The organism is Mesorhizobium sp. M6A.T.Cr.TU.017.01.1.1 (genome assembly GCF_004023115.1).
In the GTDB taxonomy this organism is placed as follows: Bacteria; Pseudomonadota; Alphaproteobacteria; order Rhizobiales; family Rhizobiaceae; genus Mesorhizobium; species Mesorhizobium mediterraneum.
In genome coordinates this window covers 1-55367 of the sequence record NZ_RZTA01000033.1, presented here as the reverse complement: position 1 = coordinate 55367, position 55367 = coordinate 1, and the positions used below count along the sequence as shown (strand labels likewise).

At 62.4% G+C, this 55367-nt stretch carries 55 protein-coding genes, 1 tRNA gene and 1 pseudogene (1 of these 57 running past the window's edge); 25 read left to right on the top strand and 32 right to left on the bottom strand.

Going from position 1 to position 55367, the window contains the following annotated elements; all coding sequences use genetic code 11:
• Both EOB36_RS13350 and EOB36_RS13345 read left to right on the top strand, forming a co-directional pair.
• Positions 1–1043, top strand: partial view of an aldo/keto reductase gene (locus EOB36_RS13350; RefSeq protein WP_128285020.1) — the 3' portion only. 25 nt of this gene lie to the left of the window's left edge; the window shows 1043 of its 1068 coding nt (coding positions 26–1068); its start codon lies off the left edge, out of view; it ends in the stop codon at positions 1041–1043.
• Between the two features lie 59 nt (positions 1044–1102).
• Positions 1103–2368 carry a cysteine desulfurase-like protein gene (locus EOB36_RS13345; RefSeq protein WP_128285019.1) on the top strand — a complete coding sequence of 422 codons (1266 nt, stop codon included), beginning with the start codon at positions 1103–1105 and terminating at the stop codon, positions 2366–2368.
• A gap of 18 nt (positions 2369–2386) precedes the next feature.
• Here the strand turns inward: EOB36_RS13345 and EOB36_RS13340 are convergent, their stop codons facing one another.
• From EOB36_RS13340 to EOB36_RS13320, 5 genes are read right to left on the bottom strand one after another with little or no spacing between them, the layout of a single operon-like run.
• Entirely contained in the window at positions 2387–3418 is a 1032-nt protein-coding gene (locus EOB36_RS13340) for a histone deacetylase family protein (protein WP_128285018.1), read from the bottom strand.
• Positions 3415–3933, bottom strand: a complete 519-nt coding sequence (locus tag EOB36_RS13335) for a GNAT family N-acetyltransferase (RefSeq protein WP_164759176.1) — start codon at positions 3931–3933, stop codon at positions 3415–3417. The genes EOB36_RS13340 and EOB36_RS13335 overlap by 4 nt, the downstream gene beginning before the upstream one ends.
• Positions 3934–3978: 45 nt before the next feature.
• Positions 3979–4908 carry a 3-keto-5-aminohexanoate cleavage protein gene (locus EOB36_RS13330; protein WP_128285017.1) on the bottom strand — a complete coding sequence of 310 codons (930 nt, stop codon included), beginning with the start codon at positions 4906–4908 and terminating at the stop codon, positions 3979–3981.
• 2 nt (positions 4909–4910) lie between these two features.
• Positions 4911–6290, bottom strand: coding sequence for an aspartate aminotransferase family protein (locus tag EOB36_RS13325; RefSeq protein WP_128285016.1), 1380 nt, complete (start codon positions 6288–6290; stop codon positions 4911–4913).
• A 1-nt stretch (position 6291) separates the two neighbouring features.
• The gene (locus EOB36_RS13320; protein WP_128285015.1) at positions 6292–7932 is read right to left on the bottom strand and encodes a N,N-dimethylformamidase beta subunit family domain-containing protein; all 1641 of its coding nucleotides are present in this window, start codon (positions 7930–7932) and stop codon (positions 6292–6294) included.
• Between the two features lie 157 nt (positions 7933–8089).
• Between EOB36_RS13320 and EOB36_RS13315 the strand changes: the two genes are divergently transcribed.
• From EOB36_RS13315 to EOB36_RS13280, 8 genes are all read left to right on the top strand, one after another.
• Entirely contained in the window at positions 8090–8338 is a 249-nt protein-coding gene (locus EOB36_RS13315) for a ParB N-terminal domain-containing protein (RefSeq protein WP_095489540.1), read from the top strand.
• A 138-nt stretch (positions 8339–8476) separates the two neighbouring features.
• Positions 8477–8962 carry an SRPBCC family protein gene (locus tag EOB36_RS13310; protein WP_126106788.1) on the top strand — a complete coding sequence of 162 codons (486 nt, stop codon included), beginning with the start codon at positions 8477–8479 and terminating at the stop codon, positions 8960–8962.
• A 26-nt stretch (positions 8963–8988) separates the two neighbouring features.
• Entirely contained in the window at positions 8989–9945 is a 957-nt protein-coding gene (locus EOB36_RS13305) for an alpha/beta hydrolase (RefSeq protein WP_128285014.1), read from the top strand.
• Between the two features lie 191 nt (positions 9946–10136).
• Complete coding sequence (locus EOB36_RS13300) at positions 10137–10535, top strand: GFA family protein (RefSeq protein ID WP_128285013.1); 399 nt, start codon at positions 10137–10139, stop codon at positions 10533–10535.
• A 264-nt stretch (positions 10536–10799) separates the two neighbouring features.
• Entirely contained in the window at positions 10800–11015 is a 216-nt protein-coding gene (locus tag EOB36_RS13295) for a hypothetical protein (protein WP_127206675.1), read from the top strand.
• A 175-nt stretch (positions 11016–11190) separates the two neighbouring features.
• A complete protein-coding gene (locus EOB36_RS13290; RefSeq protein ID WP_128285012.1) occupies positions 11191–12207 on the top strand; it encodes a GH25 family lysozyme in 1017 nt (338 codons plus the stop codon).
• A 150-nt stretch (positions 12208–12357) separates the two neighbouring features.
• On the top strand, positions 12358–14556 hold the full coding sequence (locus EOB36_RS13285; RefSeq protein WP_128285011.1) for an esterase-like activity of phytase family protein: 2199 nt from the start codon (positions 12358–12360) through the stop codon (positions 14554–14556).
• Positions 14557–14810: 254 nt separating this feature from the next.
• Positions 14811–15182 carry an endonuclease domain-containing protein gene (locus tag EOB36_RS13280; RefSeq protein ID WP_128244396.1) on the top strand — a complete coding sequence of 124 codons (372 nt, stop codon included), beginning with the start codon at positions 14811–14813 and terminating at the stop codon, positions 15180–15182.
• 162 nt (positions 15183–15344) lie between these two features.
• On the opposite strand, the gene EOB36_RS13275 is transcribed toward EOB36_RS13280, so the two are convergent.
• The 6 genes and pseudogenes from EOB36_RS13275 to EOB36_RS13250 form a co-directional block, all read right to left on the bottom strand.
• Positions 15345–15551, bottom strand: a complete 207-nt coding sequence (locus EOB36_RS13275) for a type II toxin-antitoxin system HicB family antitoxin (RefSeq protein WP_128285010.1) — start codon at positions 15549–15551, stop codon at positions 15345–15347.
• A 4-nt stretch (positions 15552–15555) separates the two neighbouring features.
• Positions 15556–15754 (bottom strand): annotated as a pseudogene (locus EOB36_RS13270) (type II toxin-antitoxin system HicA family toxin).
• A gap of 6 nt (positions 15755–15760) precedes the next feature.
• A complete protein-coding gene (locus EOB36_RS13265) occupies positions 15761–19549 on the bottom strand; it encodes a vitamin B12-dependent ribonucleotide reductase (RefSeq protein WP_128285009.1) in 3789 nt (1262 codons plus the stop codon).
• A gap of 616 nt (positions 19550–20165) precedes the next feature.
• The gene (locus tag EOB36_RS13260) at positions 20166–20654 is read right to left on the bottom strand and encodes an NUDIX hydrolase (protein ID WP_095489533.1); all 489 of its coding nucleotides are present in this window, start codon (positions 20652–20654) and stop codon (positions 20166–20168) included.
• Between the two features lie 217 nt (positions 20655–20871).
• Positions 20872–21372: a xanthine phosphoribosyltransferase gene (gene gpt / locus EOB36_RS13255; RefSeq protein ID WP_029353723.1), complete on the bottom strand. Its 501-nt coding sequence runs from the start codon at positions 21370–21372 to the stop codon at positions 20872–20874.
• Between the two features lie 75 nt (positions 21373–21447).
• Positions 21448–22827, bottom strand: coding sequence for a pyridoxal-dependent decarboxylase (locus EOB36_RS13250; RefSeq protein WP_245467784.1), 1380 nt, complete (start codon positions 22825–22827; stop codon positions 21448–21450).
• Between the two features lie 266 nt (positions 22828–23093).
• On the opposite strand from EOB36_RS13250, the gene EOB36_RS13245 reads away from it, so the two are divergent.
• Positions 23094–23963, top strand: a complete 870-nt coding sequence (locus EOB36_RS13245; RefSeq protein WP_164897516.1) for a LysR substrate-binding domain-containing protein — start codon at positions 23094–23096, stop codon at positions 23961–23963.
• Between the two features lie 10 nt (positions 23964–23973).
• Here EOB36_RS13245 and EOB36_RS13240 read toward each other — a convergent pair whose 3' ends face one another.
• Positions 23974–24807, bottom strand: coding sequence for a universal stress protein (locus EOB36_RS13240; RefSeq protein WP_095489530.1), 834 nt, complete (start codon positions 24805–24807; stop codon positions 23974–23976).
• Positions 24808–24882: 75 nt separating this feature from the next.
• Positions 24883–25626, bottom strand: coding sequence for a competence/damage-inducible protein A (locus tag EOB36_RS13235; RefSeq protein ID WP_128285006.1), 744 nt, complete (start codon positions 25624–25626; stop codon positions 24883–24885).
• Positions 25627–25982: 356 nt separating this feature from the next.
• On the opposite strand from EOB36_RS13235, the gene EOB36_RS13230 reads away from it, so the two are divergent.
• Complete coding sequence (locus EOB36_RS13230; RefSeq protein ID WP_128285005.1) at positions 25983–26270, top strand: hypothetical protein; 288 nt, start codon at positions 25983–25985, stop codon at positions 26268–26270.
• Positions 26271–26344: 74 nt separating this feature from the next.
• On the opposite strand, the gene EOB36_RS13225 is transcribed toward EOB36_RS13230, so the two are convergent.
• The 7 genes from EOB36_RS13225 to EOB36_RS13195 form a co-directional block, all read right to left on the bottom strand.
• Positions 26345–27238 (bottom strand): carbohydrate ABC transporter permease, encoded by an 894-nt coding sequence (locus tag EOB36_RS13225; protein ID WP_126106773.1) that lies wholly within the window; start codon positions 27236–27238, stop codon positions 26345–26347.
• Between the two features lies 1 nt (position 27239).
• Entirely contained in the window at positions 27240–28190 is a 951-nt protein-coding gene (locus EOB36_RS13220; RefSeq protein WP_126106772.1) for a sugar ABC transporter permease, read from the bottom strand.
• Between the two features lie 107 nt (positions 28191–28297).
• Positions 28298–29623, bottom strand: a complete 1326-nt coding sequence (locus EOB36_RS13215; protein ID WP_126106771.1) for an ABC transporter substrate-binding protein — start codon at positions 29621–29623, stop codon at positions 28298–28300.
• 34 nt (positions 29624–29657) lie between these two features.
• The gene (gene ugpC, locus EOB36_RS13210; protein ID WP_126106770.1) at positions 29658–30746 is read right to left on the bottom strand and encodes a sn-glycerol-3-phosphate ABC transporter ATP-binding protein UgpC; all 1089 of its coding nucleotides are present in this window, start codon (positions 30744–30746) and stop codon (positions 29658–29660) included.
• Between the two features lie 291 nt (positions 30747–31037).
• The gene (locus EOB36_RS13205) at positions 31038–31277 is read right to left on the bottom strand and encodes a DUF2188 domain-containing protein (RefSeq protein WP_095489524.1); all 240 of its coding nucleotides are present in this window, start codon (positions 31275–31277) and stop codon (positions 31038–31040) included.
• Between the two features lie 31 nt (positions 31278–31308).
• On the bottom strand, positions 31309–31617 hold the full coding sequence (locus tag EOB36_RS13200; RefSeq protein WP_095489523.1) for a DUF982 domain-containing protein: 309 nt from the start codon (positions 31615–31617) through the stop codon (positions 31309–31311).
• Between the two features lie 113 nt (positions 31618–31730).
• Positions 31731–32834, bottom strand: coding sequence for an NADH:flavin oxidoreductase/NADH oxidase (locus EOB36_RS13195; RefSeq protein WP_128285004.1), 1104 nt, complete (start codon positions 32832–32834; stop codon positions 31731–31733).
• A gap of 258 nt (positions 32835–33092) precedes the next feature.
• On the opposite strand from EOB36_RS13195, the gene EOB36_RS13185 reads away from it, so the two are divergent.
• On the top strand, positions 33093–33671 hold the full coding sequence (locus tag EOB36_RS13185; RefSeq protein WP_127295297.1) for an NUDIX domain-containing protein: 579 nt from the start codon (positions 33093–33095) through the stop codon (positions 33669–33671).
• 41 nt (positions 33672–33712) lie between these two features.
• Positions 33713–34678, top strand: a complete 966-nt coding sequence (locus EOB36_RS13180; RefSeq protein ID WP_348631796.1) for an ATP-grasp fold amidoligase family protein — start codon at positions 33713–33715, stop codon at positions 34676–34678.
• 142 nt (positions 34679–34820) lie between these two features.
• Here the strand turns inward: EOB36_RS13180 and EOB36_RS13175 are convergent, their stop codons facing one another.
• The 4 genes from EOB36_RS13175 to EOB36_RS13160 form a co-directional block, all read right to left on the bottom strand.
• The gene (locus EOB36_RS13175) at positions 34821–35927 is read right to left on the bottom strand and encodes a transporter substrate-binding domain-containing protein (protein WP_127295299.1); all 1107 of its coding nucleotides are present in this window, start codon (positions 35925–35927) and stop codon (positions 34821–34823) included.
• Positions 35924–36736, bottom strand: coding sequence for a phosphate ABC transporter substrate-binding protein (locus EOB36_RS13170; protein ID WP_281035486.1), 813 nt, complete (start codon positions 36734–36736; stop codon positions 35924–35926). Before EOB36_RS13170 ends, EOB36_RS13175 begins: the two co-directional genes overlap by 4 nt.
• 425 nt (positions 36737–37161) lie before the next feature.
• Positions 37162–37248, bottom strand: a tRNA-Leu gene (locus tag EOB36_RS13165).
• 53 nt (positions 37249–37301) lie between these two features.
• Positions 37302–37940 (bottom strand): hypothetical protein, encoded by a 639-nt coding sequence (locus EOB36_RS13160; protein WP_128285001.1) that lies wholly within the window; start codon positions 37938–37940, stop codon positions 37302–37304.
• Between the two features lie 635 nt (positions 37941–38575).
• Here EOB36_RS13160 and EOB36_RS13155 point away from each other — a divergent pair.
• Complete coding sequence (locus EOB36_RS13155; protein WP_127295303.1) at positions 38576–38755, top strand: hypothetical protein; 180 nt, start codon at positions 38576–38578, stop codon at positions 38753–38755.
• 230 nt (positions 38756–38985) lie between these two features.
• A complete protein-coding gene (gene ade / locus EOB36_RS13150; protein WP_128285000.1) occupies positions 38986–40797 on the top strand; it encodes an adenine deaminase in 1812 nt (603 codons plus the stop codon).
• 28 nt (positions 40798–40825) lie between these two features.
• Here the strand turns inward: ade and EOB36_RS13145 are convergent, their stop codons facing one another.
• From EOB36_RS13145 to EOB36_RS13135, 3 genes are all read right to left on the bottom strand, one after another.
• Positions 40826–41992, bottom strand: coding sequence for an alpha/beta hydrolase (locus tag EOB36_RS13145; protein WP_128284999.1), 1167 nt, complete (start codon positions 41990–41992; stop codon positions 40826–40828).
• Positions 41993–42139: 147 nt separating this feature from the next.
• Complete coding sequence (locus tag EOB36_RS13140; protein ID WP_095489516.1) at positions 42140–43207, bottom strand: alpha/beta hydrolase; 1068 nt, start codon at positions 43205–43207, stop codon at positions 42140–42142.
• A 101-nt stretch (positions 43208–43308) separates the two neighbouring features.
• Complete coding sequence (locus EOB36_RS13135; RefSeq protein ID WP_128284998.1) at positions 43309–44712, bottom strand: aminopeptidase P family N-terminal domain-containing protein; 1404 nt, start codon at positions 44710–44712, stop codon at positions 43309–43311.
• Between the two features lie 208 nt (positions 44713–44920).
• On the opposite strand from EOB36_RS13135, the gene ilvA reads away from it, so the two are divergent.
• Positions 44921–46177 carry a threonine ammonia-lyase IlvA gene (ilvA, locus tag EOB36_RS13130; protein ID WP_126106765.1) on the top strand — a complete coding sequence of 419 codons (1257 nt, stop codon included), beginning with the start codon at positions 44921–44923 and terminating at the stop codon, positions 46175–46177.
• Positions 46178–46202: 25 nt separating this feature from the next.
• The gene (locus tag EOB36_RS13125; protein ID WP_128284997.1) at positions 46203–46757 is read left to right on the top strand and encodes a DUF1697 domain-containing protein; all 555 of its coding nucleotides are present in this window, start codon (positions 46203–46205) and stop codon (positions 46755–46757) included.
• 10 nt (positions 46758–46767) lie between these two features.
• Here the strand turns inward: EOB36_RS13125 and EOB36_RS13120 are convergent, their stop codons facing one another.
• On the bottom strand, positions 46768–47061 hold the full coding sequence (locus EOB36_RS13120; protein ID WP_128284996.1) for a DUF2218 domain-containing protein: 294 nt from the start codon (positions 47059–47061) through the stop codon (positions 46768–46770).
• A gap of 147 nt (positions 47062–47208) precedes the next feature.
• On the bottom strand, positions 47209–47649 hold the full coding sequence (gloA, locus tag EOB36_RS13115) for a lactoylglutathione lyase (protein ID WP_127295319.1): 441 nt from the start codon (positions 47647–47649) through the stop codon (positions 47209–47211).
• Between the two features lie 239 nt (positions 47650–47888).
• On the opposite strand from gloA, the gene EOB36_RS13110 reads away from it, so the two are divergent.
• The 3 genes from EOB36_RS13110 to EOB36_RS13100 all read left to right on the top strand — a co-directional run bounded on the left by EOB36_RS13110 (position 47889) and on the right by EOB36_RS13100 (position 49908).
• A complete protein-coding gene (locus tag EOB36_RS13110) occupies positions 47889–48464 on the top strand; it encodes a cold-shock protein (RefSeq protein WP_206637164.1) in 576 nt (191 codons plus the stop codon).
• 143 nt (positions 48465–48607) lie between these two features.
• The gene (locus tag EOB36_RS13105) at positions 48608–49120 is read left to right on the top strand and encodes a DUF192 domain-containing protein (protein WP_128284994.1); all 513 of its coding nucleotides are present in this window, start codon (positions 48608–48610) and stop codon (positions 49118–49120) included.
• A gap of 20 nt (positions 49121–49140) precedes the next feature.
• On the top strand, positions 49141–49908 hold the full coding sequence (locus EOB36_RS13100) for an alpha/beta hydrolase (RefSeq protein ID WP_164897514.1): 768 nt from the start codon (positions 49141–49143) through the stop codon (positions 49906–49908).
• A gap of 78 nt (positions 49909–49986) precedes the next feature.
• Here EOB36_RS13100 and EOB36_RS13095 read toward each other — a convergent pair whose 3' ends face one another.
• A complete protein-coding gene (locus EOB36_RS13095; RefSeq protein WP_095489509.1) occupies positions 49987–50586 on the bottom strand; it encodes a hypothetical protein in 600 nt (199 codons plus the stop codon).
• 145 nt (positions 50587–50731) lie between these two features.
• Here EOB36_RS13095 and cysE point away from each other — a divergent pair, with 145 nt between their 5' ends.
• On the top strand, positions 50732–51580 hold the full coding sequence (gene cysE / locus EOB36_RS13090) for a serine O-acetyltransferase (RefSeq protein WP_095489508.1): 849 nt from the start codon (positions 50732–50734) through the stop codon (positions 51578–51580).
• Positions 51581–51731: 151 nt separating this feature from the next.
• Positions 51732–51935, top strand: a complete 204-nt coding sequence (locus EOB36_RS13085) for a DUF3126 family protein (protein ID WP_013531334.1) — start codon at positions 51732–51734, stop codon at positions 51933–51935.
• A gap of 132 nt (positions 51936–52067) precedes the next feature.
• Here EOB36_RS13085 and EOB36_RS13080 read toward each other — a convergent pair whose 3' ends face one another.
• Entirely contained in the window at positions 52068–52799 is a 732-nt protein-coding gene (locus tag EOB36_RS13080; protein ID WP_095489507.1) for a hypothetical protein, read from the bottom strand.
• Positions 52800–52948: 149 nt separating this feature from the next.
• Between EOB36_RS13080 and EOB36_RS13075 the strand changes: the two genes are divergently transcribed.
• Both EOB36_RS13075 and EOB36_RS13070 read left to right on the top strand, forming a co-directional pair.
• On the top strand, positions 52949–53272 hold the full coding sequence (locus EOB36_RS13075; protein WP_164759244.1) for a hypothetical protein: 324 nt from the start codon (positions 52949–52951) through the stop codon (positions 53270–53272).
• Between the two features lie 121 nt (positions 53273–53393).
• Positions 53394–53921, top strand: coding sequence for a gamma carbonic anhydrase family protein (locus EOB36_RS13070; protein WP_095489506.1), 528 nt, complete (start codon positions 53394–53396; stop codon positions 53919–53921).
• A gap of 43 nt (positions 53922–53964) precedes the next feature.
• On the opposite strand, the gene EOB36_RS13065 is transcribed toward EOB36_RS13070, so the two are convergent.
• Positions 53965–54525, bottom strand: coding sequence for an ankyrin repeat domain-containing protein (locus EOB36_RS13065; protein ID WP_164897513.1), 561 nt, complete (start codon positions 54523–54525; stop codon positions 53965–53967).
• Positions 54526–55367: the final 842 nt, after the last annotated feature.

Below are 55367 nucleotides of genomic sequence, written 5' to 3'. Positions count from 1 at the left end.
CCGATCTTCTTGTCTCCCAGATCTGCCTGGGATCGATGACCTGGGGCCAGCAGAACACCGAAGCGGACGGCCACACCCAGATGGATCTGGCCTTTTCACGGGGCGTCAATTTCATCGACACTGCCGAGCTCTACCCGATCCCGCCCAAGGCGGAGACGCAAGGCTGGACCGAGAAGATCATCGGCAGCTGGATGAAAACGAGGGGCAACCGCGATCAGGTCATCCTCGCCTCGAAAGTGGTTGGCCGCACCGCCAACGCATGGTTCCGCGGCGGGCGCCCGTCGAAGCTGGTGCGCGCCGACATCTTCGATGCGGTCGAAAAATCGCTGACGAGGCTCAGCACCGATTATCTCGACCTTTATCAGATCCATTGGCCGGAACGGGACGTGCCGTGGGGCGCCAATCCGAACCGTATCGGCGCCGTGGCGCCACGGGCCGATTCCGTTGGCGCGCCGGCCGGCGAGACGCCGATCACCGAGACGCTCGCCGTCTTCGACGAACTGGTTAAGGCCGGAAAAATCCGCCATTTCGGCCTGTCGAACGAGAGTTCCTGGGGCGTCATGCGGTTCATCGCCGAAGCCGACAAGGGCGCCGGCCCGCGCCTGGTGTCGCTGCAGAACGCCTATAATTTCGTCAACCGCAGCTTCGAGGTGAATCTCGCCGAGGTCTGCGAGCGCGAACAGGTTTCCCTGCTCGCCTATTCGCCGCTGGGACAAGGCTACCTGACCGGAAAATACGACCATGGCGCGCGGCCGCTGGGTTCGCGCTCGCAACTCTTTCAACGCGGCCAGCGCTATGAGACGCCCAACGCCGCGGAAGCGCAGCTTGAGTACAACGAGCTGGCGCGCTCTTTCGGCATGGAGCCGGCATTGTTTGCCAACGCCTATGTCACGAGCCGGCCTTTCGTCACCTCGAGCATCATCGGCGCGACGACCATTTCGCAGCTCGAAATGGCGCTGTCTTCCGCCGATGTCGTCTGGACCGAGGACATGCAGAAGGCGGTCGATGCAATCCACCAGCGTGTCGGTAACCCGTGTCCGTGAGCAGACTTCCGGCTCTGTAAAGTGTGATTACCCAATAATTACAATAGGGGGAGAAAAAAGTGAATTTTCCAATCGAGGTCGTGCGCGAGAAATTTCCAGCACTTTCGCTGACTGACAAGGGCCGTCGTCGCATCTATCTCGACAACCCTGCCGGCACGCAGGTGCCGCAAGCGGTTGCCGACGCGGTGTCGCACTGCCTGCTGACCACCAACGCCAATCTCGGCGGCTTCTTCGAAACCACGATCGCGGCGCAACAGGTTGTCGACGACGCCCATGTGGCGATGGCCGATTTCCTCGGTGCTGCGAGCCCGCAGGAAATCATCATCGGCGCCAATATGACGACGCTGACCTATCACATGTCGCGCACGCTCGGCCGCACGATGAAACCGGGCGACGAGATCATCCTCACCCGCATGGATCACGAGGGCAACGTATCGCCGTGGCTGCAGCTGGCTGAAGACGTTGGTCTTGTCGTGCGCTGGCTGGCTTTTGACGAGCAGAGTTGGCAGATCGAGGAGGCGGCGCTTGCCGCATTGCTCACCGACAGGACGCGACTGGTCGCCTTGAACTATGCCAGCAATCTGACCGGCTCGATCAACCGGGTGAAGGCGCTGACCGGCATTGCCAAGCAGACCGGTGCGCTGGTCTATGTCGACGCCGTGCAGTTCGCGCCGCACGGCCTGATCGACGTCAGGGATCTCGGCTGCGATTTCCTGATCTGCTCGGCCTATAAATTCTTCGGCCCGCATGTGGGAATATTGTGGGGCAGGCTGGATGTCATCGATGCCCTGAAACCGTACAAATGCCGCTGTTCGTCCGACGCCCTGCCGGAACGGTTCGAGCTCGGCACGCCGCAGATCGAGCTGATGGCCGGACTGACGGCCGCGGTCGATTACTTTGCAGAGCTGGGAATTGCAGCAGGCGACGGCAGCTCACGCCGCGCCAGGATCGCCAAGGCGTTCGAAGCATCAATAGCTTACGAAAACCCGTTGACTCAAAGGTTGATTGACGGGCTGTCGGCTATTTCAGGCCTGGTCATCCACGGCATCACCGATCCGGCGCGTGTCGGAGAGCGCGTGCCGACGGTCTCTTTCACCGTCGACGGTATCGTGCCGGAAACGATCGTGCGGCAGATGAATGCGGAAAACATCTTCCTGTGGTCCGGCCACAACTATGCTTGGGAGATCGTCCACCAGCTCGGCATCCCGGCCGAGCAGGGCGTCGTGCGCATCGGCATCGCTCACTACAATACGGCGGCCGAGATCGAAGAGACGCTGGAGAGCGTGCACCGTGTCATCGCCATGCTGCGACAGGAGCGATGCTGACGCGACATTCGGCTGATATCACCGCTTCCTGCCGCCGCCGAAGCCGGTGAGGAACGCAGTAAGGTTGTCGCCGAGCTCGTCGCAGAGATAGCCGCCTTCCTGCACGATAACCGTCGGCAGGCCGAGCCCGGCGATGGCCTCGCCGATGCGCGAGAAGCCCGGCGTCGTCACCGACAGCCCGCCGAACGGATCGCCCTCGAAGGCGTCGAGGCCGAGCGCCACCACAAGTGCTTCGGGCGCAAAGGCGCGAATGCGCTGGAAAGTCACGTCCAGCGCTTCGAGAAACGCCGCATCGCCGGATTTGCGTGGCAGCGGCAGGTTGAGATTGTAGCCGAGGCCTAGCCCTTCGCCGCGCTCGTCGGCATGGCCCCAGAAGAATGGATAGAAACGCGCCGGATCGGCATGCAGCGAGACGGTGAGCACGTCCGGCCGCACATAGAAAACGCCTTGCGTGCCGTTGCCGTGATGCAGGTCGACGTCGAGGATCGCCACCCGCGCTGCATTCTTCCGGAGCGCCTGTGCCGCGACCGCTGAATTGTTGATGAAGCAGAAGCCGCCGGCGACATCGGCAAAGGCGTGATGGCCCGGCGGTCGGCACAGCGCATAGGCGGCCGGCGCGCCCGCCATGACAACCTCAGCGGCTTCGACCGCGCTCCAGGCGCTCCACAGCGCGCTCTGCCAGGTCTCACCGGAGATCGGGCAAGCCGTGTCGGCCATGTGGTAGCCGGCCTGGCCGACCGCCGAGGCCGGATAGGAGCCGTTTCGCGCGATCGGGTGGATGTTGGGGATCACTTCCGCCGAAGCGCCCTCGATGCGCTGCCAGCGCGCGAAGATGTGCTCGAGAAAATCGAGATATTCGGGCGTATGCACCGCAGCAACCGGGCCAAGCCCGTGATTTTTCGGCCGTTCGATCGTGCAGCCGACGGCCTTTGCGCCGGCGAGCAGCCGTTCGACGCGCTCCGGTTTTTCCGGATTGGGCTTTTGGGCGCCGCTGGAGAGGAACGCCTTGGGATCGTGGTGCTTCTGTTCTTCGGCATAGAAGGCTTTCATCTTGGCTCCTCATCCTCGGGCGTATCGGCGAAGGCGTAGAACGCGTCGCCGACGATCTTCTGCACCTGCTCGTAGCTCGACCAGGCAATGCCTAGCCTTTCGTAGAAGGCCTTGGCGGTTTCATTGTCGGTGTCGACGGACAGTCTGAGGTAGGCGCCGCCGTCCTTCCGGCATTGCGCCGCGGCACGCCGCAGAAGACGTTCACCGATCTTGCGGCCGCGAAACCGGTCTTCGACATAGAGGTCCTGCACATAGACGCCGGGCCGCCCCATCCAGGTCGAGAAGATCGGGAAATGCAGGCACAGGCCGGCGAACTCGCCGCCGACCTCCGCAATCAGCGTCGAGAAGGCAGGTTTTTCGCCAAACCCATAGGTGCGGAGGTCTTCGGCCGTAGAAGTGATTTCCTCGGGCGCGCCGATATGGGCGCCAAGCCGCAGGATCGCGGCATGGATGGTTTCAACGTCCTCGACGGTGCCGGGCCGGATGATGATGTTTTTGGAGGCTGGATTGGCAATTGTCACGACAAGCGAGGCGGCAAGAGGGGAGTGAAAGCAACCATCTCAGAACGCTACCCTATCGCCACCCTTGAGCGCCAGCATCTCGCGCGCCTCAGTGGGCGTGGCGACGTCCGGCGACAGACCATCGAGCACGCTGCGGATACGCCGCACCTGGTCGGCATTGGATTTTGCCAGCTGGCGGCCGTCGTAGAGGCTGTCCTCCAGCCCGACGCGAACATTGCCGCCCATCGCCGCCGCAATCGAGATCATCGGCATCTGGTGGCGTCCGGCAGCCAGCACCGAAAACTGGTAGCTGTCGTCGAACAGTTTGTCGGCGATGCGCTTCATATGCACCAGATTGTCGGGGTCGGCGCCGATGCCGCCCAGTATGCCGAACACGAACTGGATGAACATGGGTCCCGACACCAGCCCCCGGTCGCGAAAATGCGCCAGCGAATAGAGATGGCCGACATCGTAGCATTCGAATTCGAAACGTGTGCCGCAGCCCTTTCCAAGTCTTTCGAGCACGGTCTCCATGTCGGCAAAGGTGTTCTTGAAGATCGTGTCGCGGGTTGCCTCCAGCAGCTTGGGCTCCCACTCGTGCTGCCACTCTCTTGGCCGGTCGAGCATCGGGAACAGCGCGAAATTCATCGAGCCCATGTTGAGCGAGCACATTTCGGGCTCTGCCCTGAGCGGTGCGGCCAGACGCTGGTCGAGCGTCATCAGCGAGGAGCCGCCGGTGGTGATGTTGATCACCGCATCGGTCGCCTGCTTGATACGCGGCAGGAACTGCATGAACACATCGGGATCGGCCGTTGGCCGCCCGTCCTTCGGGTCGCGGGCGTGAAGATGCAGGATCGAGGCACCGGCTTCCGCCGCTGCGATTGCGTCTGCGGCGATCTGGTCCGGCGTCACCGGCAGATGCGGCGACATTGACGGCGTGTGCACCGACCCGGTGACTGCGCAGGTGATGATGACTTTTCGCGGCGCCATTTTCAGCCTTCGACCGGCAGGTCGAGCTCGCCGGCCAATACTTGCAGCGAGTCGCCGATGATGGCGACGATCTCGCCGATCTGCTCTCGGGTGACGATCATCGGCGGCGCCACCATGAAATTGTCGCCGTCGACGCCACCCTTGACCTTTCGCCCATAGATGATCAGGCCGCGCTCATAGGCGAGGTCGAGCAGGCGCTGGGTGGCCTTCTTCGCCGGTGCGATCGGCCTCAGCGTATCGGGGTCGGCGACCATCTCGGCGCCGGTCAGCAGGCCCTTGCCGCGCACGTCGGCGATGAACGGAAACCGCTTGGCCAGCCCCTTCAACTCGCCCATTAAAAGGTCGCCCATGTCAGCCGCATTGGCGATCAGGTCGAGACGGTCCATCTCGCCGAGCACAGCGAGCCCGGCGGCGCAGGCGAGCGGATTGCCGGCATAGGTGTGGCCATGCTGGAAGCCGCCGGAAGCGAGCAGCGGCTGTACCAGCCGCATCGGCGCCGCCAGTGCGCCGAGCGGCGCGTAGCCCGAGCCCAGTCCCTTCGACAGCGCGACGATGTCGGGCTTGCAGTTCCAGTGGTCGCCGCCGAGGAATTTGCCTGTGCGGCCGGCGCCGCTCATCACTTCGTCGTGGATGAGCAGGATGCCGTAGCGGTCGCAGATTTCGCGGATGCGCGGGTAATAGCTGTCCGGCGCCACTAGCGCCGCGGTGGCAGCGCCGCCGACCGGCTCCATGATGAAGGCGAGCACGCTTTCCGGTCCCTCGGTGAGGATCTTCTCCTCCAGCATGTCGGCGTAGCGGATGCCGCGCTGCTCCATCGAGAGATTGTCGCGGTCGCGCCATGCGGCAGGCGCCGGTACGGTCGGCATGACCTGCATCATTGGTGTGAAGGTTTCGGCCAGCGCATCGTCGCCGGTGACAGACAACGAACCAAGCGTGCCGCCATGATAGGAGGGAAAGCGGGTGATTACTTTCCAGCGCTTGGGCTGGCCTGTCGCCACTGCCCACTGCCGGGCGAGCTTAATGCAGGATTCCGTCGCTTCCGAGCCGCCCGAGACGAAAAAGATGCGGTCCATGCCTTCGGGAAGTTTTCCGGCCAACTCCCGCGCCAGCTCCTCGGCCGGCTCGTTTTCGAAATGCAGCCGGTAGGCGAAGGTGGCGCGATCCATCTGCCGCTTCATCGCATCGAGCACGTTGCGGTTGGAATGGCCGATATTGGCGACCATCGGTCCGCTCGATCCGTCGATGAAGCGGCGGCCGTCCTGCGTCCAGATGTAAATGCCTTCGGCGCGATCAACCAGCGGCCGGCGCAGGCTGGACAAATAGAACAGATGCGACGGCGGGCGCGTTTCGGTATCTGGGGCAGGGCTCTGGGATTTCAGCATGTCAGGACTTTCCAAGATAGCGGTCGAGAACATTTTTGGTGACGCGCTCGACCATCGCGTCCTGCCTTAGCAGGCCGGCGACCCATTCGCAGCTTCCGGCGTGGAACACCTCGCCCTTGCCGCGCGGGAAATTGACGATCATGCCGTTGCTGTGTTTGACCTTGTCGAGATTGGCATCACTCGCGTCGCCGAACAGCGTCTCGGCGGAAAAGCGGCCGTCGGCATCGCCGAGAAACTGGTCCTCGAACGCAATGTCGGCGCTCTCCTCGACCTGGCTGGCCATGCCGACGGCGAGAATTTGCAGCCCATCGGGTGCGCCGCTGTCGGGCGTGGGGTAGGGCAGGCCGCCGCGGATTTCGTGATCGAGCCCGTCGACCTCATAGCCATAGACATGGCTGTCGGCGCCGAGCAGGTCGCCATAGTAGGTGCCTGTGCCGGCGAACGCCCAGTGCTCCGGCCGGTAGATCGGAAAGCCGCGCACGCCGCGCGGCGCGCAACCGCCCCAGCCGGCATAGAGGCCCCTCGTCGCATTGAGCCCGAAGGTCGCGGCACCCGGCCGGCCAATCTCAGGTGCTTCCCAGGAATTGGTGGCGCGGGTCACGTCGCCGCCCCGATAGGCCGGATCCTCGGCGCGGGCGCGGTATTTGTAGCAGACCTGCCGGCGGCCCTCGTCCTCCAGCCGCGTCTGCCACATGAAATTGCCGGCGAAGCGCGCCGCATGGCCGCCGCGCTCGACGTAGGCGTCGACCGCGTCGCGCATCTCCCAGGTCCAGTATTCGTCATGTCCGACGAAGACGACGCAGTCATAGCCGTCGAGGATTTCGGGCGAGAAATGCAGTTCGTGCTGGCTGGCAAGGTCGACGGCATAGCCGGCACGCTCGGCAAAGCGAAAGAAGTGGCTGTCATAGCTTGCCCAGCCGGACGAAGCGTATTTCTTCGAATGGCCGGTGGCGAAGGCCCATTCCATATGCGGATAGCGCGGCACGGTTTTCGGCGGCACGGCAACCTCGAGCGGCACGCGCGGCGCCTCCTTGGGCAGAACAACGAAGCCGCGGCACCACGGCCGCTGCGTCGACACCATTGAGGCATACTGGTCGCGGTTCGGACCGGTGATGCCTTCGTAATGATTGGAGCCGCCCCACGTGTTGTAGGCAAGCCAGGTGCCGGTGGCTGCAACCTGCAGCACACGACCGCGTTTCTTGCCGGGCTGCGGGCCGACGATGAAAAGATGGTGGCAGCGGATCGGCTTGCCGTCGCGCCCGTCCGCCGTCAGCGTGACGCGGTAGGCTCCGGACGGCCAGTCGTCGCCGACGCGGAATTCAAACGACGCATCCCAGCCGCAGCCCACGACCGAACATTGGTCGGGTGTATCCTGCCAGCGCGCCGCGATCCCAGCCTTGTCGAACATTTTCGTTTCGGTGCCGCCGTCGCGGACGATCGACATGCTGCAGCTGGAGGCCGTCGAGCTGACATGCAGCACTACCGTCTCGCCCCGGCGGTATGAAAAACGATCGCTGTAGCACCAGATCTCGCCGTGTTCGCCATCCATCCCCGGCCACTCGTAATAGTGGCCGCGCACGGCTTGCCGGCGCTGGTGGGGCGTCAGTCCGAAATCGGGGAATTCGGTAGGAAGCTTGGTCATGAACGCCTGTGAAGGGTCGAACGCGTCATTTCGACCATCTGGCGGCCAACCGTCAATTGGAAACGATCGGGCCAGCGATAGCTCACAGCCGGCCTTGGCCTTGCCTGCCAAACAGATTATCTCACAAAGGGCGGCCTTTTCCGCCACAGGAGCCGACATGCTGAGAGTGCAAAAGGTCAGGGTGGACGACATCTACGTGCCGACCGCGCGCAAGAAGACACTGCATCCCGAAACCGTCCGGCATCTGGCCGAGGACATTCTGGAAAACGGCATGAAGACGCCGATCCAGGTGCGCCATGACGGCAAGCGCCATATCCTGGTCGAAGGCCTGCACCGGCTGGAAGCGGCGAAGTGGCTCGGCGAGACCGACATCGACGCCTATCTGGTGCAAGCCAAGCGCCACTAAGCTCTCATTCGGCGTTCGCCGGAGTCGGCCTGGCGAAGTTTTTCGCGAGACCCGTGTCGGGCTGCGCGTTGCCCGCTCGTCCTTGAGACGGAAACCGGCATTCAAGCCAACTCTTTTGCAAGCAGTGAGGAGACCATCATGACCACCAAGCTCGACATCGCCCCCAGCTCCGACCGCGAACTGGTTCTCGCCCGCATCATCGATGCGCCGCGCGAGAACGTCTATCGCTGCTGGACCGAGCCGAAGCTCGTGACGCAATGGTTCGCGCCAAAGCCGTGGACGACGCCGCGCGCCGAAATGGATGTGCGCACCGGCGGCTCCAGCCTGGTTGTCATGGCGGGTCCCGACGGCAATGAATTCCCGAATCCCGGCATCTTCCTCGAAGTCGTGCCGGGCAAGAAGATCGTTCTCACCGACGCCTATACGAAGGCGTGGGAGCCGTCCGAAAAACCGTTCATGACGGTCGTGCTGACCTTCGAGGATGAGGGCGAGGGCAAGACCCGCTACATCGCCCGGGTTGCGCATTGGTCCGTCACTGACCGCGAAGAGCACGAGAAGATGGGCTTTCACGAGGGCTGGGGCCAGTGCGCCGACCAGCTCGAAGAACTGGCCAAGCGGCTTTGATGTCAGCAGGACGGGAGGATACCGACATGTCCAGATCGATGTTTTTCGCCATTTTCGCCTCGGCCGCAGCACTGTTCGCCGCGCCGGGCGCCACCAAAGCCGAGGAGGCAAAGCCCGCCATGACGACCGAAACGAAAGCAATGCCGAAGCCGGCGAAATCAGGCCTGCTGCCGATCAACGGCCTGAATTACTATTACGCCGTCTACGGTAGGGGTGAGCCGCTGCTCCTGCTGCATGGTGGTCTCGGCACGATCGACATGTTCGCGCCGATCCTGCCGAAGCTTGCCGAAAACCGCACCGTCATCGGCGTCGATCTGCACGGTCACGGCCGCACTGCGCTCGGCGACCGGCCATTGAGCCTGGAGGCGATGGGCGACGACATGGCGGCAATCGTCAAGGCGCTCGGCTATGAGCAGGTCGATGTCATGGGTTATTCGCTGGGCGGCGGCGTCGCTTTCCGCATGGCCGTCCAGCATCCCGAGGCAGTGCGCCGGCTGGTCCTGGTCTCGACCGGCTATGCCGCCGACGGTTTCTATCCCGAGATGCGCGGCCAGCAGGCGCAGGTTGGCGCGGCGATGGCCGACATGATGAAGGAGACGCCGATGTACAAATCCTACGTGGCGGTCGCGCCGCATCCGCAGGATTTCCCGAAGCTGCTCGATCAGCTCGGCGCCTATATGCGCAAGGACTACGATTATTCCACCGACGTCCCGAAGCTGAAGATGCCCGTCATGCTGGCTTTCGGCGACAGCGACATGTACCGGCCAGAGCACGAGATCAAGTTCTATCAGATGCTCGGCGGCGGACTGAAAGACGCCGGCTGGATGCGCGAGAACCTGTCGCAGAACCGCCTGGCCATCCTGCCGAACCGCACCCATTACGACGTGTTCTTCGCGCCGGAACTGGTGGCCGCCGCGCTGCCCTTCCTCAATGGCGAGACCAAGGTGAAGACCTGGGACGAGATCGTCAGCGAAACGAACTGACCGCCTGACACATGCCTGCCGGCCGTCTCCCTCGAGATGGCCGGCGACGTTTGTTGCGCGTCGCGCCTGACCACACCGCAAGTTCCGCCTGCCGCATCACGCCAAGAGATGGCGCCATCAAAGCTTTTCAATTGACGCTGCTATGCCGGCAGCTACCTTGCCGTCAATCCTAGGAAAGAGGGGCTCAGGCAATGGCGAAATATCAAGGCGGCTGCCTGTGCGGGGCGGTGCGCTACCGCACTGATGCGGCGCCGATCAACGAGCGCGTCTGCCATTGCCGGCTTTGCCAGAAGGCGCTGGGCGCGGCCTTCAACGCCCGCGTGCTGTTCCGCATCGACGACGTGACGACAGAAGGACCGGTGGCATTGGTGAATTCCTCGCCCGATCTCAAGCGCGGCTTTTGCCCGGGCTGCGGCACGACGCTGTTTTCCCGCCGCGATTCCGTCGGCATCATCGGCGTCACGTCAGGCTCGCTCGACGATCCCTCGATATTCAAGCCGCAGATGCATATGTGGACCGCCTCGAAGCAGCCCTGGGTGCAGCTCGACGACGGCCTGCCGCAATATGAAGGCGCGCCGCCGCCCGCTTAACCTTCTCCCCTTGTGGGAGAAGGTGGATTGGCGCGCAGCGCCAAGACGGTTGAGGGGTGCTGGCCGGAGCGCTGTCGGTGCCAAGCTGGAACACCCCTCATCCGACCTCGCTTCGCGAGGCCACCTTCTCCCACAAGGGGAGAAGGCAAGGGTGCGTGCCCAATTTTTTTCATCCGGGACACGAGATAGCCGGCAAAGCGTCATTGGCGAGCCATCATTGCCACCTATCTATTGGTTGCGGGTCGGCGGTCGAGGAGGCGACGGATGAACGACAGAATCAACACCCTGGATGAGCTTTTGAGCGATCCGATGATCAAGCTCGTGATGGAACGCGATCGCGTGCAGCCGGCGGCGCTTCGCACGCTGCTTGAAGAAAAGGTTCGTCGGGCGGAGGATGATGCGCCGGTCAACCCCGATCGCTTTGTGCCGCCGGCTCACATGGTGGCCGAGACCTGCCACAAGCTATGGCTGTGCAGCTAGGCAACAATGCCGACAGGGTCAGCGGTCTTTCGCGCTGTCCCGCGGACGCTTCGATGAAGAAGCCCCTAACAATTTGATTCAAACTTTGTTGGTAATTTCTCGTTAGTAATCTGGACTGGTTTGTCCGGCGGCGCTGTCTTGCCATCGGTCTGTTGTGTTTTGCGTACAGGTCCAGATGCGGTTATCAGGCGTCGTTATCTTCTCGATCGCAGCGCTGTGCCTTGCCGGCTGCACGTCGACGTCCAGCGTCGACGCGCTGCAAGTGCCGTCCAGCGAGACGACCAGCTCGGTTGTGAGGCCGCCCGCGCCGGTCGCGTCGGTCGGTGCCGCCGATGCCGCACCCGCCTTCGCTCAGGAAGAGGCGATGGACCAAGCCGTGGCGATGGCTCCTCCAGAGCCTGTGGAAAGCATTGAACCACCCGCCGAGCCAATTGCCCTGGTGGCGCCGAAGCGGCTGGCGCGGGCAGCACCGATCCTCGCCGAGCCGGTCCAGCGCTATCGTTTTCGTGACGCCAAGCCGATCAATTTCGGCAGGGCCTCGCCCAGGCACCTCGCCGTTCACGGCGTCGACGTTTCACGCTGGCAGGGCAACGTGAACTGGGACAAGCTGCGCGCGCAGGGCGCGAACTTCGCCTACATCAAGGCGACCGACGGCGGCGATCATCTCGACCCGATGTTCAGGAAGAACTGGCGCAATGCCGACGCTGCCGGCCTCAAGCGCGGCGCCTATCACTTCTTCTATTGGTGCCGCACGGCAGGCGAGCAGGCCGACTGGTTCATCCGCAACGTGCCGAGGGTCGAGGGCGCCTTGCCGCCGGTGATCGATGTCGAGTGGAACGGCGAATCCAGCTGCAAGCGGCGGCCGTCGCGGCAAAAGGTGCTGGAGAAGATGCAGGTGTTCATGGACAAGCTGGAACGCCACTACGGCCAGCGGCCCATCATCTACACCGCACCCGATTTCTACCGCGACAATCTGCGTGGCGCTTTCCCCGACTATCCGTTCTGGCTGCGCGCGGTCGCACAGCACCCGTCAAAGGTCTATCCCGGCCGCAAATGGGTGTTCTGGCAGTATTCCGGCTCCGGCCTGTCGCACGGCGTGAGGGGCCGCATCGACCTCAACGTCTTCCACGGTGACGAGAGAGCCTGGCGGAACTGGGTTGGCGGGCGGCAGATGGTGGCCGAGGCGGAGTAGGCAGTCGCAGAGACCGCATTTGCAGGCCAGCACGACGTGAGTATCGACGGCCCCTGACCGCCTGTCGCGGAATTGTCATGGATCCGTCATCGCATTGAAATGTCGCTCCTCCAAAGCAGGTGGCTTCCATCCGAACAGGAGACGCCACCCGTGCCCCGCCATTCCGCGCTTTTCGTCCTGACGGCAGCGCTTGCTGCCTCCGTTTCGCTGCCGGCCCATGCCGACATGATGTTCAACCGGGTCGCGAGCTTCGCAGTCGCCGGAAACCTCCCGGCGGACGTCGAGAAGGCCACGCCGACTTCGTCCGAGATCATCGCGGCCTCCGAAGACGGCATGACGCTGGTCTATTCCGACAGCCCGCTCGGTGCGGTCGGCTTCATCGACATCACTGACCCCAAGGCGCCCAAGGCCGGCGGCATCGTCAAGATCGACGGCGAGCCGACCTCGGTCGTTGTCCTCGGCGGCAAGGTGCTGGCCGGCATCAACACGTCGGAGAGCAAAGCCAAGCCTTCGGGCAATCTCACCGTCATCGACCTCGCCTCCAAGGCGATCGAAAGCACCTGCGACCTCGGCGGCCAGCCGGACTCGCTGGCGCTGAACAAGGACGGCAAGTTCCTGGCCATCGCCATCGAGAACGAGCGCGACGAAGAGCTGAACGACGGAGAAATTCCGCAGATGCCGGCCGGCGACCTCAAGATTTTCACGCTTGCCGAAGGCCAGCCTGATTGCGCGACGATGAAGACCGTGAACCTGGCGGGCATTGCCGAAGTCGCGGCGGAAGATCCGGAGCCGGAATTCGTCGCTTTCAACGAGGCCGGCGAGATAGCGGTCACGCTCCAGGAAAACAACCACATCGCCATCGTCAACGCCGAAACCGGCGCGATCGTCACGCACTTCTCCGCAGGCTCCGTCACGCTGGACAAGGTCGACACCAAGAAGAACGGCGCCTTGTCCTTCGATGGCAAAATGGAAAGCGTCGCGCGCGAACCCGACGCCGTGAAATGGCTCGACAATGACCGTTTCGTCCTCGCCAACGAAGGCGACTACAAGGGCGGCTCGCGCGGTTTCACAATCTTCAGCAAGATGGGCGAGGTTCTCTACGAATCCGGTCCATCCTTCGAGTACCAGGTCGCCAATGCCGGTCATTACCCCGACGACCGCAACAAGAAGGGCATCGAGCCGGAAGGTCTCGAGACCGGCGCCTTCGGCGAAGACAGGCTGATCTTCGTCGCTTCGGAGCGCGGCTCCGTTGTCGGTGTCTACAAGGACACCGGTGCGGAGCCTCAGTTTGTCCAGATCCTGCCCTCCGGCATCGCTCCGGAAGGCCTTGTCGCGATCCCGTCGCGCAATCTCCTGGTCACCGCCAACGAGGCCGACCTGGTCGAGGACGGGCTCGCCCGCTCGCATGTCATGGTCTACGAGCGCTCCGAGGGTCCCGCCACTTACCCGATGATCACGGCAAAGCTCACAGCAGACGGCACGCCGCTCGGCTGGGGTGCGCTTTCGGCGCTCGCGGCCGGCGAGACTGCCGGCAAGCTCTTCGCTGCGTCGGACTCGTTCTACGCCAACGCGCCCTCGATCTTCGAGATCGACGCCACGCAGACGCCGGCGCTGATCGCCGGCAAGACCATCGTCACGCGTGGCGGCCATCCTGCACAGAAGCTCGACATCGAAGGTCTTGTCGCCGACGGTGACGGCGGCTTCTGGCTGGCCAATGAAGGCGATCCGGCAAAGCTCGTCCCTCACGCCATCCTGCGCGTCGACGACAAGGGCGAGATCAAGCAGGAGATCGGCTTCTCGATGGAACTGCTCGCCCACCAGACCCGCTTCGGTCTCGAAGGCATCACCACCATCGGCGAAGGCGATGACCTGACGCTGGTGATGGCAGTGCAGCGCGAATGGGCCGACGATCCGAAGGGCCAGGTCAAGCTTCTGGCCTACAAGCCGAAGGCCAAGGAATGGTCGGCGGTGCGCTATCCGCTCGAAGCGACCGAAGCTGGCTGGATGGGCCTGTCGGAGATCGCCGCGCATGACGGCAAGCTCTACATCCTCGAACGCGACAACCAGATCGGCGACCTGGCCAAGGTGAAGCGCGTCTATTCGGTGGCGCTCGACGCTTTCAAGCCGGCCAAGCTCGGTGGCGAACTGCCGTTGATAGAAAAGACGCTGGTGCGCGACATCATCGGCGACCTGAAATCAGCCACCAACGGCTATGTCGTCGACAAGGTCGAAGGTTTCACCATCGACAAGAACGGCGACATCTTCGTCGCCACCGACAATGACGGCGTCGATGATTCCTCCGGCGAAACGCTGTTTTTACGCTTGGGCAATATCAGCGCCGTGAACTGAGGGGCAGCTCTTTCCTTCTCCCCCTGTGGGAGAAGGTGTCGCCGAAGGCGACGGATGAGGGGTGTTCCAGCTTGGCACCGACGGCACTCCGTCCAACACCCCTCATCCGTCTCGGCGCTACGCGCCGATCCACCTTCTCCCACAAGGGGAGAAGGGAGAGCGTTGGCATTCCGCGCTTCGGCCAATCTTAAATGTCAGCGATTTGCGTGACGATGGTGCTGGACGGAGCGCCAAGGCTGGGTAATCTTCGCCCCATGCCGCATCAGTCCGTCGCTCCGATCAAACGTCGTTTCGCCCGCTCGATGCGCCGCGAGCCAACGGAGGCGGAGGACCGCCTGTGGCACGAACTGCGCGGGCGCAGGCTCGATCGCATCAAATTCCGGCGTCAGGTTCCTGTCGGCAAATTCGTCGCCGATTTCATTTGCGCCGAGGCCAGGCTGATCATCGAGATCGACGGCAGCCAGCATGCGGACTCGAACCACGATCGGGAACGAGACGCCGAATTGAAGGTGAGGGGCTTTCGCGTGCTGCGCTTCTGGAACGACGACGTGCTGCGGGATTTGAACGCCGTCTGCGACACCATCATAGCTTATGTCCGCGATGAGAGTTTGCAACCGTGGCGGTGAGGCCTTCCCTTCTCCCCCTGTGGGAGAAGGTGGATTGGCGCGCAGCGCCAAGACGGAAGAGGGGTGTTGGCCGGAGTGCTATCAGCGTCAAGTTGGAGCACCCCTCATCCGTCGCCTTCGGCGACACCTTCTCCCACAAGGGGAGAAGGGAGAGCGCGGCTTTTACGCCTCTACATATTCCGCCAGGCTGACGCCTTTGGGCACATCCAGCCCATCGGCACGCAAGCGTTCGATATGAAAACGTATCGCGTCACGAATTTCGGTTTCCACTTCAGGCACCGTCGTACCGGTCGCGATGCAGCCGGGTAGGTCCGGCACGTAAGCGGAAAAATTGTTTCCAGCTTTTTCGATCACCACCGCGTAACGCATGTCATCACTCCTTTAAACCGGACTGCTTGAGGATGCTATTCAGTGTCCCCGGTGCAACCTCTTCAGAGGGCTTGCCGGCCACGGTGACGCGGCCGGCTTTGATTTCATGCTTATATTGGCGATGACTGCCTCTGGTTGCAAAGGTACCAGCCGTCGGTCTCCAGCAGGCGAATGACTTCGCGAACTGTAAGCCGAGGTGGCATCTTTCCTCAGCTACACCCGCTCGTCGCCCCACAGGTGTCGCACTTCTCACATGTCCCATTTCGCACCATGGTGAAATTCTGGCACTCGGAGCAGGAATTGCCGGTGTAGCCCTGGAGCAGCGATTTGGCGCGGCGGTCGGCGGCTAGCTTCTTCGCCTCGGCCGCCTCGAGGGCTGCGGCGTCGGTGAACAGCGCCGCCGTGGCGTCCGAAGCCTCGGAAGCAGCACCCGCCGCCTCCTCGAAGGCGATGTCCTCGATCAGCTCCTTTGCCCGCTCCTCGAAGTCGCGCTTGTAGGCGGTGGCTTCATCGCTGGCCGGCTTCAGCGCCAGCACGTTGGAGCCGGAGAACGCCGTCGGCGCGGAGCGGGCACTGGACGAGCCCGAACCGGCAAAGCCCTTCGGATCGTTGCCGCTCACCCTCGACACCAGCTTCACCGGTGAGGCACCGCGGGTCAGGCCCTTGGAAACGGCGTCGGTCTTGCCTTCGCTGATGCCGCGGCCAAGTGCGGTGTTGGAAAAGTCCGACTGGTCGACATGGGCGAGGTCGTTGCGGCCGAGATAAGAGATGGCGAGCTCGCGGAACACATAGTCGAGGATCGACGTCGCGCTCTTGATGGCGTCGTTGCCCTGCACCATGCCGGCCGGCTCGAATTTGGTGAAGGTGAAGGCGTGCACATATTCGTCGAGCGGCACGCCATATTGCAGGCCGAGCGAGATGGCGATGGCGAAATTGTTGAGAAGGCCGCGCAAGGTCGCGCCCTCCTTGTTCATGTCGATGAAGATCTCGCCGAGACGGCCATCGTCATATTCGCCGGTGCGCAGGAAGATGGTGTTGCCGCCGATCTTGGCCTTCTGCGTGTAGCCCTTGCGGCGAGACGGCAGCTTCTCCTGCTCGCGCGAGACGCGCTCGATGATGCGCTCGACGATCCGCTCGGTGATCTGTGCCGCGCGTGCCGCCGCCGGCGCCGCGATCAGCTGCTCGACGGCATCGTCCTCGTCGTCATCGACGTCGGCAAGCAGCGAGGCGTTGAGCGGCTGGGAGAGCTTCGAGCCGTCGCGATAGAGCGCATTGGCCTTCAGCGCCAGCTTCCACGACAGCATGTAGGCGCCCTTGGCGTCTTCCACCGTCGCGTCGTTCGGCATGTTGATGGTCTTGGAAATGGCGCCGGAGATGAAGGGCTGGGCCGCCGCCATCATCTGGATGTGGCTGTTGATCGACAGCGAGCGCTTGCCGATCTTGCCGCACGGGCTGGCGCAGTCGAACACGGGCAAATGCTCGGCCTTCAGGAAGGGCGCGCCTTCCAGCGTCATCGCACCGCAGACATGGATGTTGGCGGCCTCGATGTCCTTCTTCGAGAAGCCAAGCGCCGGCAGCATCTCGAACGAGAAATCGTTGAGCTGCTCGTCGGTGAAGCCAAACGTCTCCTTCACCCAGTCCGCACCCAGCGTCCACTGGTTGAAGACGAACTTGATGTCGAAGGCCGATTTCAATGCCGCGTTAAGTGCCGCGATCTTGTCGTCGGTAAAACCCTTTGCCTTGAGTGAGCCGGGATTGACGGCGGGCGCCTGGTTGAGATTGCCGTGGCCGACCGCATAAGCTTCGATCTCGGCGATCTGGCTTTCCGAATAGCCAAGCGTGCGCAACGCTTCAGGGACGGCGCGGTTGATGATCTTGAAATAGCCGCCGCCGGCCAGCTTCTTGAACTTCACCAGCGCGAAGTCGGGCTCGATGCCGGTGGTGTCGCAATCCATGACCAGGCCGATCGTGCCGGTTGGCGCGATCACCGTCGCCTGCGCATTGCGGTAGCCATGCTCCTCGCCGAGCTCGATGGCGCGGTCCCAGGCAGCTTTGGCATGGGCGGCAAGCTCCGGCTGCTTCAGGTCGGAGGCGACCAGCGGCACCGGGTTGACGGCGAGCTTCTCGTAGCCGTCTTTGTCGCCATAGGCGGCGCGGCGGTGATTGCGCATGACGCGCAGCATGTTCTGCGCATTGCGGTCGTAGTCGGGGAAGGCGCCGAGCTCTGCGGCCATTTCGGCCGAGGTGGCATAGGCCGTGCCGGTCATGATTGCCGTGAGTGCTGCGCAGATGGCGCGGCCCTCGTCGGAATCATAGGGAATGCCCGAGGTCATCAGCAGGCCGCCGATATTGGCGTAGCCGAGGCCGAGCGTGCGGTATTCGTAGGAGAGCTTGGCGATCTCCTTCGACGGGAACTGCGCCATCATGACGGAAATTTCCAGCACCATGGTCCACAGCCGAACCGTATGCTCGTAGGCTGATATGTCGATGGTGCCGTCGGCGTTGCGGTAGGGCAGTAGGTTGATCGAGGCCAGGTTGCAGGCGGTGTCGTCGAGGAACATGTATTCCGAGCACGGGTTGGACGCCCGGATCGCACCGGCCGAGGCGCAGGTGTGCCAGTCATTCATCGTCGTGTTGAAGTGGAGGCCCGGATCGGCCGACGCCCAGGCGGCATAGCCGATCTTTTCCCAGAGATCCCTGGCCTTCAGCGTCTTCAGCACCTTGCCGTCCTTGCGTGCGGTGAGGTGCCAGTCGGCGTCCTCTTCGACGGCGCGCAGGAAATCGTCCTTCAGCGAGACCGAATTGTTGGAGTTCTGGCCCGAAACGGTGAGGTAGGCATCCGAATCCCAGTCGGTGTCGTAGGTCTTGAATGACATCGAGGTGTAGCCCTGCTTGGCGAATTGGATGACGCGATAGATGTAGTTCTCCGGCACCCCGTCCTTCTTGGCCAGCTTGATCTCGCGCTTCAGCGCGGTGTTGATCGCCGGGTCGAAGCAATCGTCGTCCTGGCCTTCACAATTGATGCAGGCCTTCATGATCGCTTCGAGGTGCTTCTTCACGATCTTGGAGCCGGTGACCAGCGAGGCGACCTTCTGCTCCTCATTGACCTTCCAGTCGATGAATTCCTCGATATCGGGATGGTCGGCGTCGACGATGACCATCTTTGCGGCGCGGCGCGTCGTGCCGCCCGACTTGATGGCGCCCGCGGCGCGATCGCCGATCTTGAGGAAGCTCATCAGGCCGGACGAGCGGCCGCCGCCGGACAGCTTTTCGCCTTCGCCGCGCAGGAACGAGAAGTTGGAGCCGGTGCCGGAGCCGTATTTGAACAGGCGCGCTTCACGCACCCACAGGTCCATGATGCCGCCTTCGTTGACGAGATCGTCCTGCACGCCCTGGATGAAGCAGGCATGCGGCTGCGGATGCTCGTAGGAAGACTTCGACTTGGTCAGCTTGCCGGTGAACGGGTCGACATAGAAGTGGCCCTGGCTCGGACCGTCGATGCCGTAGGCCCAGTGCAGGCCGGTGTTGAACCATTGCGGCGAGTTCGGCGCGACGCGCTGGGTGGCCAGCATATAGGCGAGCTCGTCGCGGAAGGCGCGCGCGTCCTCCTCCGATTTGAAGTAGCCGCCCTTCCAGCCCCAATAGGTCCAGGTGCCGGCGAGGCGGTCGAAGACCTGGCGGGCGTCGATCTCGGAGCCGTAGCGCTCGGCTTCGGGCAGCTTTGCCAGTTCGGCCTCGTCGGCGACGGAGCGCCACAGGAAGGAGGGGACGTCATTCTCCTCGACCTTCTTCAGCCGCGCGGGCACGCCGGCCTTGCGGAAATATTTCTGCGCCAGGATGTCGGCGGCAACCTGGCTGAACTGCGCCGGCACATCGATATTGTCCAAGCGGAACACCACCGAGCCATCCGGATTCTTGATCTCCGAAAGCGCCTTGCGGAATTCGATCTCCGCATAAGCCGACTGCCCCTGCTTGGTGAAACGACGCTCGATGCGCATTGGTCCTATCCTTTGTGTCTACATATAGCGCTTTTCCCAGGGGATTTCTGCCCCTTTCTGAAACGCGCATGTCCGCCGTCTGCCGGCGTTCGAAAAACGGCCGGCTCCTTTTCACAGCCTCCGCCCGCCCTGCTGGTCGAACTCCTTGCGAAGTAGCCGTCCAACGCGCCGACGAACCCTGCGGATCCCTCAAGACTGAAACTTTTTTGCGACTCCCTCAATCGAGGGAACTTCACACTATCTAGCGTCGAACCTACCTGCAAACACTAAATATAGTGTTAACAGACAATTTATTCCAGTCCGACATTTTTCCCTTTCGCCCCCAAAGACCCCACAATCGCAACGCTTCCGCCAGCCTCGTAACCAGGCGGAAATGCGGCCAAAACGCACATAATCCGGGAAAAAGACCGGGCTCAGAACTTTCCGGTCGCGCTCTCAACAGGAGCGCATGGCCTATAAAAGGCGACTCGTTTTGCGCCGTCAAGGATTCGTTTGCGTAGCTTTTATGACCCCAACATCTTGTGTGTCACACATGTGGATAACGGGGATAGAAAGTGACGCGGAGGGTTTCGATTTTTTACCCGCGCGATGCGCGGCCGGCGCGCCTACGTCTTGCTCAGGAGAATTGGTGCGGGTCGGCACAGAAATAGGCGATGATCTGGCAAAGGTCCGGCTCGTTGACCATGCGCACTGCTTCGGCGGGGCTGACCCATTTGCGGGTGCGCGAGCGCTTTTCCTTCCACCGGTCGGCGACCTTGTCGACCTGCAGCGGAAATACCAGGACTTCGCAAGGCACTTCCTCGCCTGAAGCCAATGCCTTGGCATAGAAGTAGCGGCCGGCTTCGTGGTGGGAGATCGTGCCGCGCAGTCCGGCTTCCTCGCCGGCCTCGCGTGCCGCCGCTTCGCAAAGCAGTTCCTTCGCCTCAGGCCAGCCCTTGGGAAGCACCCAGCGGCCGGTATCGCGGCTGGTGATCAGCATGATCTCGATGCCATGCTTGGTATCGCGCCAGGGCAGTGCTGCAACCTGCAGGCGGCACGGCGCTGTGCCGAAGAGCCGCTGGACCCTTTCGGCCAAATGGTTGTGCGTTGCTGGCGTCGTCAACATCGGAGAAGCTTGCCCCAGCCTCCAGAATCATCTGCCGTCTCGTGAATCTTACGGCTAATCATGGGCAATAAAAGTAAAAAACCTCATACGCACTGGTTAACCACGCCAAGAGGCGTCGATTCAGGAAATATCGTGCGCCGCGGCATGCTTTCAAGAAGTGGTCGCCGGCAAGAAGTGCTCGCCTGGCTGTTCCAGGAGAAAAGGCAGTTGCCGCGAATCAGCCGACGTGGTCGTCGGCGATCGGCTTCTGGTAGGTGAAGCCCATGTCCCACGGAAAATAGATCCAGGTGTCCTGGCTGACCTCGGTGACGAAGGTGTCGACCAGCGGCCTGCCTTTCGGCTTGGCATAGACGGTGGCGAAATGCGCCTTGGGCATCATGGCGCGCACGATGCCTGCGGTCTTGCCGGTGTCTGTGAGGTCGTCGATGATCAGCACGCCGGCGCCGTCATCGGCGAGCAGCGCCGGCGTGACCTCCTTCAGCACCTGCAGCTGCCCCTGGCTGGCGTAGTCGTGATAGGAGGCGACGCAAACCGTCTCGATGACCCGGATGCCGAGTTCACGCGAGATGATGGCGGCCGGAACCAGGCCGCCGCGTGTGATGCAGACGATCGCCTTCCATTGGCCTTTGTTGGCGCCGGCAAGCCGCCAGGCGAGCGCACGCGCATCGCGGTGGAACTGATCCCACGAGACTGGAAAGGCCTTTTCGGGAAGGGACATTTTTTGCGCACTCCGCAGCGCGCGAAAAACGCGCGCAGACACTTGAGGGAATGCGCGCGGAATTAACTGGAAAGCCTAGGTGTTGGCAAGTGGCGCAACCTCCAGTCCGATCGGCGCAGCCACTTCCGGCGTCAGCACAGAAGTCGCGGCCGCGATCGCCCGCTTCACATCTTGCTCGCTGGTGCGCCAGTTAACCACGCTGACGCGCATGGCGCGGTGATTGCGCCAGGTCGTGCCGGAGAAGAAGGCTTCGCCAGTGGCATTGATTTTTTGAATCGTTTCGTCGGTAAAAGCATCATTTTCCGCAGGTGAAGCGCCAGGCCGAGCGAACCTGAGCAGGCCTTGATTGAGCGTTGGCCTCGCAAGGATCTCGGCGCCCGGTAGTTCGCCGATCCCCTCGACGATGTTGGCGCAATACGCGCAGCAGCGATCAACCAAAGCTTCCATGCCGCTGCGGCCGAGTTGCTTGAGGGCAGCATAGACGGGAACGCCACGCGCGCGGCGAGAGTATTCCGGGTTCCAGTCTGCCTGGTCCCGCGCAATTGTGGTTGGCGCGACATAGGATGCGCTCGATGTCATGGCAGTGCGATGTGCTTCCCGGTCCGCGACGATGGCGATACCGCAATCGAAAGGAACGTTCAGCCATTTGTGGCCGTCGGTCGCCCAGCTATCCGCCAGTTCCACGCCGTCCAGCAGGTGGCGGTACGTTCGGCTGGCGCGTGCGAACAGGCCGAAGGCACCGTCGATGTGAACCCAGGCGCCGGCTGAATGCGCCATCGATATCAACTCCCTGAACGCGTCACAGGCGCCGATGTTCAAGTCGGCAGCATTCAGCACCAGCATGGTCGGTGTGGAACTGTCGGAAAGCGCGCCGTCGAGAACCGCAGGAGAGACGCGTCCATCCCCGTCCGTTTTCAACTGATCAATAGCCTTGCGGCCGATCCCCAGAAAGCGCACCGCGCGGTCTACGGTGACGTGTCGCTGGTCGCTCGTCAGCACCCTGATCCCGGGCGCGCCAACCAGCCCGTCCTCTTCCACGTTCCAGCCGACGCGCCTCAGCAGCGCCGCGCGTGCAGCCGCTAGGCTGGTCATATGCGCCATTTGGCAACCGCTGGTGAACGCAAAAGAGGCGTCTCGCGGCAGGTCGAGCAACTCCTTGATCCATTCGCCGGCTGTTTCCTCGATCACGGCGGAGGCCGGACTGGAGGCATAGACGGTCGCGTTCTGATCCCAGGTGGTTACCAGCCAGTCGGCCGCCAGTGCGGATTCCAGGCCGCCGCCAATCACCCAGGCAAAGAAGCGTCCGCCTGCGCTGCCATGCATCCCGGGGCCGGCATCCCTGGCAAGTGCTTGAACCACTTCCTCTGCACTGCTGCCTTCGTATGGCAGTGGGCCGGCAAAAGACCGTTTGAGATCCATAAGACTGGCCGTTGCAGCCACCGAACGTTCATCCAATCCGTCGATCCAGGCTCGTGCTGCACGGTAGGCAAGATCTAGCGCCGTGTTCATTGAGTGGGTTCCTCAAGCGGTGTATTTGCCCATGCCCAGACGCAGCTAGCCGGTCACCATGCCGGCTGTGCAATTGGTTTTACTCAGTTTGGCCAAGGCTGATTGCTCCGACAAACGAAAAGGACTTACACTCGACATCAACGAAATTGGCGAATTGGGGCTTGCCACTCATGCCGAACCACGCACGCTTTGGGCCGGATTCGGGAGTTCTGTTGGGGCTGGACAACTTTCTCCTGCGTACTCTGATGGCGGTTGTCGACACAGGCAGCTTCGTCGGTGCTGCCCGAACAGTGCACCGGACGCCATCTGCCATCAGCATGCAAATGAAACGGCTTGAAACGCAGATCAGACAGCCGATCTTTGTGCATCAAGGGCGCTCGATAATGTTGACGCCAGCAGGTGAAGCGCTTCTGACCTACGCGCGGCGCGCGCTTGGAATCGCCGAAGAGGCGATAGTGCGATTCAATCGCCTGTCGCACGGACGCGCCGTACGGCTGGGAATGACGGATGAATATGCCGTTGCGTTCCTTCCCTCGGTTCTCGCCAGCTATACAGCGGCCTATCCGTTGGTGGAGATCAGCGTGACGTGTCGCACAAGCAGCACGATGTTGCGGATGCTGGATGAGGGCGAACTGGATGTCGCACTGGTGACAGCTGGCGCGACGGGTCGAACTGGATCGCCCGACACGGCCATCCATAGAGATCGGCTTGTGTGGGCAGGCCTTGCGCATGGAACCGCCCATCTCCGTCGTCCGCTGGCTGTCGCCGCAGGTCCAGCGAGTTGCATTTGGCGGAAGTCAGCCATCGACGCGCTCGACGCAGCCGGCATCTCTTATCAGATCGCTTGTACAAGTGAGAATCTCGCGGGCCAGCTTGCGTTGGTGGTGGCGGGGCTGGCAGTCGCGCCGTTACCGATTGCAACCTTATCGGGAGAACTGGTGCCGTTTGGGCCTGAGCAAGGCCTTCCGTCGATTGGTTACTATGACGTGGCCTTGCGGCGCAGCCCTCATGCGCCCGATGACCTGACTTCCACCGTCGTTGACCATGTCGGGGCGTATTTCGCCGCGCGCCAGAGTTCTTGATCTACGCTTCTTACCGCGACAGGAAAGCTGCCACCGGTACCGTGCGCAGCACCGTGCGCGTGACCCCGCCGAACAGAAGCTGGCGCAGCCAGGAATGGCTGTAGGCGCCAAGCACGAGCAGGTCGGCGCCGGTTTCGGCAATCCTGGTCTGGATCACGTCGTCGACCGAATGGCCGCCCGATTGCAGCACCGAGACGCTGACCGTGGCGCCATGTCTGGACAGGGCGGCGGCGATTTCGGCGCCGGCCGCCTCGGGAGCCGCGTCAAGCGTATCCGGCGGGTCGATGACGACAATATCCGTCTTCTCGGCCTCGATGATGAAGGGCAGGGCGTCGAAGGCGGCGCGCGCGGCTTCCTTGCTGCCGTTCCAGGCGAGCAGCACATGCTTGAAGCTGGTGACGAGCGGGCCCGAATGGGGCACGACCAGCACCGGCCGGCCGGCGTCGTAGACCAGCGTGTCGACGTCGGCGCTCGGATCGCCGCCGGACTCGCGTTGCGCGGCGATGATCAGATCCGCGGTGCGAACGGTTGGGATGCCGGTCAGCGCGCTATCTCCGGAAAAGCTCTCGAGGCTGCGCCACTCGAAAGACAGGCCGGAATCCTCGATATGCCTGAGGAAAACCGCCCGCAATTTTTCAGCACGCTCCTTGTTCATGTCGGCTGAAACCTGCAGGAACTCGGTGTCGGGAAAGCCGGTGGCCGAGGTGTAGGGGACGGGAAGCGCTTCGGCATGAATGCCGATGAGATGGCTCTGGAACTTATCGGCAAGCGGAATGGCGCATTCGAGCACGCGCTCCGCATCCTGTTCGTTCTGCAGTATGGCGACGATGGTCTTGAATCGCATGGTAATCCCTCATTTTACGGCGATCGAAACTCGCCCGCGAGAAACGTTACAGCACCATGCTTGGTTCCGGCATGATCAGGTGGCCGCGCTGGCGAGGCCTGCAACCATCGCCTCGACGTCGGCGCGGGCGGCGTCCAGGGCTTCCTGGCTGCGGGCGCGGACGACCAGCTCCGTCCAAAACTTGCCGTCGCCATATTTCGGGTAGGATCCGATGATCGTGTCCGGATGCGCCTTCTGGATATCGCCAAGCGGTCCGCCAACCAGGCCTTCGCCGAACGGACAGTGCACCGTGGCCGATAGCATTTTGGTGCCGACCTTCAGCGTCGGCACCACATTGTCGAGCATCGCCTGGAAAATCGACGGCACGCCGGCCATGACATGGACGTTGCCGATACGAAAGCCCGGCGCGATGGACACAGGATTGTCGATATGGTCGGCGCCGCGCGGCATCCGCGCCATGCGCTTGCGCGCCTCGGTGTATTCGATGCCGCGCGCGGCGTAGCTCGCTTCCAGCATGGCATAGGCCTTGGCGTCGTATTCGCAGGGCACGCCGAAGGCCTTGGCGATGGCGTCCGCGGTGATGTCGTCATGTGTCGGACCGATGCCGCCGGTCGTGAAGACATAGGTGTAACGGGCACGCACGGCATTCACCGCGGCGATGATCTCGTCTTCCTCGTCGGGAACGATGCGCACCTCCTTCAGGTCGATGCCGATCGCCGTCATGATATCGGCGAGGTGGCCGATATTCTTGTCCTTGGTGCGGCCGGACAAAATCTCGTCGCCGATGACGAGCATGGCGGCGGTGACGATTTCGGGCATGGGAGGCTCCGGCAAAAGGTCACCTGAGGCAGACAAGATCGCCTCAGGTAGAGAGGGTCGCCTGAGATAGCGCGGCGGATGGCCGGCGGCAATGCCGTCCGAACGACGGATCCACCTGTGCCATCTCCCTTGAGCGCGCGTTCGCAGGCTGATCTCGACAGGCGGGCACTTCGCCGATCTCGCGTTGCTCAAAACTGCCGAAGCATCCCAAACCTCTTCACGCACTGGTCACAAAAAGGTGTCGAAGCTTGCGCGGCTTAACGACCTTTTCATCGGAACTTCGAGCCGGCTGATGGATTCTTTAGCGGTCGCACGAAGTCGACATCTGCAACCACATGGAATGGAGTAGTCTCTTTATGCTTACCAAAATTCTCGCAGCCTCGGTCTTCACGATTGGCCTCGCCACGTCCGCAATGGCGCAATCGTCGGATGTTTTATCCAATAGCCCAGCCCCCACGAACCCGGCTCCCACCAACGAAGAGCGGATGACCGCTGATCCCAGCGCCACCGGCAGCATCAATGGCGACGCCTCGGGTCTGAACATCCAGGGCAACCCCGGCCCGGTTGGACCTTGCGCCTCGAACTCGCCAGGACCCGACGCCAACGCCCGAATGAACGTCAACGATCAGTACTGCGGCAAATAATCAGCCCGCGACCGGACCGGCCAGCAGGATGCCCTTCAACGGGCATCCGCGGCCGCCGGGACCGAGGCAGCGCGCTATTCCTTCACCGCGCCAGTCATCGACGAAACGTAGTGCTCGACAAAGAACGAATAGAGCACGACCACCGGCAGGGAGCCGATCAGCGCTCCGGCCATCAGCGCTCCCCACTCATAGACGTCGGAGCGGACAAGCTCCGTGAGCACCCCGACCGGCACAGTCTTGTTTTCGGACGACTGGATGAACGTCAGGGCGTAGATGAATTCGTTCCATGACAGGGTGAATGCGAATATCCCGGCCGAAATCAATCCGGGCACCGACAGCGGCAGCACGATCTTGATGAGGATCTGCCACCGGCTCGCCCCGTCAATGAGCGCGCATTCTTCCAGTTCGAACGGGATGGAGCGGAAGTAGCCCATCAGCAGCCACGTGCAGAAGGGCACCAAGAAGGTCGGGTAGGTGAGGATGAGCGCGAAGGGCGTGTCGTAAAGCCCAAGGTTGAACACCATCACCGACAGCGGGATGAACAGGATCGAGGGCGGCACGAGATAGGCGAGGAAGACCGCGAGGCCGACCTGCCGCGCTCCTGAAAACCTCAGCCGCTCGATCGCATAGGCCGCGAACACCGCAGCCAGCAGCGACAGGAAGGTGGCGGCGGTGGAGATGATGATCGTGTTGAGCAGCCAGCCCGGATAGGACGTGTCGAACAAGAGATAGCGGATGTGCTCCAAGGTCGGATGCACAACCCAGAACGGGTTGAAATTGGCGTAGTCGGTCATCTCGAGATTGGGCTTAACCGCAGTGATCGTCATCCAGTAGAACGGGAACAGCAGCACGATCACGAACACCAGCAACGGCAGATAGACCGTCACCACGCGCCGCGGCAGGCTCTGAAGGTAGCCCATGCCGCCTTCGTCGAGTTCCGGACGTTTCGTCTTCTTGGTCGTGGCCATGTCAGTCTCCGCCGCCCTGCTGCCATTTGCGGCGTTGCAAGCCGAAATAGCTGAACAGGATCGCCGCCAGCAGGAACGGGATCATGGCGACCGCAATCGCGGCGCCCTCGCCAAGCTGGCCCCCCGAAATGCCGCGTTGAAAGGACAGTGTCGCCATCAGATGGGTGGCATTCACCGGTCCGCCACGGGTCAGCACATAGATCAGCTGGAAATCGGTGAAGGTGAACAGCACCGAAAACGTCATGGTGATGGCGATGATCGGCGTCAGCAGCGGCAGCGTCACAAAGCGGAACAATTGCCAGCGGCTGGCGCCATCGAGCGTGGCGGCCTCGTAAAGCGACTGGGGAATCGTCTGCAGGCCGGCAAGCAGCGTGATGGCGACGAACGGAATGCCGCGCCAGACATTGGCCGCGATAACCGAAGCGCGCGCGTTCTCCGGGTCGCCGAGGAAATTGATGCGATGGTCGATCAGGCCCATTTCCATAAGCGCCCAGGACAGGATGGAGAACTGCGAATCGTAGATCCACCAGAAGGCGATGGCCGACAGCACCGTCGGCACCACCCACGGCAACAGCACGATGGCGCGGAAGAACGATTTGAAGGGAAGATTTTGATTGAGGATAAGCGCCAGCCAGAGGCCGAGCACGAACTTCAGGATCGAGGCGCTTATCGTGTAGAGCAAGGTGTTGAAGACGGAGAGCCAGAAGACGGCGTCATCCCACAGATATTGATAGTTTTCGGTGCCTATGAAGATACCGGGGCGGCCGATGCGGGCATCGGTGAAGCCGAGCCAGACGCCGAGCCCGAGCGGATAGGTCAGGAAGACCAGCAGCAGCGCTGCCGCCGGCAGCATGAAGCCGAAGCCAAGCGCGTTCCGGCTGTCGGCCAAGAGCGACAGGCTCCGCGACAGGATCGACGGACGCGGCTGAACGGCAGCGGACGACACGGCCATGGGACGGCTCCTCATAAGGTCTGGTGGCATGGTGGCCTGAGTGGCCGCCACGCGATTTCAGGAACCAGACCGGGCAGCGCGGTTGCGGCTGCCCGGCTCGGCTGTGATCAAACGCGATAGTACCGGTTTGCGCGCTTCTCCGCCTCTTCCATCGCCTCCTGGGCCGTCGCCTGGCCCGTCACGGCCTTGGCGAACATGTCCACCAGGACATAGTCGGCCATGGTCGCCGCCGAGGCATAGCCGAGCGGCCCGGCATAGCCATTGGGACGCAGCGTCGCCGAGGCCTTGGCGTAAGCGGCATTGTTCGGGTCGGCCGTCCACACCGGATTGTTGTCGAAGGCTTTGAGCGTCTGGCAGCAATAGCCGGCCGAGGAGGTGATCCACTCCGCCATCTGCTGCTCCTCGAACATGAACTGCAGATAGGCTTTGGCCGCGTTGGGGTAGGGTGTGTAGTCGAAGATCACGGCCGTGGTCACCTGGAACAACTCGACCGATTTTCCGACCGGACCGATCGGCAGGCTGGTCGTGCGCATGTCCTTGGCGATTTCAGCCAGTTTCGGATCATTGTCCTTGTTGGTCTTGGCCGTGTTATACACGGAAATGCCATTGGCGATGACGCCCAGTTCGCCGGCCAGGAAGGCGCGGTTGTTGTTCACGTCGAGCCAGCTTTCGGTGCCGGGGATGAATGTCTTGTAGAGTTCCTGCGCGTATTCGATCGCCTTGAGGGTCTCGGGGCTGTTGATCGCCACCTTTCCGCTCTCGTCGACCATCTGGCCGCCGTGGCTCCACAGCAGCCAGTGAGCGTAGTTGTTGCCGTCGCCAACGCCATGGCCGTGCGTGAAGCCGGCCGGATGTCCCTTCGCCTGCAAGGCCTTGCAAAGCTCGAGGAAGCCTGCGGTGTCCTTCGGAAACTCCGAGAAGCCAGCCTCCTTCACCCAGCTTTCCCGGTAGACGATGGCATTGCCGATGGTTGCCAGAGGCAGGCCGAGGAATTTTCCCTCCCGCGTCGCATATTGCTTTGGCCCGTCGTGCCAGCCGCCGTATTTCGAGCCCAGATACTCACCCAGTTCCGTGACGTCGTGCAGCTTGTCGGGGTACTGGTGCGGGTCGTCGAACCAGACCAACATGAGATCTGGACCGGAGCCGACATTGGCGGCGACCGCCGCCTTGGGGCGAATGTCCTCCCAGCTTTCCTTGTCGACGCGAACCTCGACGCCTGTCGCCTCGGTGAACCGCTTGGTGTTGGCCAGCCATTGATCCTCATCGCCCTGCACGAAGGGCGACCAACGCAGCATCCGCAGCTTCGCGCCGTCTTCGGGCTTGTACGTCAACCCCTCCTGGGCAAAGGCGGAAGAGCCGACGAACCGGCTTCCCAAGGCTCCCGCCGCCACGCCGGCGGTCGTGCGGATCACGTCACGTCTGGTGAATTTCATGCTCGTTTCCTCCTGTTATTCGTTGCCGTGGTTCTTACTGTTCGCTGCGCGTCTTGAATCGCTTTCCGGTCTCGCCGTGGAAGAGATGGATTAGGCCGGGCTCGGCCGTGAGGCGTATGGTCTCGCCCGGCGCGAAGGAGTGGCGCTCCCGGAAATTCGCGACGATCTCTTCGCCGCCAGCCGTCCGGCCGATGAGCTGCAATTCGGACCCTGTCGGCTCGACCACCGCGACCGTCACCGGAATGCCCCTGTCGTCGGACAGCCGCAAATGCTCGGGCCGTATTCCCAGCACCACCGGCTCGCCACTGCCGATGGACAGTGCTGTGGCCAATGGGACTGAAATCCCGCCGGAGCCGCGAAACGACGGTGAGCCGCCATCGGTTGTGATTTCGCCCCGCAGCATGTTCATGGCGGGCGAGCCGATAAAACTGGCGACAAAGATATTATCCGGCCGGTCGTAGAGTTCCAACGGCGGCCCGATCTGCTCGACGATGCCGTCATGCATGACCACGATCTTGTCGGCCATGGTCATGGCCTCGATCTGGTCATGGGTGACATAGACGGTCGTGGTCTTCAGGCGCTGGTGCAATTCCTTGATCTCGGCGCGCATCTGCACCCTGAGCTTGGCGTCGAGATTGGACAGCGGCTCGTCGAACAGGAAGACCGCCGGATCGCGCACGATCGCCCGGCCCATGGCGACGCGCTGGCGCTGGCCGCCGGAAAGCTGCCGGGGATAGCGTGCCAGCAACGGCACCAGTCCCAGGATTTCGGCGGCGCGCTGGACGCTAGCACTACTCTCGGCTTTCGCGACGCCCTTGAGCATGAGCGAGAACGCCATGTTCTCTGCGACGGTCATGTGCGGGTAGAGCGCGTAGTTCTGGAAGACCATGGCGACGTCGCGTTCTTTTGGCGCAACGTTGTTGACGACACGCTCGCCAATCGCGATCTGGCCGCGCGAAATCTTTTCCAGGCCGGCAATCATCCTGAGAAGCGTTGATTTTCCGCAGCCCGACGGTCCGACCAGCGTGACGAACTCGCCATCGTCTATATCCACGCTGACGCCGTGGAGAATCTCGACGGTTCCAAATGATTTGTAGACATCGCCAATCGCGACAGACGCCATCGATTTCCTCCCGAATGCTTCCTGCGACGTCTTCGAAGGAAACCGCTTTCCTAACTGGCCCGCGGCAGCTCCCAAGCTCCTCCCTGGTCACGCGCGATGATGAAACGGTAGCGCTACCAGACCGCCCTGTAAAGCGGCTGCGTGGCAAGCGCTCTTCTTCGTCGCACCTGATCGTGAGCGTTCCCAACGGGACTGAGATTCGTCATGTCCGGGATCGGGGCAAGAGAATAACTTGCCAAGCCCCAGCTCCCAAAACCGGAGGTGCGAGAAGCCATCAGCAACGACGCCAGCCTAATCGGAAACTTCGGTTTGCGGCCGGTCCCGGCCATCGGCGAGCTCGTCGTGCCATTTGCCGTCGGCGTCCTCGTACTGGATGCCGTCCGTGGTGCCGGCGACCTGCTGTTCGGCCGAAGCGATCTCGGCGGCGCGCAGCGCATCCTCGTGAGTAGGAAACGTTTCCGAGAATGTTGCGCCGACCTTGTAGGCCCAGCCCCCGTCATGTTCGACGATCTTGTAGGTCAGCTTCGCCATGAAATCCTCCGGTGGAAAAAGCTCCGTCTGCTCAATGCAGTTTGTCTTCGGGCAGTTTGCGTTCGGGCAGCTTGCCGTCGGACAATCTCTCGTCGGGAACCAGCACGTCCGATTCCTTCGCGGCCTCGACCAATGCCCGGCGCGCATCCGCTGTCGAACGATAACCCTCCAGCACTTTTAGGCAAGTGTCGAGAGCATCGCGATGCCGAGGACCACGATTGAGTGGCCAGACCGTCATCAGGCACTCCGCTGCTTCCTGGGTGCTACGGATCTCACGGTATTTGCCGACATGGCCAAGCTCGACCACGACCGGCTTTTCAAAAGGCTTGTTGTCCATCATCGCCGGCAACGCGGAGCGACCGATTTGGTTGCAACGCCTCGGCGCAAAGGTCTCAAGTGCCGCGATTAATGGGGCCGCGGTCATTGGGGCCGCAGCCAGTGGAAACGGGACGGTCAGCCCGCCGCCTTCATCCAGTGCCGGATCGTCGTCACCGAGCGGGCAAGCTGCGGCGCCGGGTGGATCTTCTCGCCGAATGTGGCCGCGGCGCGCCACGCCCAGCGCGGGTCGGCCAGGAAGGCGCGGGCCAGAGCCACCATGTCGGCACGGCCTTCGGCGACGATCGCCTCGGCCTGCTTCGGATCGTCGATCAGGCCGACGGCCCGCGTCGGGATGCCAGCGCCCTTGCGCACGGCTTCCGCCAGGTGCACCTGGTAGCCCGGGCCGGTCGGCAGCTTCTGCAACGGCGAATTGCCGCCGCTCGAGCAGCAGAGATAAGCGACGCCCTCCGCCTTCAGCGCCTTGACCACTTCGATCGCGTCCTCGACATCGAAGCCGCCATCGACCCACTCCTTGACCGACAGACGCGCCCCGAGCATCAGCTTGGGGACGGCCTTTCTCACCGCCTTTGCGATCTCGACGACAAAACGCATGCGGTTTTCCAGCGAGCCGCCCCAGCGGTCGGTGCGCTGGTTGGAAAGCGGCGACAGGAACTGGAAGATCAGATAGCCATGGGCTGCGTGCAATTCGATGAAGTCGAAACCGGCACGTTCGGCCCGCCTTGCCGCATCAGTGAAGCGTTCGATGATGTGCAGGATCTCCTCATCCTCCAGCGCCCGCGGCACCTGCCAGCCCGTGTCGTAAGCTATTGCCGAGGCAGACACGATCGGCCACGGGTCCTGATCGGCCTTCAGCGGTCCGCCGCCTTCCCACGGTTTCTGGTTGGAAGCCTTGCGGCCTGCATGGGCAAGCTGCGTGCCGAACCTGGTGCCGGGGGCGGCGACGCGCTTGGCGGCATCCAGCGCGCGCCGGGCGGCTGCCTCGTTGTCGTCGGAATAAAGGCCGAGGCAGCCATGCGAGATGCGGCCGCGCCGCTCGACGTCGGTCATCTCGACGGTGACCATGCCGGCGCCGGACATCGCCAGGTTCATCCAGTGGTACAGGTGCCAGTCGCTGGCGGACCCGTCATCGGCGGAATACTGGCACATCGGCGCCACTGCGATGCGGTTGGGAAAGGTGAGGCCGTCAAGCGTGATCGGCTGGAAAAGGGATGTGGTCATCAAAAAACTCCGGGGAGGGGCTGCCGCTATTTAGGCAGTGGATTGCGCCTGCGCCATACACGAGGCGGTGAAGCGCACCTCTGGACCAATGGCTGCCGGGATTGCGCAAAGGCCGGTTCGCGGTTAGCGCATGACGCCGAAAATCAATTCCGATTTTCGGAAAGGATCATGCGCAGATCAAAAGTGCTACAGCGTCCTTTGCGCGTCCAAGAGGACGCGCGGCGCTGTAGTCCTCGCGCCGGCAGCACGGAGCTCACAATGGAAGACCGCATTCGCATCCGTTCGGAAGAAGTCCTTTCCGACGACTGGGCCGTCCTGAAAAAGACCGTCCTCGACTATCGCCGGCGCGACGGGCAATGGGAGACGCAGATCCGCCAGACCTACGATCGCGGCGACGGGGCGGTGATCCTGCCTTACGATCCCGAGCGCTCGACGGTTCTGCTCGTGCGGCAGTTCCGCTATCCGGCCTACGTCACCGGCCACCGCGAGCCGCTGATCGAGGCCTGCGCCGGCCTGCTCGATGAACACGATCCAGAAACCTGCATCCGCAAGGAGGCGGAAGAGGAACTGGGCTACCGGCTGAAGGACGTTGAACGGCTGTTTGCGCCCTATATGAGCCCTGGCAGCGTGACCGAGCGGCTTTGGTTCTTCATCGCGCGCTACTCGCCCGCCGACCGCATCTCGGACGGCGGCGGGGCGCCGGAAGAAGGCGAGGACATCGAGGTTCTGGAAATGCCGCTCGATGAGGCTTTGGCCGGCATTTACGACGGCCGCATCATCGATGCCAAGACGATCATCCTGATCCAGCATCTGAAGCTGAACCCGATCCGGGCCTGACCCGTGCCGGAACCTGGACGCCGCGAAGGGGCGCGGCAAACATGAGCGCCGGAAAGCTGGGTTCGCTGAAGCGGGTTGGCGCGATGGCGCTGCTGCTGGTCCTGAATGTCGCGCTGCTGGTCAGCTACCGGCGCCTGACCCAGCGTTTCTCCGAAAGGATGCGGCATCTGCCCAGTTTTGCTGCCCCGGCGACCTTCACGGAAAAGATCCATTGGCGCAAGATTTTCGACGACGATCCGCGGTTTGCGATTGTGCTCGACAAGCTGAAAGCCAAGGAATTCGTCCGGGATCGGCTTCCCTGGCTGCTTGTCCCGGCGGTGCTGTGGCGCGGCGACGACCCGCGCGAAATCCCCTTCGACGAATTGACGATTCCATACATCGTCAAATGCAATCACGGCTGCAACATGAATGCCGTCGTTCCGGACCCCGCAACCGCCGATCGGGACGCGATCATTGCCGAGATGTCCAGGCACCTCGCCGAGACCTATGGCAGCCGCAAGCTGGAGCGCGGCTATGCCCACATCAAGCCGCAGGTTTTCGTCGAGACGCTGATCGGCAAGGATCATGACTATCAGCCCATCGACTACAAGTTCAACGTGATTGCCGGCCGTGTCGCCTTTGTCGTGGTCACGTCTTTCCGCTCGACGGTGCGGAAGACGGCACTTTTCGATCGCGACTGGCGCCGGCTGGCAGTCGTCCAGGGCGGCATCGACGCGTCGCTGGAAATTGCCCGGCCGCAAAGCTTTTCGCGCATGGTCGAGGCTGCCGAGATACTGGGCGGCGAATTCGACATGATGCGGGTCGATTTCTACGAAGACGGCGGAGAGCCGGTGTTCGGCGAGTTCACGATCTATCCCCGCAGCGGCCTGCAGAAATTCGACCCGCCGGCTTTCGATCGTGAACTGGGCGCGCGCTGGGATATTGCGGCGTCCGGCTATCTGAGCCGCCCGTCGAGCAGGTTTGCGCGCCGCTACAGGGCCGTCCTTACCGCTGCCGGTCACATCTGAAACAGAGCGACGGTTTCTTCGCGGTCCAAATCCACGGCACGAGGCGGCGGGCGAATATATGGGTGATGGAAACCCGTGTAGCAGAGAAACCCGCATCGCATCGCCGGCTTCGGTCAGCCGGGACCCGCCGGTCATTCCGAATTCAGGGTTCGCTTTGGCCGACGTAGCGTTGCACGAGTTCTTTCCAATCGGGATGATGGGTCACCGTCAGCACGGCGCGGTTGATGTCCTCCATGAGCGGGCTGCCGCTTGGAATGGCGATCGCGTAGTCGCGGACCGCCAGGGTTTGCGGCAGGATAAGCAAGTCGTTCCACTGGTATTCCTGGATCATGTGTCCAAGGATGGCGCGCTCCACCACCAGCGCCTCCACTTCACCGCGCTTGAGCGCCTTGCTGGCCTGGATCAGGAAAGGGTAAGTCTGCACCTTCAGGCCCTGCGCTTTGGTCCACAACTCGCCGGCCGTACCCGCCACTGTTCCCACACGGGCTCGCGGCAAGTCTTCGGGACCGTCAACGCTGCTCTTCAGCCGGCCAACGACCAAAGACGAGGCGAGCGTCGCCGAAAAGGTGGCGATGCAGAAAATGCTGGTGAACATCCAGACAAGAGCGATGGCGCGGCCGCGCCAGGTGATTGGCGTCTTGTCGCCGTAGCCGGTCGTCGTCATCGTCACGGCGGCCCACCAGATGCCATCGCCGATGCCCTGCATCATGCGGGGATCGAAATGGCCGGGATTGCGGCGTCGCTCGATCAGCCACAACGACGTGCCGACAAGCAGCAGCAGACCCACGAGGCCGCCGATTGGAACAAGCAACTGCCAGGTAAACAGCCTGCGCAGGGTCGCCAGGATACCGGCGGTTGGCTCGCTGCGCACCGCGACACCAACGCCCGCGGCGAAGTAGGCATGCGAGAAATCGAAGCGCGCCTCACCGTCCGTCGTGACCGGCATGGCGGCGACCACCAGATCGATTTGGCGGGTCTGCAAGGCCTGGACCATGGCATCGGGATCATAGTCGAACTCGCGGAATTCATAGCCAAGGTTCAATTGCGAGGCCACTTTTTGCCAGAGCTCGATGCTCAGGCCGCTCCATACGCCATCATCGCCGCGCGATGCAAAGGGTGGCACCCGCATCGTGCCGACGACGAGCTTGCGTACGCGGAAATCCTCGACCCGCGGCTCGGCGAGCGCCGGCATGGAGAATGCCCAGGCGAGCACGCCGACCACCAAACCGACGACCCGGCGCGCGCTCATGGTTCGCCCGCCGCGATCTCGACATAGCCGGCGCGCTTCACCAAGGCCTGTCCGGCGGGGCCGGTGCAGTACGCGATGAACGAGGCGGCAAGTCCCGACGGCGTCCCCGGATTGATCAAAAGCAAGGCGCGTGTCAGCGGGTAGGTGCCTGACCACACCGTATCGGCGCTCGGCAAGACCGAGGAAGATTGGCTGCGGATGGCCAGGACATGGACGCGGTCCGAGGCATTGCGGAGCGCTCCGAGGCCGGTGTATCCGATAGCATTCGGCTGCGCGGCGACCTCGGCGACAATGGCCTCGTTTGTTGGCAATTCCTTTGCCACACCCTCCCTTTGTCCTTTCAATACCCGCTCGGCGAACACCTCCTCGGTTCCAGACCCTTTGGCGCGGGCAAGTGGTTGGATCTCGCCGGGGCCGCCGCTGAGCTCCCGCCATTGCGATAAATCTCCGGACCAGATGGCGCGGAGCTGATCGACATCGATTTCGCGCAGCGGGTTGGTTCGGTGCACGACGATAGCAACGCCGTCCAGCGCCAGCTCGAACTGCGTCAGATCGGTACCTTTCGCGGTTGCGAACCCAATCTCCTTCGGCGACAGTGGCCGTGAGATCATGCCGATATCGATCATGCCGTGGAGCAGCGCTGCCATACCGTCGCCGGAGCCGCCGCCGCGCACGATGATGTCGGCCTCGGGGTTGTCGGCCATGAATGCCTCGGCGCAGACCGTGACGACCGGCCGCATCGTTTCGGAACCCATTATTTGCAGTGAACCGCCAGCAACCGGCCCAGATGCCGGCCCAAAAGCCGGCATTGCCCGGTTGCCGTAGAAATACCAGGCGGCCAACGCAACGATGATGGCCGTCGCAACGGACGATGCCGCGACCCACGCGACACCCGGTCTCGTGTTGATTGGCGGTTCCAGTCTTTGCCCCCGATCAGCGAAATGTGGTCGCGTATTCGGAAACTGCACCGGGACAGGTGTCAGTTTGGTGACATAGAGCCAGGCTGGCTCTTGTTTATTCCCCCGACCACCCCTGTTGCGATCGCCAGCCGCGGGCCGTTCAAGGAGAAATTCGCTGGTCGGCGCGATGGCGCTCACAACAGGCCGGCCGCCATCAAATTCCAAACGGTCCGGGCACTGCCGGCTTGGTCGTGAAGCCATAATACCAGCTGGTGCGGACGCCGGGAATCGAACCCGGATAGCCGTAGCTGAGGGATTTTAAATCCCCTCAGCGGTGGTGCGGGCGACGGGGGTCGAACCCGTAAGTCACTGAGGACGCAGGATTTTAAGTCCTGTGCGGTTACCAGTTTCGCCACGCCCGCAGACACCGTGACATTGGTATGTCACAGCCCATGTCACAAGTTCAAGGCCGCCTCTAGGCGACCTCATCTGTCGAGTTCCCGTTCGCGGGATCAGGCCATTGGATGCGATCTCTTTTGGGAACAAATCCAGCAGCCGCGCGGGCAGCTTTGTTGATGGCCGCACTGGAGCAGGCCCGTCGCCCAAAGATACGCCCTTGAGCGCTCGTGATGATGTGGAGATAGCTGCTGTATCTCTCACGCAGTCCTTTGTTGATGTATTTGCCGAGGCTCTTGTATGTGGATTGGTCGACATCTTTTGCCTTGACGTCGAACTGTCCGGGCGTGTGGCCTTTAGCCTTTCTCACCCAGCCCGGAAGCTTCCGCAGAAACTCAGCGTGCAGTGATGGAGGGACGTAGACAACCCAGTTGGCGTGCGCCTGACCATTGGGGTTCTCCAAGGTGTAGACGTACATCGCCAGTTTCGGCGCGCCATAGACCCTCTTTGTCCGCCAATTATACCAATCACGGTACTTGTCTCGGACCCTCGTGAAAAGCCAAGCAGCTATGTCGGCGTCTTCGGCAGGGAAGTTGACGACCACGTAGAGGTTGAGCGAACAGCCTCGATACCGCGCGAAGTCCATGGCGTGGAGGATGTTCTCGGCAGGCACTACATTGAGGGAGTGGGTGTGGGAGGAGAACTGGATTTTGGGCACGTTCCGGGTACCTATACTAAATGTTGTGTTCTTCTCCCTTCTCGTGCGGTACCAGATGTGGCAAACGGTCGCAATAGATGTTCACGGTTTTCCCCATCAACTTTCCGTCAGGGCAGGGCATCACGCCACAAAGTGGGTGTAATCCCCTCAGGCTCCAGCGTCGACGCCAGCCAAAGGCCGTCAAGCCATCTTCTGCCATCGCTGAAACCTGGTACAAAAAACCCCGCCTTGACGGCGGGCCGTTGGCGCAATCAGCACCGCGCCCGCATAGCTGCCGTCACCGAGCCAGCTGCAACCACCCACAGAGATTCAAACAAGATCGCTGGAACTATTTCGCAGCGGCTGAGTTTCGGACTAAAGTTACTGGAACCCCGAGCATGGCAGAGTTTGACACAGGACGAGGGAAGTCTGTTGCCAAGGCCGTACGGCAATTGATCCGTTCCGAAGATAATCGCCGGCATTTACACGACGTGCTAAATCTGGCTGTCGACCTCCGGCTGCCCAGCACTCTTGCCCCATTACTTGAGGCGCTTGATCAGACTGGGCGGGAATCATTTCCGCAATGCCGTAGGCCAAACGAGCGGTGACCGGGTAAAACGCGCTAAATCTTCTCCTCTATCCATGGCTCCACCCCCATGGCTCAACGCTACGACATTGAGAAGACACCTGAAGGCACCTGGGACATCATTGATGTGTTCACTGGCCTGCCGGTTGTCGAGGTGGGCGTCCCCTTGATCGACATGCCCATCGAAGAGGCCGACGATCTGGTCGAGCTTCTCAACTGCCGCGACAGGGAACAGCGGCAGGATACTTAACGGCCGGCGCCGAAACAAAAAACCCGCCTCGGCGGCGGGTCGTTGGCGCAAATCAGCACCATGCCGAAATCAATAGCATAACTGCCGTCACAAAGCAACGAATCGCGACCTCGCAACGAGACGCGAGAATCACAATCGATGTGAAGGCCGAGGAGCGCTCAAGCAATCCGCTGATCTCGCTGGTCAAAATCCGCGCGGCTTGGCACAGTCGGGAAAACAGGAGTCCCTTCATGGCGAAGACCGCGCATGCGACGAAACCAAAACCCTGGGCCGAGGTGGTGACGCATCTGGTTGACGTGGCGATGGGCAGGAGGCCCGCCGATCTCGTCATCCGCAACGGGCGCTGGGTCAACGTTCATTCCGGCGAGATCATCGCCGGCACCGACATTGCCATTGCCGGCGGCCGCTTCGCCTATTGCGGGCCGAATGCCGGTCACGCTATCGGGCAGGGCACCAAGGTGGTCGACGCCGGCGGGCGCTATCTGGTGCCGGGCCTTTGTGACGCGCACATGCATGTCGAGAGCGGCATGGTGACGGTGACGGAGTTCTGCCGCGCGGTTATCCCGCATGGCACCACCTCGATGTTCATCGACCCGCATGAAATCGCCAACGTGCTCGGCCTGCCGGGCGTGCGGCTGATGCATGACGAGGCCGTCGCCATGCCGATCAACGTGCATGTGCAGATGCCGTCCTGCGTGCCCTCCGCACCGGGGCTGGAGCATGCCGGCGCCGAGCTGACGGTCGCCGATGTCACCGAGGCGATGACCTGGGAAAACATCATTGGGCTTGGCGAGGTGATGAATTTTCCCGGCGTCGCGGCCAACGATCCGGTGATGTCGGGCGAGATCGCCGCGACGGCGAGGGCGGGCAAGACCGTCGGCGGCCATTACGCCTCGCGCGATCTCGGTTTGCCGTTCCACGGCTATGTCGCCGGCGGACCCGAGGACGACCATGAAGGCACGCGCGCCGAGGACGCCATCGCCCGCGTCCGCCAGGGCATGAAGGCGATGCTCAGGCTGGGTTCGGCCTGGTATGACGTCGCCTCGCAGATCAAGGCGGTGACGGAGAGCGGGCTCGACCCGCGCAACTTCATCCTGTGCACCGACGACAGCCATTCCGGCACGCTCGTCCATGAAGGCCATATGGACCGGGTGGTCCGGCACGCCATCAGCCAGGGGTTGAAGCCGGTGACGGCGATCCAGATGGCGACGCTCAACACCGCCCAGCATTTCAGGCTGGAGCGCGAGTTGGGCTCGATCGCGCCGGGGCGGCTCGCCGATCTGCTGATCGTCTCCGATCTGACCGCGATGACCATCGACGAGGTCTATGGCCGCGGCGTCAGGCTGGCCAAGGGCGGCAAGCTCGAAATCGACATTCCGGCCTATGACTATCCGAAGACGGCGAAGAACACCGTCAAGCTCGGCAAGAAGCTCAAACCGGGGGATTTCGACATCGTGGCGCCCATGGGCGCCAACGAGGTGCGGGTGCGGGTCATCGGCGTGATCGAGAACCAGGCGCCGACGCGGGCGCTGGAGGCCGATCTTCCGGTGGAGGACGGGCTGGTCGCCATGGACCGTCGCAACGACGTCTGCCAGATCGCGGTGGTCGAGCGCCACCGGGGCACCGGCGGCGTCACCAATGCCTTCGTCTCCGGCTTCGGCTATATGGCCGACTGCGCCATGGCCTCCAGCGTGGCGCATGATGCGCACCACATCATCGTCGTCGGCACCTCAAAGCAGGACATGGCACTGGCCGTCAACCGGCTGGGTGAGGTCGGCGGTGGTGTCGTGCTGTTCTCCAAGGGCAAGGAACTGGCGCTGGTCGAAATGCCGATCGCCGGGCTGATGTCGGACGAGCGTGCCGAAATCGTGGCAGCCAAGGCCGACAAGCTCACCGAGGCGATGCGCAAGATGGGCTGTTCGCTGAACAACGCCTACATGCAGCACTCGCTGCTGGCGCTGGTCGTCATCCCGGAACTGAGGATTTCCGATGTCGGCCTGATCGACGTGACGACGTTCCAGAAAGTCGACCTGTTCGTCTAACAACGACCAAGGGCGAGCCCCACGTCACTCATCCGCCGGTGGCGATGGTCAGCACCCTGAACGGCGTGGTGATGACGATCTCGGCGACGGAGCCGACGGCCTTGCCGATGCCTTGGCCGAGATTGTCGATCGGCTGCGCCGGATTGGCTTCTTCCGATGCCAGGCCGGCCGGCGCGCGCAGCCGGTCGCCGAGCAACTGCACCAAAAACGGGTTGTCGGCGAATTTGGCGTGGTTCAGGCGGTCGCCGCCTTTGGTCTTGGTGAGGTCGACCACCGAAACGCCATAGCTGGCGAGGTCGGCCGCATCGCCATAGTCGCCGACGCGCGGCTTGTCGCCGGAGATCAGCGAGGAGAGTCTAAGGGCGCGATCGTCGCCCGAAAGCAGGATGGCAAACGGCTTGTCGGGCTTGCCGTAGCGGATCATCTGCTTCTTGAAGACATCGACGTCGATATCTGGTGAGGCAAGGATGACATAGCCAAGCTTGTCGCTGAGATCGCGGTCGCCGGTGATGGCAAGCTGGCGCAGCGCCTCCATCGTCACCCAGGTGCCCATCGAATGAGCGATGATGTCGATGCTCTTGACTTTCGTCTTGGCCAGCATGCGCAGCGTCTCTTCGAGATCGTCGCGCGCGGCATTGGCGCTTTCCTTGTCGTAGATATAGCCCGTGGTCTTGCCGCTCGACGCCCATGAGAACAGAACCGGCGTGCCGGGATATTTCGTATCGTGCGCGATTTGCGTCAGCCGGTAGACGCCATCGTCGAAACCGTTGTTGAAGCCATGCACGAAAACCAGCGCGCGGTTGCCGCGCATGGCAATGTCGGCGCCGACCGCCTTGGCGAATTGGGGGGCGCCTTCATAGAAGGCGACATTCGTCGCGGTGAAATCCTTCGCTGGATTGCTGTTTGCGGAGCCTTTGACGCGCTCGATGGCGCCAAGCTGATGGACCTTCGGAACCGTCACCTCGACGCGGGCGAAGCTGGTGGTCAGCGAGCGATTGCCATCGAACACCTGCCGCGGATCTTTCGTGGCTTTCTCGCGGGTGGTGGCGACGAAGATCTCATGCGTGGCCGCGATGTCGGAGGCAGGCACCGTCACAGCCGTCGTGTTGAGAAGGTCGTGTGTCTTCCGGCCGGCGCAGCCGGTAACAGCGAGCGCCAGCGCAACGACGAGAAAAATCTTCGAACGCACGGTCACGCAGGCTCCCGAAGAGACGTCAACCGTATGACGTCTTTGGTTTCGATAGAGCCCGAGGCCGGCCTGGTCCAGTTGAATGTGATTCGATGGTGCCGCAATCATGAACGTGCACCACGAAAGCCTGCGGAACAGGGCGTGGAGCGCACCTTATTGTCCGAGCAGGTGGATGCGGTCGGTCACCTCGCGGTCGCTGGCAAATCCGTCATCCTCGCGCAGCCGCTGGCCGATCATCTTCACCAGTTCGGGGTTGTCGGCGAATTTGGTGTGGTTGAAGCGATCCGATCCCTTGACGCTGGAGAGATCGACGACGCTCACGCCATAGTCGGCGAGGTCGGCAGCGTCCTTGTAGTCGCCGACGCGTGGCCGCGAGCCGGCGATCAGGCCGGAGAGCCGCAGCGCCCGGTCGTCGTCGGACAGGAGCAGGATGAACGGCTTGTTCGGCTTGCCGTAGCGGCGCATCTGGCTCTTGAACACGTCGACATCGATGTCGGGCGAGGCCAGCACCACGTCGCCGAGCTTGCCGCCGAGATCGCGGTCGCCGTTGATGGCGAGCTGGCGTAGCGCCTCCATGGTGACCCAGGTTCCCAGCGAATGGGCGACGATGTCGATGCGTCGCGCTCCGGTCTGCGCCAGCATCCTCAGCGTCACTTCCAACTGGTCGCGGGCAGCACTGGCGCTTTCCCTGTCGTAGACATAGTCCCTGGTCTTGGCGCCGGACGCCCAGGAAAACAGCACCGGTGTGCCCGGATAACCGGAATCATGGGCGATCTGGGTAACGCGGTAGACTGCGGCGTCGAAGCCGGTGTTGTAGCCATGGACGAAGACCATGACGCGGCCGCCGCGCGCGGCGATGTCGGCGCTGAGCGCGCTGGAGAATTTCGGCGCGGTGTCGTAGCCGACGACCTCGGAGGCCATGAAGTATTTGGCCGGGTCGTTCGACTTGCCGCGCGAGCGCCGCTCGATCTGGCCGGTTTCGTGGCTTCCCGGCACGGTGACGTTGAGGCGGGCATAGTTCAGCGTGGCCGAGCGCTCGCGGTCGAAGACCTTGCTGGGATCGTCGGAGCGCTTGCGCGTCGTGGCGATGAAGATCGAGTGGTTGCCGGCAATTTCCGTCACCGGCGCGGACACAATGGCGCTGCCGAGCAGTTCCTCGGTTTGCCGGCCGCCGCAGCCGGCAACAAGCAAGGCAAGCGCAATGATACAAATCTTCTTCAACTCTGAAATTCCACTCCGGCCGAAAGGCCTATCCAACCTCCGCGAACCCTCCCGGACAGTCGAAGTGCGGCAGAAGTAAGTCATGTCAGGCCGAAATGCGCTCAGCGTCTTGCGACGGTCATCGCACTGTTGCGCGAAAGCCAGAACGGCGGCAGGAAGGCCGGGATGTTGGAGAAGGGCAGCACCTCCGGCCTGAGACGGATGCCGAGCACGTCCGTCATGAAGGCGCGGCGCGCCTCGATGCGGCGCCAGGCTTCGGGGTGACGCGCGGCGATTTCCTCGCGCAGGGCCTGGTCGGCCAGCGCGATGCCGTCCTCGATATTGGTGGTGAAATAATCCGTTCCGGTTGCCGGAATGATGTCGACCTGCAGCGCCATGCCCGACTTCAGCGTGATGTCGGAGCCGGCGAAGATCGGCGAATGCATCCATTCGTCGATGTGGACGAGGTGGCCGGGATTGAGCGAGACGCCGAAGAACGGATCGCCGATGCGGTCGTGCACGGCGTTCCACAGGGCGCCGCCGCTGACGCCGATACCGACGGTCTCGTACCAGTCGACGACGGCAGCGAAATAGGGCGCGACCAGTTTTTCGACGTAGTCGCTTATGTCGGGCGGAAGCTCGGTTGCGCCCTCGGCCAGGAAACCGGCACGGGCATTGAGCGAGCCGTGGAGGCCATAGGCCATGGTGATTGGATCGCCGCGTTTGATGACGTCGAGGCGGGGGCTTGGCAGGCCATAGGGCGCGCGCTTGCCGGCCGACAGCATGGGGTGGCAGCATTGCGGCAGGCCGTTGATGCCCATCAGCCGCGCCGCCTGCAACTCGGTCATGCCGGGTTCGATCCCTTGCAGGACGTTGCGCAGGCCTTGCGACGAATAGGTCGCGGCGAATTCGAAGGACGCGAGCTGGTCGGCTTCATTGATGGCGCGCAGGCCGTCTGCCGGGTTCATCAAAAGGTTCGCCGCATTCACCACTGTGTGCTTGTCGCCGGCAAGCGTGCGCAGCGTGTCGGCGATGAAAGAAGGCAGGTCGAGAGTTGTTTCGCCAAACCCGGAATCGCCGGGACCGAACGGCTTCCAGCCGATGGCGCCGATGCGCTGGCCGGCTTTCAGGCCGCAGTCGGCAAGGATGTCGAGGAGCGCCGGCGAGCGGTCGCGCGGCTGCGCCGGCAGCGAGAACGTCTGGTAGAGGACACGCTGGTAAGGTCCATCGCAGATCTCGGCATAGCCCCAGCCCTCATTGCCGACGAGGAGTTTCGGCTGTTTGCCGGGAACGATGACCAGCAGCGTTTCCTCGAAACGCGGATCGTAGCCCGTGAGATAGGCGACATTGGCCGCGTGCTCGCGGTCGCCATAGACGACGAAAGCATCGAAATCGGCCTTGCTGCCGCGCGCCACCAGTGCCCCGATGCGTGCCTCGTAGGTGGTGCGTGCAACGAGCGGCATCACCGTCGGCTCGCCGAATTCCGGCAGCGACATGGTTTTCAGGGCAACCGATGCGACGGGCATGAACAAACGCCTCCAAGTGCTTGCAAGGATTCTGGGAATGCCCCCGTGACGGGGCGCATGAACCGGCCGGACAATGGCTTCGCGGGATTGGATATGCAATAGGCTGGGATCAAACGCACGCGCTGTGTGCTAGGTTTGCGACCACCGCGTGGCGGCAAACCAAATGCACGCTACCGATAGCCGACATGCGACCCGGGGTGATCTTGCCATGACCAGTTTTTCCTCCCGCGTCGCTGCTGCCGCTGCCGCGATCCGCCAGATTTTCCCGGAGACGCCGCTGCAGGAAAACGACTATCTGTCGAAGAAGACCGGAGCGCGCGTGCTGCTGAAGCGCGAGGACCTGTCGCCGGTGCGCTCCTACAAGATCAGGGGCGCCTTCAATTTCTTCCGCAAGGCGCTCGACGCCGGCAACGATGCCGAGCTGTTCGTTTGCGCTTCCGCCGGCAACCATGCGCAGGGCTTTGCCTTCGTCTGCCGCCATTTCGGCAAAAAGGGTGTGGTGTTCATGCCGGTGACGACGCCGCAGCAGAAGATCGACAAGACGCGGCTGTTCGGTGGCGAATTCGTCGAGATCAGGCTGGTCGGTGACTTTTTCGATGACTGCTACCGCGCCGCGTTGGAGTTCACCGAAAACTCAGGCGCGCACATGGTGCCGCCGTTCGATCATAAGGACATCATCGAGGGGCAGGCGACCGTCGCCTACGAGATATCAGGCCAGATGCCGGGCGCCCGCATGCCGGACATTGTCATGCTGCCGGTCGGCGGCGGCGGTCTGGCCGCGGGCGTCACGCATTATTTCGCCGATCAGCGCCGGGACACGCGCTTCGTCTTCTGCGAGCCGGCCGGCGCGCCGAGCCTGCGCGAGAGCCTCACCGCCGGAAAGCGCATCAAGCTCGCCAAGGTCGACAATTTCGTCGATGGCGCGGCGGTGGCCGAGATCGGCCGTGAACCGTTGCGGCATCTCAGGGAATTTGCCACTGAGGCCGTGCGGCTGATCCCGGAAAACCGGCTCTGCGCGACCATGATCGAGATGCTGAACGTCGAAGGCGTGGTGCTGGAGCCAGCCGGCGCACTGGCGATCGACGCGCTCAAGGATTTCTCGAAAAAGGAGATCAGGGGCAAGACTATCGTGGCGGTGGTTTCGGGCGGGAATTTCGACTTCGAGCGGCTGCCGGATGTGAAGGAAAGGGCGCTGCGTTTCGAGGGGCTGAAGAAGTACTTCATCATCCGCTTTCCGCAGCGCCCGGGCGCGCTGCGCGATTTCCTCGAATTGCTCGGACCTGACGACGACATCGCCCGCTTCGAATATCTGAAAAAATCGGCCCGCAATTTCGGTTCGGTGCTGATCGGCATCGAAACCAAGGACCGCCGCAATTTCGAGCTGCTCAACGCGAATTTCGAGGCCGAGGGCGTCCAGTATCAGGACATCACCGACAACGAGACGCTGGCTGGCTTCATCATATGAGCGCCCGAATATGAGTGCCCCGAATATGAGTGCCCAAGCGAAAATCTTCGTAGCGTTGTTTTCCGGCATCAATGTCGGCGGCAACCGCATCGTCAAGATGGCCGAACTCCGGTCGTTCTTCGAGGAGCTCGGCTTTCGCGACGTCGCCACCTATGTGCAGAGCGGCAACGTCGTGTTTCGCTCGGCAAAGGGTGATGCCGCCACTCTGAGCAGACAGCTTGAAGCGGCCTTCGAGAAGAAATGGGGATTTTATTCGCGCATTATGGTGCGCGATCTCGGTTGGTTCGAGCGGCTGGCGGCGGAAAATCCCTACCCGGAGGTCGCCGGGGAGCCGACGAAACTTCACGCCTATGCGCTGGAGCGCGCGCCGACACCTGAGGAGACGGCCCGTCTTTCGGAGAAATGCACGGGTCCCGAACGGTTCGAGATCAGGGGCGACGTGCTTTATCTGCATGCACCGGAAGGTCTCGGCAAATCGGTATTTGCCAATCTCATCCCGCGCACGCTGAAAGTGCCCGGCACCGCGCGCAACTGGCGCACGGTGCTGGCGCTGCTGGAGTTGGCTGGGAGAAGTGGCTGAACGTGGTCGCCTACGCTGCCGAAGCCCTCTTCCAATCGAAGGTCAGCTCTTCGCGGAAAGCGAAGCGTTTGATGTGATCGGCGACGACCGTTTCCAGGCGCTCCAGAGAGCCGGCTTCTTCAGCGGTTACCGCGATGTGGAGCGCTGCCGCATCGGCATCCAGAACGGCACGACCCAGTGAGAGATCGATTGTCCCGTGGTTCGGATCGAACTCGACGGGAAATTTGTGCGCCCAGTGCTTGCAGAGCTGCTGCAGATAGCGGCTCGCATGTCCGGTGGCGACATCGACATGGCTGGTCGGCATGAATGGATTTCTCCTGGGGCAAGCGCGCATCTTTTTGGATGCGCCAACTTTCGGAAGCAGGCGCGATGGCCGGACAGATAGGCGCGATCTTGAGAAACGCCATAAAATGCCCGGCTAGGTCGTGCCCGCTCTCGATCTTGTGACTGGCTACCAGCTTCCGGTGTTCGCCATCGACGCCCAGGGCTCGGCCTTGGCCTTGGCCGGGCCTTTTTGCAAAAGCTCAATCGAGATGCCGTCCGGCGATTTGACGAACGCCATGTTGCCGTCGCGCGGCGGCCGGTTGATGGTGACGCCCTTGTCCATCAGATGCTGGCAGGTGGCGTAGATGTCGTCGACCTCATAAGCGAGGTGGCCGAAATTGCGGCCGCCCTTGTAGTCTTCAGGATCCCAATTGTAGGTGAGCTCGATCAGCGGCGCCTTTTCGGCGATGCCGCTTTGCTCGTCTTCGGAAGCGGCGAGGAAGATCAGCGTGAAGCGCCCCTGTTCGTTTTCGTGGCGACGCACTTCCTTGAGGCCAAGCTTGTTGCAGTAGAAATCGAGCGATGCATCGATGTCGGCGACGCGGACCATGGTGTGCAGGTAGCGCATGGGATTTTCCTCGAAATGTTGCGTTGCGGCGGAACATAGGGGCCAGCCGGCCAAAGGGCAATTGCCGATAGCCGGGCACGCCGGCAAACAACAAATCCGGTATTCCCGCAATCAACCGTGAAAAAAGGCACGTCAGGTCTTGCACACACCGGAAGCGGCAGTGTTAATCTAACGTCAAGAATCAGTTGCGGTATTCTTGGAAAAAGGGGGGCGTTCTTATGGGGGAAAAGGCCTCTTTCATGGGGCGGGACGGAACCGGTCACGACGCCTCGCAAAGGGTCGAGAGCGGCGATGCGACCGATCTTGTCGAGGTTGCGGGCGCCATCAAATGGTTCGATGTGGCCAAGGGTTACGGTTTCATTCTTCCCGATGACGGCTCTTCCGGCGATATTCTCCTCCATGTGACATGTCTTCGAAAGGACGGTTTCCAGACCGCCTTGGAAGGCGCGCGCGTCGTCTGCCTCGTCAAGCATGGTGAGCGCGGATTGCAGGCGTTCCGTGTGCTCTCCATGGATGTCACCACGGCGGTCCATCCCGCGGAAATGCAGGATCAGCGCACCCACGTCTCGGTGACGCCGGAAAGCGGCCTCGAGCGGGCGCTGGTGAAATGGTTCAACCGCACCAAGGGGTTCGGTTTCCTGACCCGGGGCGAAGGCACCGAGGACATTTTCGTCCATATGGAGACGCTGCGCCGCTACGGCATTACCGAGCTCAGGCCGGGGCAGGTCGTGCTGGTCCGCTTCGGGCGCGGCGACAAAGGCCTTATGGCTGCCGAAATTCACCCGGATATGGGTACCTTGCCGGTCTCGCACTAAGGTCCCGTCCCGATCGAATCGGGATGCGACCTGGTGCTTTTTGCTTGACCATGATCTTTTCCGAACTGCAGGTCAGCGCAGCAAAAACCGGGTTCCACTTTTTGGGATCATGGTCTAGGACGATGTCCGGCCGAGGATTTCGAATGACCCACAGGAACTGGCTGACAACGGGCGTCGTTTGCGCAGCGATCGCCTTTGTCGTCGCCACAGGCGCTTTCTTCCATTCGCAGCAACCGGCTTCGGCGGACAGTCGGGCGATGATCCTTGCCGTCGACCCGCAGCCGCTGGTCGCGGTGACGAAAGGCGGCGAACGCTCTTTCTCGATCGAAATCGCAGACACCTCCGCCGAGCGCGAGGCCGGCCTGATGTTTCGCGAGGAGATGGCCGACGATCATGGCATGCTGTTCGTGTTCGAGGAGCCTCGGGATGTCAGCTTCTGGATGAAGAACACGCCGATGCCACTCGACCTGATCTTCGTCGGTCAGGACGGCAAGATCCGGGCGATCAAGCAAGGCGAGCCGCAATCCGAGGCGATGATCTCGCCCGGCGAGCCGGTTCGCTTCGTGCTCGAGCTCAAGGCGGGCATCGCCGCCAGGAGCGGCATCGAGGATGGCGATTTGTTGCGCCACCCGGCAATCGGCACTGCGCACAACTGAACGCGCAGGATCCGTCGCAGATGCAGTTTTTCTCCCATGACGGTTTTGATCTCGCCTTCCTCGATCGCCAGCCGGCATCGGGGCAGGGCGATCCGGTGCTCATGATCCACGGCTTTGCCTCGACCCATTACGTCAACTGGGTGTCGCCCGGCTGGTTCAAGGCGCTGAACGATGCCGGCTACCGCGCCATTGCCTTCGACAATCGCGGCCATGGCGTCTCGTCGAAGAGCTATGAAGAGGCCGATTATACGCCGGACCGGATGGCGTCCGACGCTGCGGCCCTGCTCGACCATCTCGGCATCGAACGCGCCCATGTCATGGGCTATTCGATGGGCGCGCGGGTGTCGGCGTTCCTGGCGCTTTCCGACCCTGACAAGGTGGCGACACTGGTGTTCGGCGGCCTTGGTATCGGCCTTGTCGATGGCGTCGGCGATTGGGATCCGATCGCCGATGCGCTGCTGGCCGAGGACCCGAGCACGATCAGCCATGCGCGCGGCCGATCGTTTCGCGCCTTCGCTGACCAGACCCGAAGCGACCGGCGGGCGCTCGCCGTCTGCATCGTGGGTTCCCGGGCGTCAATGAACGAGGGCGATGTCGCGCGCATTGCGCAGCCGACCTTGATTGCCGTGGGAACCAAGGACGACATCGCCGGCTCGCCCGACGAACTGGCGGCCTTGATGCCCAACGCCAAGGCTTTTCACATCGAGGGCCGCGACCACATGCTGGCCGTCGGCGACAAGACTTTCAAGCAGCGGGTGCTGGAGTTCTATGCCGAAAATCCGCTGTGAGCACAAAGCCGATCTGTAGTGATCCTTCGCGCCCCCCTCTGTCCTGCCAGAATCAACGGTTCCGCACCGCGGCAGCGCTCACGCCCCAAGCGCCTTGAGCGAGCGCGCCATGTTTTGCCGAGCCTGAGCCTCGAACCGCTGCCGGAATTCCTCGGTGTGAAAAATATGCGGACGGGCGAGGAAACTCTTCAGCACAGCACTGCGGCCGGCACGCCACATCGGCTCTTCCACCCAGCCATATTCGCGGCGAACCGCCTGTTCATAGGCGTCGAAGGCATCAGGCGTCGCACCCAGGATCGCCAGGTCCATGTCGAGGAACAGCGCTGCGTCGCGGGCGGCATTCTCGTCGCTAAAGCGCGGCAATTCATGCGTGGCGGTGGCGATGATCATCGCCGTGATGCGGCCGAGGCGCTGCGCATCCGTGCGGCCGGAGAGCTTTTTCTCGGCAAGGGCGGCACTTTTGGCTTCGTTGTCCTTGGCTCGGCTGTCATAGATGGCATCGTGGAACCAGATCGCCGCCTCGACCGCCTCGGGGTCGTGCAGGGATGCCCGATAGTGCCCGGCCAGCGCCAGCATCGCCTCGATATGGGCAAGGCTGTGATAGTGGCGGCCTTCGGCCCGGTAGAGCGCGGAAAGCTCGCGCTTCAGCGGCGCTTCGATCAAGGGTTCGTTTTCCATGGCCGCTTGAATTTCCGTGAACCAAATCCATTTGACAAAGCACTAAGGAAAATTGAGTTCAACCGTGCTATGATCTGGCTTATATGTGCGGCCGGAGAATAGGCAAGCTGCCAAGCCTGAGCCAGTAGATGGCCGGAGATCATTGATGAACAGCGTTACGATTGCCCGCCCCACCATGGTGAAGCCGATCGACCCGATCTGGCGCTCGATCCGCGACGAGGCGATGGAGGCGGTCAACCGCGATCCGCTGCTGGCGGCATTCCTCTATTCGACCATCCTCAACCAGGAAAGCCTGGAGGAAGCGGTCATCCATCGGCTGGCCGAGCGGCTCGCCCATCAGGATATCGGTTCCGATCTCATCCGCCAGACATTCAAGGCGATGGCAGCCGACGACAAGGACTGGGCGTCGACGGTGCGTGTCGACATCCAGGCCTATTACGACCGTGATCCGGCCTGCGACCGCTTCATCATGCCGGTGCTCTATTTCAAGGGTTTTCACGCCATCCAGACCCACCGGCTGGCGCATTGGCTGTGGAATCAAGGCCGTCAGGACTTCGCGCTCTACCTGCAGAGCCGGTCGTCCTCGGTGTTCCAGACCGACATCAACCCGGCCGCTCGCATCGGCAAAGGCATCTTCCTCGACCACGCCACCGGCCTCGTCGTCGGCCAGACGGCGGTGATCGAGGACGACGTGTCGATCTTGCACGGCGTGACGCTGGGCGGCACCGGCAAGGCCGGCGGCGACCGCCATCCCAAGATCCGCTACGGCGTGCTGATCGGCGCCGGCGCCAAGATCCTCGGCAATATCGAAGTCGGCCATTGCTCGAAGATCGCGGCGGGCTCGGTGGTGCTGTCGCCGGTGCCGCACAACAAGACGGTTGCCGGCGTGCCGGCCCGCGTCGTCGGCGAGACCGGCTGCGACCAGCCTTCGCGGCAGATGGATCAGCTTTTGCCGTCGCAGACGATGGACCACGTCGTCAGCTTCGATATCTGATTTCAAGTCCGCAGGGCGGGCAACCGAACTCCGTTTGCCGGCTCTGCCGCCTGTCGGTTCTCGCATATCCGGTCGGCTCGCCTTTACATCGCCATTGTCGACGTGCCAGAAGCGCGCTCAAACGAGCAAGACCGACGATCGGAGAAGACTGTTGAAGCCGGACGAAATCAGAAAGCTGGACGCCTATTTCAAGCGCGTCTTCCAGAACCCCAAGCTTGAAGTGAAGGCGCGGCCGCGCAAGGACGATTCGGCCGAGGTCTATGTCGGCGACGAATTCCTCGGCATCGTCTTCAAGGACGAGGACGACGGCGACTATAATTTCTCGATGGCGATCCTCGACATCGACCTGGCCTGAGCCGGGAGTTTGCGGTTGGCGGCAGGCACCCCGGGTTCGTCATCCCTGGGCGGAGAGGGGTTTTTGCCAATCTCCGCCGTTTGCGATTTTCCACCAAAGCGCGTCGCATAAATTCCTTTCAGACACAACGCGTTAGCGTCCGGTCCTCAGGAAACGCGTGGCCTCGGCGGCGATGGCTGCATCGAGCACCTGCCAGTCCGCCAGAAAGTCTTTGGGAAAACGGTAGGTGAGGCTGAGCTTGTCGCCGACCAGGATGTCGCGTTCGCAGGGCGCCAGCGATTGCGCAGCACTTGGGCCGCTCAGGCAGCGGGCCACGAACGGGTCCTTGCCCCGGCGGTTGCCGACCGCCAGCACCTCGTTGAGATAGCCTGATTTTTCGGTGAAGCCGTAGAGTGTGGTGCCGCCCGGGCCGGGCGTGCCGGGTTGGGCGATCAGGGCGCTGTAGATCGGCGTGAAGCGGCCGCTCATGTCGCGCGACATTATCTGCCGTTCGAGCGACAGGAAAATGATGTTCTTGCTCGATCCGGTGTTGTTGAAATCGTCCCGGGCAGCCTCGCTGTAGCCGTCCATCTCGGGATAGCGCAGATAGAGGTCGAGGCGCGAGGCGATGCCGTCGCGCCGGGCCTGGTCGAAGCGGACGACATTGGCCGGCACGGCGATGACGTTGTTGCCGATCACGACCTCGTGGGTTGTCGTGTCGTCGGTGTATCCGGCCATGGCGATCGAGCGGCCGAACCATTTGCCGCCAAGGCTGATCGCCACCGAAAGCACTGCCAGCGCCGCGAACACGTAGAACACCCGCCTCATCAGCTTGGAATCGACGACGGTGAGTTGCGGGCCGTTGGCGGTGGCTGCCTGCTTCATCGCGATCCCCTGTATCGGCCGCCTGTCCCAAGATGTCCCCTTGGGTGTTCCCCTTTGGGTGTCCTCAAGCGGCACATGTGGCGCGGCACGGCTCTTGCAACGCGCCTGTCGACACGACTGTGCGATTTCATGGTAAATGGAAGGTAAAGATGGGTCCGGTCGAACACACTCTCTTCGGTTTTATGGTTGGGCTGACGGCGTGCGGCCTGGTTGGATCGGCAATGGAGCTGGTATCAGGCCGCCGGCTTGCCTTCGTCGAGCCTTATGTGTCGCCAAAGCATATGCTGCGCTCGTTGGTCGCGACGGCATGCGCCGGGCCCCTGATGTTTGCCAACGACGCCCTGGACGCCTGGCGGGAAGGCCGCATTTCGGCACTGGCGCTGATCTCCTGCGGCTGCACTGCGACGATCTGGGCGTTGGCTTTGGGCATAGCGCTGATCGATATATTGCATCCCGGGCCGGCACGCTTTTAGGCTCTGCGAACGTTTAGTGCATGTCGCGCAAAAGCATGCCCCTGGGCTTGACCCAAGGGTGTGCAGCGGTTTTGCGATGACGACATGCAAAGCTTAGTGTGAGACGATTCGGAGGCGAAAAATGCCGCTCTATGCGATCGACGGAAAGGCCCCCGGCTTCGAGGACGCGGACAGCAACTGGATCGCGCCCGACGCCACCCTGATCGGCGATATCAGGGTCGGCCGCAACGCCGGCTTCTGGTTCGGCGTCGTCATCCGCGGCGACAACGAGCCGATCGTCATCGGCGCCGACACCAATGTGCAGGAACACACGGTCATGCACACCGATGTCGGTTTTCCCCTGACCATCGGGCAAGGCTGCACGATCGGCCACCGCGCCTTGTTGCATGGCTGCACGATCGGCGACAACAGCCTGATCGGCATGGGCGCCATCGTGCTGAACGGCGCGAAAATCGGCAAGAATTCGCTGGTCGGCGCCGGCGCGCTGGTCACTGAGGGCAAGGAATTCCCCGACAATTCGCTGATTATCGGCTCGCCCGCTCGTTTGGTGCGAGCGCTGGACGATGCTGCGGTTGCCGGGCTGCGCGCTTCGGCCGCGCATTATGTGGCCAACGGCAAATGCTTCAAGGCGGGACTGAAGAAGGCCTGAGGCCAGCCTTCGGCTATATGGTTCACCGGCATCGTCGCCCAACTCACCGTCCATTGGGGCCGCGCCTGATCATCGCATCGCGCAAAAACGAAGCGCCGGCTTCAAAGCCGGCATTGTCGGCGTCCTCGAGGGCTGTCGTATAGTCGTCGATGCGGGTTTCGAGCGATGGGTTGGCGCCCGCCGCCAACAGCAGGCGGATGGCATCGACGCTACGGATGGCGACCGCATAGTGAAGCGGCGTCCAGTCGTTTACGCCCCGCATGTTGAGGTCTGCGCCACCATCGATCAGGATTCGGACGATTTCCAGTCTGTCAGCCCGGTCGGTGGACAGTGCCGCAATGATTGCCGGAAAACCGCCATGGTGGTGATAGTTCGGGTCCGAGCCCGCATCCAGTAAGGTCGAGATGAAAGCAGTGGGGCTCCAATAGATCGCATATTCCAGTGGATCCCCAAGGCCGAGTTCAAAAGGCATCTGCTCGTCGAACCAGCAGGGTGAGCCGCCGAGGGCCACACCGAGGGCCTCGAAGTCGCCCGCCTTGAACGCGTCGTCGATGGCCTTGAACAGGCGGTGGCGCTCGCATCGATCTTCCGGGATTTCCAACATCGCAGCGATCCGGAGGTTGAATTGATGGTTCATACTGCATCGGTCAATTGCCCTTGGAAAGCTGGCTCTAGCCAAGAGTTTCTGGCTCTGTTCCGACGTCCGTAGCGGCCGTGGCCTTCCGATGGATCGTCTGACGCTGCATCATTTCAACAAGTGGTGACACGCGAGCGGATGCCATTTCCAGGCCGTTATTCGCTTTCGGACGTGCCGCTGGTACGTGGCCGGCGATAGCACTTTACCCATTCGATGCCGGGTTTGATTGCAAAACTTGCACGCCGCAACAAGGTTCTCTGGTCTGTCCTCGCCGCCGTCCATCCGGGGTTTCAGATGTTCCGCGGTGCAGCGGAAGCGGTTGAGCGATCTTACAGGGAGATGATAACGCTCTGAAAACAGCGTCGGGTCTCCATCCCACATCTGAAAACCGCAGTAGAAGCATCGCCAATTTTGCTTCTTGGCCTGCACGGTTCGGAGTTTTGTTAGTTTGTTTGAATTGTTCATTTGACACATCCTTTTGCTTCATCAACATGAAGCGGATGTGCAGCAACCTGTAAGCGATTGCCCCTTATTCAGGAGGGATAGCCCTCGCACTAGACGGCACCCGTAAGAGTGCCACTCCGCAGTATTACAGCGGTAGATGCCGAATTTGAGATCGGCATCCATACAGTCACCAATGACGGCTCCCAGACGAACTAGAGAACGTCTCCACAATTCTTTCAATACGTCAAAATTTGGCGACGCTCAAGTCGAGTTCTCCTATCGGGGCTTCCTCCGGTCTCCCCCGAAAGGTGGAGCCGGCCCGGGGACGGGGCCGGCTCCTTTCACCCGGTCGTTGGGGACGGGGA

What these genes read in the sequence shown, in the direction of transcription:
- EOB36_RS13340 (WP_128285018.1), bottom strand. Translation starts at nt 3,418, where the DNA reads ATGAAAGCCTTCTATGCCGAAGAACAGAAGCACCACGATCCCAAGGCG.
- EOB36_RS13330 (WP_128285017.1), bottom strand. Translation starts at nt 4,908, where the DNA reads ATGGCGCCGCGAAAAGTCATCATCACCTGCGCAGTCACCGGGTCGGTG.
- EOB36_RS13325 (WP_128285016.1), bottom strand. Translation starts at nt 6,290, where the DNA reads ATGCTGAAATCCCAGAGCCCTGCCCCAGATACCGAAACGCGCCCGCCG.
- EOB36_RS13320 (WP_128285015.1), bottom strand. Translation starts at nt 7,932, where the DNA reads ATGACCAAGCTTCCTACCGAATTCCCCGATTTCGGACTGACGCCCCAC.
- EOB36_RS13315 (WP_095489540.1), top strand. Translation starts at nt 8,090, where the DNA reads ATGCTGAGAGTGCAAAAGGTCAGGGTGGACGACATCTACGTGCCGACC.
- EOB36_RS13310 (WP_126106788.1), top strand. Translation starts at nt 8,477, where the DNA reads ATGACCACCAAGCTCGACATCGCCCCCAGCTCCGACCGCGAACTGGTT.
- EOB36_RS13305 (WP_128285014.1), top strand. Translation starts at nt 8,989, where the DNA reads ATGTCCAGATCGATGTTTTTCGCCATTTTCGCCTCGGCCGCAGCACTG.
- EOB36_RS13300 (WP_128285013.1), top strand. Translation starts at nt 10,137, where the DNA reads ATGGCGAAATATCAAGGCGGCTGCCTGTGCGGGGCGGTGCGCTACCGC.
- EOB36_RS13295 (WP_127206675.1), top strand. Translation starts at nt 10,800, where the DNA reads ATGAACGACAGAATCAACACCCTGGATGAGCTTTTGAGCGATCCGATG.
- EOB36_RS13290 (WP_128285012.1), top strand. Translation starts at nt 11,191, where the DNA reads ATGCGGTTATCAGGCGTCGTTATCTTCTCGATCGCAGCGCTGTGCCTT.
- EOB36_RS13280 (WP_128244396.1), top strand. Translation starts at nt 14,811, where the DNA reads ATGCCGCATCAGTCCGTCGCTCCGATCAAACGTCGTTTCGCCCGCTCG.
- EOB36_RS13275 (WP_128285010.1), bottom strand. Translation starts at nt 15,551, where the DNA reads ATGCGTTACGCGGTGGTGATCGAAAAAGCTGGAAACAATTTTTCCGCT.
- EOB36_RS13265 (WP_128285009.1), bottom strand. Translation starts at nt 19,549, where the DNA reads ATGCGCATCGAGCGTCGTTTCACCAAGCAGGGGCAGTCGGCTTATGCG.
- EOB36_RS13260 (WP_095489533.1), bottom strand. Translation starts at nt 20,654, where the DNA reads ATGTTGACGACGCCAGCAACGCACAACCATTTGGCCGAAAGGGTCCAG.
- gpt (WP_029353723.1), bottom strand. Translation starts at nt 21,372, where the DNA reads ATGTCCCTTCCCGAAAAGGCCTTTCCAGTCTCGTGGGATCAGTTCCAC.
- EOB36_RS13240 (WP_095489530.1), bottom strand. Translation starts at nt 24,807, where the DNA reads ATGCGATTCAAGACCATCGTCGCCATACTGCAGAACGAACAGGATGCG.
- EOB36_RS13235 (WP_128285006.1), bottom strand. Translation starts at nt 25,626, where the DNA reads ATGCCCGAAATCGTCACCGCCGCCATGCTCGTCATCGGCGACGAGATT.
- EOB36_RS13230 (WP_128285005.1), top strand. Translation starts at nt 25,983, where the DNA reads ATGCTTACCAAAATTCTCGCAGCCTCGGTCTTCACGATTGGCCTCGCC.
- EOB36_RS13225 (WP_126106773.1), bottom strand. Translation starts at nt 27,238, where the DNA reads ATGGCCACGACCAAGAAGACGAAACGTCCGGAACTCGACGAAGGCGGC.
- EOB36_RS13220 (WP_126106772.1), bottom strand. Translation starts at nt 28,190, where the DNA reads ATGGCCGTGTCGTCCGCTGCCGTTCAGCCGCGTCCGTCGATCCTGTCG.
- EOB36_RS13215 (WP_126106771.1), bottom strand. Translation starts at nt 29,623, where the DNA reads ATGAAATTCACCAGACGTGACGTGATCCGCACGACCGCCGGCGTGGCG.
- ugpC (WP_126106770.1), bottom strand. Translation starts at nt 30,746, where the DNA reads ATGGCGTCTGTCGCGATTGGCGATGTCTACAAATCATTTGGAACCGTC.
- EOB36_RS13205 (WP_095489524.1), bottom strand. Translation starts at nt 31,277, where the DNA reads ATGGCGAAGCTGACCTACAAGATCGTCGAACATGACGGGGGCTGGGCC.
- EOB36_RS13200 (WP_095489523.1), bottom strand. Translation starts at nt 31,617, where the DNA reads ATGATGGACAACAAGCCTTTTGAAAAGCCGGTCGTGGTCGAGCTTGGC.
- EOB36_RS13195 (WP_128285004.1), bottom strand. Translation starts at nt 32,834, where the DNA reads ATGACCACATCCCTTTTCCAGCCGATCACGCTTGACGGCCTCACCTTT.
- EOB36_RS13185 (WP_127295297.1), top strand. Translation starts at nt 33,093, where the DNA reads ATGGAAGACCGCATTCGCATCCGTTCGGAAGAAGTCCTTTCCGACGAC.
- EOB36_RS13180 (WP_348631796.1), top strand. Translation starts at nt 33,713, where the DNA reads ATGAGCGCCGGAAAGCTGGGTTCGCTGAAGCGGGTTGGCGCGATGGCG.
- EOB36_RS13175 (WP_127295299.1), bottom strand. Translation starts at nt 35,927, where the DNA reads ATGAGCGCGCGCCGGGTCGTCGGTTTGGTGGTCGGCGTGCTCGCCTGG.
- EOB36_RS13170 (WP_281035486.1), bottom strand. Translation starts at nt 36,736, where the DNA reads ATGCCGGCTTTTGGGCCGGCATCTGGGCCGGTTGCTGGCGGTTCACTG.
- EOB36_RS13155 (WP_127295303.1), top strand. Translation starts at nt 38,576, where the DNA reads ATGGCTCAACGCTACGACATTGAGAAGACACCTGAAGGCACCTGGGAC.
- ade (WP_128285000.1), top strand. Translation starts at nt 38,986, where the DNA reads ATGGCGAAGACCGCGCATGCGACGAAACCAAAACCCTGGGCCGAGGTG.
- EOB36_RS13135 (WP_128284998.1), bottom strand. Translation starts at nt 44,712, where the DNA reads ATGCCCGTCGCATCGGTTGCCCTGAAAACCATGTCGCTGCCGGAATTC.
- ilvA (WP_126106765.1), top strand. Translation starts at nt 44,921, where the DNA reads ATGACCAGTTTTTCCTCCCGCGTCGCTGCTGCCGCTGCCGCGATCCGC.
- EOB36_RS13125 (WP_128284997.1), top strand. Translation starts at nt 46,203, where the DNA reads ATGAGTGCCCAAGCGAAAATCTTCGTAGCGTTGTTTTCCGGCATCAAT.
- EOB36_RS13120 (WP_128284996.1), bottom strand. Translation starts at nt 47,061, where the DNA reads ATGCCGACCAGCCATGTCGATGTCGCCACCGGACATGCGAGCCGCTAT.
- gloA (WP_127295319.1), bottom strand. Translation starts at nt 47,649, where the DNA reads ATGCGCTACCTGCACACCATGGTCCGCGTCGCCGACATCGATGCATCG.
- EOB36_RS13110 (WP_206637164.1), top strand. Translation starts at nt 47,889, where the DNA reads ATGGGGCGGGACGGAACCGGTCACGACGCCTCGCAAAGGGTCGAGAGC.
- EOB36_RS13105 (WP_128284994.1), top strand. Translation starts at nt 48,608, where the DNA reads ATGACCCACAGGAACTGGCTGACAACGGGCGTCGTTTGCGCAGCGATC.
- EOB36_RS13100 (WP_164897514.1), top strand. Translation starts at nt 49,141, where the DNA reads ATGCAGTTTTTCTCCCATGACGGTTTTGATCTCGCCTTCCTCGATCGC.
- EOB36_RS13095 (WP_095489509.1), bottom strand. Translation starts at nt 50,586, where the DNA reads ATGGAAAACGAACCCTTGATCGAAGCGCCGCTGAAGCGCGAGCTTTCC.
- cysE (WP_095489508.1), top strand. Translation starts at nt 50,732, where the DNA reads ATGAACAGCGTTACGATTGCCCGCCCCACCATGGTGAAGCCGATCGAC.
- EOB36_RS13080 (WP_095489507.1), bottom strand. Translation starts at nt 52,799, where the DNA reads ATGAAGCAGGCAGCCACCGCCAACGGCCCGCAACTCACCGTCGTCGAT.
- EOB36_RS13075 (WP_164759244.1), top strand. Translation starts at nt 52,949, where the DNA reads ATGGGTCCGGTCGAACACACTCTCTTCGGTTTTATGGTTGGGCTGACG.
- EOB36_RS13070 (WP_095489506.1), top strand. Translation starts at nt 53,394, where the DNA reads ATGCCGCTCTATGCGATCGACGGAAAGGCCCCCGGCTTCGAGGACGCG.
- EOB36_RS13065 (WP_164897513.1), bottom strand. Translation starts at nt 54,525, where the DNA reads ATGTTGGAAATCCCGGAAGATCGATGCGAGCGCCACCGCCTGTTCAAG.